Origin of the sequence: Streptomyces sp. NPDC008317 (assembly GCF_042955955.1) — a bacterium.
Taxonomy (GTDB): domain Bacteria; phylum Actinomycetota; class Actinomycetes; order Streptomycetales; family Streptomycetaceae; genus Actinacidiphila.
Map to the genome: position 1 here is coordinate 1,086,239 of NZ_JBIBFQ010000001.1, position 57,671 is coordinate 1,143,909.

The window sequence follows — 57,671 nt, forward strand, 5'->3', positions numbered from 1 at the left end:
ACGCGGCGGTGCAGTGCGTCGAGGGCCCGCGGCACACCCGGGGCACGCCGCCGAATGTCGTGGAGACCGATCCGCTGACCTGGATCCGGCTGGCGACCGGCCGTACGACCTGGGCGCGGGAAGTGGACGCCGCGACCGTGAGCGCCAGCGGCGAGCGCGCCGACCTGGACGCGTACCTCCCCGTCCTGGGCTGACCTCCCCACCGGACGACGACCCGGCCCCCGGGACCGGCGGCACCGGAGCTGCCCCGCCCGGACCGGTGGCACCCGAACGGCGGGGCCCACGTCACATGCCCTTGCCCCGCAAGGCACTACGCGCATAGAACCTGGAGATGCAAGGGTCGCCCGTTCGGACGATGGGCAATCCTGCCCTAGACTCGTGAACGTGCCTCGTGGTGATGGACGACTCAGCCACGACCTGCTCCCCGGTGAGAAGGGCCCCCAGGACGCCTGCGGCGTTTTCGGTGTCTGGGCCCCCGGTGAAGAGGTCGCCAAACTCACCTATTTCGGGCTGTATGCCCTGCAGCACCGCGGACAGGAGTCCGCGGGCATCGCAGTGAGCAACGGCTCCCAGATTCTGGTCTTCAAGGACATGGGCCTGGTCTCCCAGGTCTTCGACGAGACCTCCCTCGGCTCGCTGACCGGCCACATCGCCGTCGGCCACGCCCGCTACTCGACCACCGGCGCGTCCGTGTGGGAGAACGCGCAGCCCACCTTCCGCGCCACCGCCCAGGGCTCCATCGCCCTCGGGCACAACGGCAATCTGGTCAACACGGCCGAGCTGGCCGAACTGGTCGCCTCCCTCCCGCAGGGCCCGGGGCGGGCCACCAAGGTCGCCGCCACCAACGACACCGACCTGGTCACCGCGCTGCTCGCGGGCCAGGTCGACGACGAGGGCAACCCGCTCTCCGTCGAGCAGGCCGCCACGAAGGTGCTGCCGCAGGTCAAGGGCGCCTTCAGCCTCGTCTTCATGGACGAGCACACCCTGTACGCGGCCCGCGACCTCCAGGGCATCCGCCCGCTGGTCCTCGGCCGGCTGGAGCGCGGCTGGGTCGTCGCCTCCGAGACCGCCGCCCTCGACATCTGCGGCGCCAGCTTCGTCCGGGAGATCGAGCCCGGCGAGCTGATCGCCATCGACGAGAACGGCCTGCGCACCTCCCGCTTCGCCGAGGCCGCCCCCAAGGGCTGCGTCTTCGAGTACGTCTACCTCGCCCGCCCCGACACCGACATCGCCGGGCGCAACGTCTACCTCTCCCGCGTCGAGATGGGCCGCCGTCTCGCCAAGGAGGCCCCGGTCGACGCCGACCTGGTGATACCGACTCCGGAGTCCGGCACCCCGGCCGCCGTCGGGTACGCCGAGGCCAGCGGTATCCCGTACGGCTCCGGGCTGGTCAAGAACAGCTACGTCGGCCGTACGTTCATCCAGCCGTCGCAGACCATCAGGCAGCTCGGCATCCGGCTCAAGCTCAATCCGCTCAAGGAAGTCATCCGCGGCAAGCGCCTGGTGGTCGTGGACGACTCGATCGTCCGCGGCAACACCCAGCGCGCCCTGGTCCGGATGCTCCGCGAGGCGGGCGCCGCCGAGGTGCACGTACGGATCTCGTCGCCGCCCGTGAAGTGGCCCTGCTTCTTCGGCATCGACTTCGCCACCCGCGCCGAACTGATCGCCAACGGCATGACCGTGGACGAGATCGGCACCTCGCTGGGCGCGGACTCGCTCGCGTACATCTCCATCGACGCCATGGTCGAGGCGACCACCATCCCCAAGGACAACCTCTGCCGCGCCTGCTTCGACGGCGTGTACCCGATGGACCTGCCCGACCCGGAGCTGCTGGGCAAGCAGTTGCTGGAGACCGAACTGGCCGGTGGCGCGGACGCCGCGGACGCGCTCCGCCGCCCGTAGGCTCCGCGGCAGCCACGCAGCCCTCCGCACGAACGACACGAAGGTTCCCCAGCTATGTCTGAGTCAACCGGCGCCGCCTCCACCGGCGCTGACTTCTCCGGTGCCAGCTACGCCTCCGCGGGCGTCGACATCGAGGCCGGCGACCGTGCCGTCCACCTGATGAAGGAGTGGGTCCGCAAGGCCACCCGCCCCGAGGTGGTCGGCGGGCTCGGCGGCTTCGCCGGACTCTTCGACGCCTCCGCGCTCAAGCGGTACGAGCGCCCGCTGCTCGCCTCCGCGACCGACGGCGTCGGCACCAAGGTGGACATCGCCCGCCGTATGGGCGTCTACGACACGATCGGCCACGACCTGGTCGGCATGGTCGTGGACGACCTCGTGGTGTGCGGCGCGGAACCGCTGTTCATGACCGACTACATCTGCGTCGGCAAGGTCTACCCCGAGCGGGTCGCGGCCATCGTCAAGGGCATCGCCGAGGGCTGTGTGCTCGCGGGCTGCGCGCTGGTCGGCGGCGAGACCGCCGAGCACCCGGGGCTGCTGGCCGCGGACGACTTCGACGTGGCGGGCGCGGGCACCGGAGTGGTCGAGGCCGACCAAGTGCTGGGCGCGGACCTGATCCGGCCCGGTGACGCGGTCGTCGCCATCGAGTCGTCGGGGCTGCACTCCAACGGCTACAGCCTGGTCCGGCACGTGCTGTTCGACCGGGCGGGCTGGTCGCTGGACCGGCAGGTGCCGGAGTTCGGCCGCACGCTCGGCGAGGAGCTGCTGGAGCCGACGAAGATCTACTCGCTGGACTGCCTGGCGCTGACCCGTACCACCGAGGTGCACGCCTTCTCGCACATCACCGGCGGCGGGCTCGCCAACAACCTGGCGCGGGTCGTCCCCGACCACCTGCGGGCCACCGTCGACCGCTCCACCTGGGAGCCCGCGCCGGTCTTCGGGCTGGTCGGGGAGCTGGGCGGGGTCGAGCGCCTGGAGCTGGAGAAGACGCTGAACATGGGCGTCGGCATGATCGCCGTCCTGCCGCAGGAGTCCGTGGACGTCGCGCTCGCGACCCTCGCCGACCGGGGCGTCGGGGCCTGGGTGAGCGGCGAGATCACGGCACGCGAAAGCGGCACGGCGGCCGTCGAACTGACCGGCGACTACGCGCGGTAGAGCGGTGGGGTCCTCAGCGCCGACGAGCCGACGACGAAACCCGGTCCGGGGCGGGACCCCGGACCGGGCCGACGTGACATGCGGTGATGTGCGTCTACGTGACAGGTGTCAAGCGTGACGGCGCTGGGGGGATGACTCGGACTCGTCGTCCTCGTCCCCGTCGTTGTTGTAGCGATCCGCGTACTGTGCGTACGGGTCGTCATCCTCGTCGTCATCGTCCTCGACAGGCTCCGGATTGACCGGAAGCGGTGACGATGCGCCCAGCTCGTCGGCCAGACGTGAGAGATCCGTGCCGCCGCTGTTGTACTTCAGCTGGCGGGCGACCTTCGTCTGCTTGGCCTTGGCCCGGCCGCGCCCCATGGCTCGACCCCCTTAACGGCGGGGCTCAGCGGCCCCGAGTCTTGACACGCGTTCATGATTCGGAGCGGCCTCCCCGGAGAGAGACCGGTCCGTAGGCCCACAACGGTACCTGCTTCCGACGCCGCACGGTACGTCGCCCGCACGACACGCGTCGGAACAGGGGTCGTTCACGGCCCTGTTCTGCCTGGTCAGGGCCGATTTTACCTTCTTCTAGCGCGAACTTGCTATCGGGCCGTGCTGTCGGTCACGCGGACCCCTCCGGACGCAGCCATTCCGAAGCCGGTGTACGGTCCGCGATCCGCTGTTCCGCGAGCCTGTCCGCGGCCACGGCCGGGGGGACGCCGTCGGTCCTGGCCCGGTCGAAAATGGCCAGAGTCGTGTCGTAGATCTTCGTGGCCTTGGTCTTCGCGCGGTCAAAATCAAAACCGTGCAGCTCGTCCGCGACCTGGATCACGCCACCGGCGTTCACCACGTAGTCCGGCGCGTAGAGGATGCCGCGGTCGGCGAGGTCCTTCTCGACGCCGGGGTGGGCGAGCTGGTTGTTGGCCGCGCCGCAGACCACCGTGGCGGTCAGCGCGGCGACCGTCGCGTCGTCCAGGGCGCCGCCGAGCGCGCAGGGCGCGTACACGTCGAGCGGGGTGCGCACCAGCACCTGCGCGTCGCTCACCGAGGTGACCCGCGGGTGACGGGCGACGATCCGGTCGACGGCGTCCGCGCGGACGTCGGTGATCACGACCTCGGCGCCGTCCTCCAGCAGGTGCTCCACCAGGTGGTGGCCGACCTTGCCGACGCCGGCCACGCCGACCCGGCGGCCGCGCAGCGTCGGCTCGCCCCACTGGGTCTTCGCGGCGGCGCGCATTCCCTGGAAGACACCGAAGGCGGTGAGCACGGAGGAGTCGCCGGCGCCGCCGTTCTCCGGCGAGCGGCCGGTCGTCCAGCGGTTCTCGCGGGCTACGACGTCCATGTCCGCGACATAGGTGCCGACGTCGCACGCGGTGACGTACCGGCCGCCGAGCGAGGCCACGAACCGGCCGTAGGCGAGCAGCAGTTCCTCGGTCTTGAGCGTGTCGGGGTCGCCGATGACGACGGCCTTGCCGCCGCCGTGGTCGAGCCCGGCGAGCGCGTTCTTGTACGACATGCCGCGGGAGAGGTTGAGCGCGTCCTCGACGGCCTCCTCGTCGGAGGCGTAGGCGTGGAAGCGGGTGCCGCCGAGGGCCGGGCCCAGGGCGGTCGAGTGGAGCGCGATGACGGCCTTGAGGCCGGTTGCGCGGTCCTGGCACAGGACGACCTGCTCGTGCCCGCCCTGTTCCGATCGGAACAGTTTGGCGAGGACGGTCGACGCGGTGGAGCCGGTCGACTCGACTGACGAGGAGCGGTCGGTCTGTCGTACGTCGGTCACGGTGGTGACTCCCATAGTCCAGTTTTTCCGGGCGAACCCGGTTGGCCTTGCTGGCCTCCGGCTCCCCGTGCGGGTGGCGGGAGGCCGGATATGCAGAAGGGTAGGCCCTGGGCGGGCGATCATGGGACCGCGTACATGTGTGGGTTTCCGGTGATCCCGCGACGGTTTTTCACAGTGGCCGGGATCACCTCCGGGGCGGGGGGTCGCGTGGGACGATCGGAGCATCAAGGCCGTGACGAGGGAGCGGGTGTGGGCGGTTCACCGGTACTGGTCCCGTACGCGGCCTATTTGCGGGTCTACGAGCCCCTGGCGGCCTTTCCAGAGCCCGAACGCACCCACTGGTACCGGTATGCGTCGGCCGGGCTGACGCGTACCGCTCAGGACGAGCTACGGCAGTCCCTGGCCGACCTCCTGCCGGTGCCCCCGGTGGCCGTCCCGGTGCACGAGAGCGGCGACGCCTTCGTGGCCGTGGTCTCCGGTGTCACCCACATCTGCCCCTGGCGCACCCGGCTGCGCGGCTGGCTCGCCCTGGAGAACGTGGGGGAGCTGCTGCCCGAGCCGGTGCTGGACGCGATGCTGCCGCCGGTCGTACGCCGGCAGGCCGCCGCCGACCACGAGAGCTGGCGGGAGCGGAATCCGGACGCCCGGCCGTGGATCCGCTCGGCCACCTGGCACGTGCCGGTGCGCTGGTTCGCCCTCGTCGGGGACGACGAGCGGGAGTACGAGCCGTCGGGCGCGGGGGAGTCGAAGGAGCCGCTGCTGCGGTACCGCACGCCCATGGTCCAGGCCAGGCGGCGGGTCGCGCGGGCGCTGCGGGTGCTCAAGGACGCCCTGGACGAGGGCCCGTTGATCGACGGGCTGATCGATGTGGGGCGCTGGCTCGAGGAGTTCCACCCGCGTTCGCTGGTCGAGCTGGACTACGGCGGCCTGGTGCACGTGATGGGCCAGGACACGCTCGCGGAGGACCGCTCGGCGGCCGATGTGGCCGAGGGGCTCGCCGCGCTGCGGGCCGGGGACTCGGCGGCGGCCGGGGTGGCGTACGAGCGGCTGACCGACCGGTGGCGGGCGGTCAGGGAGCTTCAGTTCTCCAGTTGAGGGCAGGCGGGGCGTGACGCGGGTCACGGTCGGGGCTCCGGCGGAAATGTGCGCCGAAGCTCTGGCCCTGGCATCGACTCCGCGTTCGACGCATGGGCCGATGTGACCTTCGGCGCAGGGTTCGCGGGTCCTCTGTTGTCTCGTTGTGTCTCTTCCGCCTCTCAGCTTGCCTTTTGGCATCGAGAGCGGCGGTAATGGCCCAAGCGTGACGGAGAGCACGTAAGCGGACTCTTGCCTGCATCACCATGTCTCGTGTCAAAATGGGACATCGGGTCCTCCTCGGACTCGTTTCGAAGGTGGGGATGGGGCAGATGATCAGGTTGTGACTGATCGTCACGTTGGTGTGACTGTCCGCTATGGCATGGTCCATCGGCTTCCGCCGAGCTTGAACACCTGAGAGGGCAATTCCATCGGTTTGGCCGACGAGGCTGGACGGATGGTGTAGTTGTAGTGCCGAGGACAAGCCGTTCGTCCTATTACCGACTCGGCCCGCGTCTGCCATTTCGGGCAACGTGGGTCAAGGTGCAGAATTTAGAGGAAAGAACCGCGTTGGTTCGGTTCTCTCGAGGAGGCCGCTCATGACCGCTCGCACCCCTGATGCCGAGCCGTTGCTAACCCCTGCTGAGGTCGCCACCATGTTCCGCGTCGACCCGAAGACGGTCACGCGCTGGGCAAAGGCCGGCAAGCTCACATCCATCCGCACGCTCGGCGGGCACCGCCGCTACCGCGAGGCGGAGGTCCGCGCGCTGTTGGCGGGCATTCCGCAGCAGCGCAGCGAGGCCTGACAGCCCTTTTGGGCGGCTAACGGGGCCCCCACCCCATACGTCGCCCGGCCCGAAGGCCACCTGCCCCCATCAGGGACGCCGGAGGGAGCTACGAGCTCTACCAGCTCCACCCAGCTTCACCAAGACCGCATCGGACTCCGCCGGGTCCGATGCGGTCTTTTTCGTGCCCGCGGCGGCCCGGGGCGGCGCCGGGGCGGCGCGGGGTCATGTGGGGCCGCGCGGGCGGTTTGTGGGCGTTCCGTGCGCGCCGGGGGCGTGGTCTGTGGGGTCCTGGGGGCGGTTGCGTGCTAGCGCCGGAGTCGTCCCCAGGGAGGTGCAATTGCACATATTAAATCGAGAGCCTTCCGGAGGGCGTCGAGTTCCCCACTCCCGAAACGGGTTTCCGTGACTCCCGTCACACGCCGGGCTCTTGTGGATCTTGATCCCCGTGCGCTAATGAACTCCCCGCGGCGCGGGGGGAGTAGGCCGAGAGCGCTCTCCGCGCCGACGCCGGTGCCCCGCCCGCGGCGGTACGAGGAGGCCGTAGCGGGCGCGGTCTGCGGGGGACAGCGAAAGGGCCCGCACCTTGAGGAGGCACGGGCCTTGCGACGTACTGTTGTGCGGTCTGCGGGGACAGCGAAAAGACCCGCACCTGAGGAGGTGCGGGCCTAGTGGCAGACGGTACGGCGGTCCTGACGGGATTTGAACCCGCGGCCTCCACCTTGACAGGGTGGCGAGCACTCCAAACTGCTCCACAGGACCTGGTGTCACAGCCTGTTGGGCTCGGCTGCGAGACAGACTGTACAGCAGGTCAGGGGGTGGGGTCGAACTCGTTGCCGGGGGGCGGCCGGGCGGTGCGGGGCGGTCAGGCCCAGGCGTCGTCGAGGGCCTTGAAGACGCGTTTGTCGGAGACCGGGAACGCCGTGCCCAGCGCGTGCGCGAAGTAGCTGACGCGCAGCTCCTCGATCATCCAGCGGATGTCCCGCACCGCGGCCGGCACCGGCCGCCCGGCCGGCTGGGCGGCCAGCAGCTCGCCGTACTCGGCCTGGATCTCCCGGACCTTCTCCATCCGCGTGGTGTCCCGCTGGACCCCCGTCGGCATCTGCTGGAGGCGGCGGTCGACGCCGACCAGATACCGCATCAGGTCGGGCAGCCGCTTGAGCCCCGCCTCGGTCACGAAACCGGCGTGCACCAGGCCCGCGAGCTGCTCCCGTACGTCCTGGAGGTTGGCGACCAGCGCGAGGCTCGTGGTGTCCTTCAGGCGCCGCTCGCAGGACTGCCAGGCGGCCAGCACCTGCTGGACCCGCTGGACGCTGCGCGAGGTCAGCTCGACCAGATCGGCGCGGACCGCGTCGTACAGCTTGCGGAAGGACTCCTCGTCCCACGCGGGCCCGCCGTGGTCGGCGATCAGCCGGTCGGCGGCGGCGGTCGCGCAGTCCTCGAAGAGCGCCTGCACGCTGCCGTGCGGATTGCGCGAGAGCGCCAGCTTCTGCTGGTTGGACAGCTTGTCCGCGGCGAACTTCGCCGGATTCACCGGCACGTTGAGCAGGATCAGCCGCCGTGTGCCCCGCCACATCGCCGCTGCCTGCTCCGGCTCGGTGTCGAAGAGCCGTACGGCCACGGTGGCGCCCTCGTCGACGAGCGCCGGGAACGCCTTGACGGGCTGGCCCGCGCGCCGCGCCTCGAAGGTGCGCGGCAGCGCGCCGATCGTCCAGTCGGTGAGCCCGGTGCGCTGCTGGACCGAGGCCAGCGCGGGGTCGGAGGCCGACTCGAAGGCCCTGGTGATCGCCTCCCGCGTCTTCGGCTTCAGCCGCAGCCGCAGCGCGTCCAGGTCCTTGTCCTCGGCGAGCTTGCGGCGCCGCTCGTCCACCACCCGGAAGGTGATCTTCAGATGCTCGGGCACCTTGCCGAGGTCGAAGTCCTCCCCGGTGACCGGCACCCCGACCATCTTCTGCAACTCCCGCGCCAGCACGGACGGCAGGGGGTCGGGCCCGGCGACCGCGCGCTCCAGGAACTTCTTGGCGTAGTTCGGCGCGGGGACGTAATGCCGGCGGATCGCCTTGGGCAGCGAGCGGATCAGCTCGGTGACGACCTCCTCGCGCAGGCCCGGGATCTGCCAGTCGAAGCCGTCGGCCGAGACCTGGTTGAGGACCTGGAGCGGGATGTGGACGGTGACGCCGTCGGCGTCGGCGCCCGGTTCGAACTGGTACGTGACGCGGAATTTGAGCGCGCCCTGCCGCCAGGAGTCCGGGTAGTCGTCCTTGGTGACGGCCTCCGCGTTCTCGTTGATCAGCATGGAGTGCTCGAAGTTCAGCAACTCCGGCTCTTCGCGCCGCTTCTGCTTCCACCAGGAGTCGAAGTGGGCGCCGGAGACGACGTCCTCCGGCAGCCGCGCGTCGTAGAAGTCGAAGAGCGTCTCGTCGTCCACGAGGATGTCGCGGCGCCGGGCGCGGTGCTCCAACTCCTCGACCTCGCCGAGGAGTTTGCGGTTGTCGTGGAAGAACTGGTGGTGGGTGCGCCAGTCGCCCTCGACCAGCGCGTTGCGGATGAACAGCTCGCGGGAGACCTCGGGGTCGATCCGGCCGTAGGTGACCTTGCGCTGGGCGACCAGCGGGACGCCGTAGAGGGTGACGCGCTCGTACGCCATCACGGCCGCCTGGTCCTTCTCCCAGTGCGGCTCGCTGTAGGTGCGCTTGACCAGGTGCTGGGCCAGCGGCTCCACCCACTCCGGCTCGATCCGCGCGTTGACCCGCGCCCACAGCCGGGAGGTCTCCACCAGCTCGGCCGACATGATCCAGCGCGGCGGCTTCTTGAACAGCGCCGAGCCGGGGAAGACGGCGAATTTCGCGCTGCGGGCGCCCAAGTACTCGTTCTTGTCGGTGTCCTTGAGCCCCAGGTGCGACAACAACCCCGCCAGCAACGACTGGTGGACCCGTACCGGATCGGCCGCGTCGTCCTCGGACCTGGGCTCGGTGACTGTGATGCCCAGGGACTTGGCGACCGTACGGAGCTGGCTGTAGATGTCCTGCCACTCGCGGATGCGCAGGTAGTTCAGGAACTCCGAGCGGCACATGCGGCGGAAGGCCGACGAGGACAGGTCCTTCTGCCGGTCGCGGACATAGCCCCACAGGCTGAGGAAGGACAGGAAGTCGCTGGTCTCGTCGCGGAAGCGGGCGTGCTGCTGGTCGGCCTGCGTCTGCTTGTCCGCGGGGCGTTCGCGCGGGTCCTGGATGGACAGCGCCGCCGCGATCACCATGACCTCGCGCGCGCACCCGTTGCGGTCGGCCTCCAGCACCATACGGGCGAGCCGCGGGTCCACCGGGAGCTGCGAGAGCTTGCGGCCCAGCGGGGTCAGCCGCTTGCGCGGGTCCTTCTCCTTGGGGTCCAACGCGCCCAGCTCTTCGAGGAGTTGGACACCGTCCTTGATGTTCCGGCTGTCCGGCGGGTCGATGAAGGGGAAGCGCGCGATGTCGCCGAGCCCGGCCGCCGTCATCTGGAGGATGACCGAGGCCAGGTTGGTGCGCAGGATCTCGGCGTCGGTGAACTCCGGCCGGGACAGGAAGTCGTCCTCGTCGTACAGCCGGATGCAGACGCCGTCCGACGTACGGCCGCAGCGGCCCTTGCGCTGGTTGGCGCTGGCCTGGCTGATCCGCTCGATCGGCAGCCGCTGCACCTTGGTGCGGTGGCTGTAGCGGGAGATCCGGGCGGTGCCGGGGTCGATCACGTACCGGATGCCGGGGACGGTCAGCGACGTCTCGGCGACGTTCGTGGCCAGCACGACGCGGCGCCCGCTGTGCTGCTGGAACACGCGGTGCTGCTCGGCCGACGACAGCCGCGCGTACAGCGGCAGCACCTCGGTCGAGCGCAGGTTCTTCTTGGTCAGCGCGTCCGCGGTGTCGCGGATCTCGCGCTCGCCGGAGAGGAAGACCAGGATGTCGCCCGGCCCCTCGGCCTGGAGTTCGTCGACCGCGTCGCAGATCGCGGTGATCTGGTCGCGGTCGTCGGCCCCCTCGTCACCGTCCGCGCCCTCGTCGGCCAGCGGCCGGTAGCGGACCTCCACCGGATACGTCCGGCCGCTGACCTCGACCACCGGCGCGTCCCCGAAGTGCCGGGAGAAGCGCTGCGGGTCGATCGTCGCCGAGGTGATGATCACCTTCAGGTCCGGGCGGCGCGGCAGGAGTTGGGCCAGGTAGCCGAGGATGAAGTCGATGTTGAGGCTGCGCTCGTGCGCCTCGTCGATGATGATCGTGTCGTACGCGCGCAGCTCGCGGTCGGTCTGGATCTCGGCGAGCATGATGCCGTCGGTCATCAGCTTGACCAGCGTGGAGTCGCCGACCTGGTCGGTGAAGCGGACCTTCCAGCCGACCGCCTCCCCGAGCGGTGTCGCCAGCTCCTCCGCCACGCGCTCGGCGACGGTACGGGCCGCGATCCGGCGCGGCTGGGTGTGGCCGATCAGGCCGCGCACCCCGCGGCCCAGCTCCAGGCAGATCTTCGGGATCTGCGTCGTCTTGCCCGAGCCGGTCTCGCCCGCGACGATCACCACCTGGTGGTCGCGGATCGCCGCCAGGATGTCGTCCTTCTTCTGGCTGACCGGCAGCGCCTCGGGATAGCTGATCCTCGGCACGGCGGCGCGGCGGGCCGCCAGCCGCGCCTCGCCCTTGTCCATCTCGGCGGCGATCTCGGCCAGCACCGCGGCCCGCGCCTCCGGCTTGCGGATACGGCGGGCGCCGTCGAGTCGGCGGCCGAGCCGCTGCTCGTCGCGCAAAGTCAGCGACGGCAGCCGTTCGGCGAGATCAGCGGAGGTGGGTTGGGTAGACATACGCGGTCCAGGATCGCATCTGCGGCGGGCGCGCGGCGAACGCATTTCCCCGCGGCGGTACGCACGGTGACGGTGGGGCGCATGGCGCACGGGAACGACGTAGGCCCCGTCCGGAGACGGGGCCTACGTCGTGCGGTGGCTGGGGCCGGGGTCGAACCGGCGACCTACCGCTTTTCAGGCGGTCGCTCGTACCAACTGAGCTACCCAGCCGCAGCGGTCCTGACGGGATTTGAACCCGCGGCCTCCACCTTGACAGGGTGGCGAGCACTCCAAACTGCTCCACAGGACCAAGCTTGTGCGGGATAATTCTCGCACAGGATCTCGGGTGCTCCGTACCGCTTGTCCGCCGCTGATCCGGGACCAGAAAGTGACCGCAGGATCACGCTGGGACAGGGGCACGTCGCTGGATCAGCGTAGCAGACCCCCGAGGTGGTCCTTTTCGGTGAGCGGGCGGAGCGGGGTGCCGGTGAGCAGGCGAGGGCGAGGCCGTCAGACCGTCTCGTCGCGGAACACCGCGCGCACGATCCGGCCGATGCCGTCGCGGCCCGGAGCCACTTCCCACTCGTCGCACACCGCGTCCACCAGCAGCAGCCCGCGGCCGTTGACCTCATGGGTGCCGCTGTCGCGCATCACCGGGCCCTCGCCGACGTTTCCGTGGTCCTCGACCTCGATACGGACTCGTACGCCGTCCCGCCGGACGGAACAGATGACGGTCGGGCTCGTCGTATGACGCACGGCATTGGTGACGAGTTCACTCACCAACAGAGCGGCCGTATCGCAGGCGTCCAGCCCGCATCCGCGCGCGGTCAGATATGCGCGCGCACGGCGCCGGGCCTCGGAAACCGACGCGCCGCATGCCAGCAGTTCGAATGTGCAGCCGTCGGCACGGGGGCGGGGCGTACGGGAAGCGGAGCCAATGCCGGGAGTAGTCAGACGGGAACTCACGGTATCGGTGGTAGGTGAACCCACAGCGGAGATTCCTCTCCATCGCGTGTGCGTGAACGTGGTCACCTGGCCACTATGCGCCCCGACGCGCTCAGTGGGCAAGGTTAATCTTGATAATTTCACCGAGAAGGCAATCGAGGTGTGGATATCACTGAGGGGGTGGCACACTTCTCCCATGGACTCGGTGAGAGGAGCCGGGGCGTGACCGCTGCGCAGTCGTCGGGCGGCTCGACCGTTCGGCTGATGGTGCTCGGCAGACGATTGCGCGACCTGCGGGTCGCCGCCGGGAAGTCGTTCGAGGACGCCGCCGTCGTCCTCGACGTGGCTCCTCTGACGATCCGACGCATGGAGCTGGCCAAGGGCAAGTGGAAGCTCCCCTACGTCAAGACGCTGCTGGAGGAGTACGGCGTCCCGGGCGACGAGGCCAGGACCTTCCTCGCCCTCGTCCGCGAGGCCAACCAGCCCGGCTGGTGGCACCGTTACCGGGACGCCCTGCCCACCTGGTTCAGCGGTTACGTCAGCCTGGAGGAAGAGGCCAGCCTCATCCGGGCCTACGAACCCCACTACATCCCCGGCCTGCTCCAGACCGAGGAATACGCGCTGACCGTGCTGCGGGCCGGCCTCCACGACGCGGAGGAGAAGGCCGCCCAGGAGGTCGAGCGCCGGGTCGCCGTCCGCAAACAGCGGCAGCAACTGCTCACCTCCGCGAATCCGCCCGAATTGTGGGTGGTCATGGACGAGACCGTGTTCCGCCGTCCCATGGTGCCCGCCGAGATCATGCGGGCCCAGATCGACCGCCTCATCGAAGCGGCCGAACAGCCGAACATCAAGCTTCAGGTGATGCCTTTCGGCATCTGCGCGCACGAGGGCATGTACGGGTCGTTCCACATCTTCCGATTCCCGCACGAGGAGATCTCCGACATCGTCTATGTCGAGAATCTCGTCGGCGCCGTCTATCTCGACGAGTACGACGATGTCACGACGTTCCAGGAAGCCCTGGACCGTATGTGCGCCCACGCCCTGCCAGTACAACGCACCGGAGAATTCCTCGGTGCCATTCGCAAGGAGCTCTAGGCCAGTGAATCGCATACACAACGCTGTTCTCACGCTGGGAGCGGAAGGCTGGCACAAGCCGTGGAGCGGGAGCAACGGCGGCAGTTGCGTGGAGGTCCGCAGGCTTCCCGACGGCCGTTACGCGGTCCGCCAGTCCACTGATCCGGAAGGTCCCGCGCTGATCTTCACGCAGATCGAACTCGACGTCTTCTCCCAGGGCTGGGAGGCTGGACAGGCCAGCCTCCCGGTTTCCTGACGCTCATCACTTACTTAACGCAGGCGTACTCAGGAGGAACAGCGGATGCCCGACGACATGGCCTGGACGCGGCGGCCTGCGAACTACGAGCCGCCCGAGATCGACACGAGCGTCGCGCACTCGGCACGCGTGTACGACTACATTCTCGGCGGCAAGGACAACTACCCGCTGGACCGCGAGGCCGCCGAGCAGATGCTGAGCGGCTGGCCCAGTCTGCGGATATCGATGCGTGAGAACCGTAAATTCATGCACCGGGCCGTCCGCTTCATGGCCGAGCAGGGCATCGACCAGTTCCTTGACATCGGCACCGGCATTCCGACCTCGCCGAATCTCCACGAGGTCGCGCAGGGCGTCACCCCGAGCGCGCGCGTGGTCTACATGGACAACGACCCGATCGTGCTGGCCCACGCGGGCGCCCGGCTGACCAGCACGCCCGAGGGCCGTACCGCCTACATCCACGCGGACATGAAGGACCCGGCGGCGATCCTGGGCTCGGCCGAGCTGGCCGAGACCCTGGACCTGTCCCGGCCGGTCGCCCTGTCGATCATCGCCGTGCTCCAGTTCGTCACGGACGACCAGAAGGCGTACGACCTGGTCAAGCAGTACGTGGACATCCTGCCGTCCGGCAGCTACCTGGCGATCTCCACGGTCACCACCGACTCCAGCCCGAAGCCGATCGGGGGTGTCGTCGCCGAGTACACCAAGCGCGGCATGCCCGCCCGCAACCGGACCCACGCCGAGGTGCTGCCCTTCTTCGCGGGCCTCGACCTGGTCGAGCCCGGTGTCACCCTCGTCCACAACTGGCGCCCGGACCCGGCCGCCGAGGGCACGGTCGACGACTCGCAGGTCGCGATGTACGGGGGAGTGGCGTACAAGCCGTAACGGCTCGTCCGTCCTCGGCTCGTACGTCCTCGACTCGTACGTCCTTGGCTCGTACGTCCTCGGCCGGTGCAGGTTCCCGCGCCGATACCCTCCCGCGCCGATACGTTCCGCGCGGATGTGTCCCGCCCGGCCGCTCCCTGAGCGGCCGGGGGGACGGTGACGCCGACGGCCGCCGATGAGGCGCCGCGGCCCCAGCGGGACAAGGTTTCCCGCCACCCAAGACGGCGCTCCCGACGATAACCACAGGTCGGCGGGGCGCGCGGGCGTGGCCGGAAAATGCGGTCCATCCTCTTGACGTGACGCGTGGCAAGGTCCACAGTGCTCGTTAATGCGCATTACTAATGCGCATTAACGAAGGAGGAGCACAGGTGGACGAACCCAGGAAGCGATCCCGGCCGGGCCGGGCGCCCTCGCCGACCGGGCGTACGTCACGGCCGCGCCAGGCGGAGGTCGCGCGGCTCGCGGGCGTCTCGCAGGCCACGGTCTCGCTGGTGCTCGGCGGCAAGCGGGAGGGTGTCGCGATCTCGGAGGAGACCCGGCGCAAGGTGCTCGACGCCGCGCGCAGCCTCGGATACGTCCCCGACCCGGCCGCCCGCAGGCTGGCCGCCGCCCGCAACGACCTGCTGGGCGTCTTCAGCTTCACCGCGACCTTCCCCACCGACGTGCAGCACTCGTACTACCCGTTCCTGGTGGGCGTCGAGCAGGAGGCCGCCGCGCGCGGCTACGACCTGGTGCTCTTCACCGGCTCCAGTTCCGGCGGCGCGGGGGCCGCCGGACCCGAGGCGCTGAGCCGGGTCCGGCTGGCGGACGGCTGTCTCTTCCTCGGCCGTCACGCGCCCGCGCAGGAGCTGAGCCGCCTGGTCGGCGACGGCTTCCCCGTGGTCCACATCGGCCGCAGGGACGAGCTGGAGGGCCTGCCCTGGGTCGGCGCGGACTACGTCAACGCCACTCGTGAGGTCGTGGCCCGGCTCGCGGAGCTCGGCCACCGCCGGATCGTGCTCGTACGCGAGGACGACGAGGCGCCCGCGTCGACCGACCGTGAACACGGCTTCCTCAAGGGCCTGGAGGCGGCCGGGCTGCCCGGCGGCCCCGCGGCCGTCTTCCGCTCGGCGGCGCCCGAGCGCGAGCTGACGCCCGAGCGGCTGCGCGGCTGGCTCGCCGAGGGCGTCACCGCGTTCGTCGCCGAGGAGACCGACACCGGCAGCGCGTGGCGGGCCCTGCGCGGCGCCGCCCGCGCCGCCGGGATCGAGGCCCCGCGCGACGCCTCGCTCGCCCTGCTCGGCAGCCCGCCGCCCGACCTCGCGGGCGAGCCGGTGCCCACCGGATTCGACATCCCCCGGCCGGAGTTGGGCGCCGCGGCCGTCCGCATGCTGGCCGCCCTCGTGGCGGGCGAGGACATCGCGGCGGCCACCGAGCCGCTGGTGGCCTGCCCCTTCCGGCCGGGCGCCAGCGCGGGACCGCCTCCGGCGCGGCCCCGGGACCCACGCCCATGACCCCCACCCGCCCTGCCCGCCGCCCGCGAGCCCACACACCGGTGGCCCGGTGCTCGGCGGCCCGCTCGCCGTGGGCCGTCGCCCTGGGGGGCCGGTGCTCGGCGGCCTGCTCGCCGTGGGCCCTCGCGCCGGTGGCCCGGTGCTCGGCGCCCCGCTCGCCGCGAGCCCACGTCCCGGGGGGCCGGGGCCTTTGGGGGCGGAGCCCTTAACGGGTGAGGGCCCCGCGGCCGGTCGGCGTCAGAGCACGTGGCCGTAGGGCGTCCTCGGCGAACCGGACGCCGGAGGGTCCGGGGTACCGGGCAGAGCCGTCATCCGACGCACCGCGCAATCTTTCGACAGCACCGCCGCAGGCGGTACGCACCACCTCAAGGAGACTCGTGAAACCCGGACCGGACATTCTCATCGTCGGCGGCGGCCTCGGCGGCGTGGCGGCGGCACTCGCCGCGTGCCGCGCCGGGCGCGGCGTCGTACTGACCGAGGAGACCGACTGGATCGGCGGCCAGCTCACCTCGCAGGCCGTCCCGCCGGACGAGCACCCGTGGGTGGAACAGTTCGGCACCACCGCCTCGTACCGCCACCTGCGGGAATCCATCAGGTCGTACTACCGCCAGTGGTACCCGATGCGCTCGGAGGCGCTGGCCCTCACCGAGCTGAACCCCGGCGCCGGACGCGTCAGCAAGCTCTGCCACGAGCCGCGCGTCGGCCTCGCCGTGCTGGAGTCGATGCTCGCGCCGCACCTCGCGTCCGGCCGCCTCACGCTGCTGACCGAGCACCGCCCGGTCGCGGCGGCGGCCGAGGACGACACCGTACGGTCCGTCACGGTGGAGAGCCTGCGCGACGGCAGCCGCCGCACCATCGCGGCGCGGTACGTGATCGACGCGACCGAGACCGGCGAACTGCTGGAGCTGGCCGGTGTCGAACACGCCGTCGGCGCCGAGTCGCGCGACGAATTCGGCGAGCCGCACGCCCCGGAGACCGCCGACCCGCTCAACCAGCAGGGCATCACGGTGTGCTTCGCGCTCTCGCACCACGAGGGCGAGGACCACACCATCGACAAGCCCGCCGACTACGAGTTCTGGCGGGACTACCGCCCCGACTTCTGGCCGGGCCCGCTGCTCGGCTTCCTCGCCCCCGACCCGCGCACGCTCGAAGCGGTGCCGCGCACCTTCGTCCCCAACCCCGACCTCGACCCGCTCGACGTCAACGCCGACCAGTCGGAGGACGCGGGCGACAAGGAGCTGTGGGGCTTCCGCCGCATTCTGGCCCGCCGGTTGCACCGGCCCGGCGCCTTCGACTCCGACATCACCCTCGTCAACTGGCCGCTCAACGACTACTGGCTCAAGCCGCTGATCGGCGCGGGCCCCGAGACCTCGGCCCAGGCCGTGGCCGAGGCGCGGCAGCTGTCGCTGTCCGTCCTGTACTGGCTCCAGACCGAGGCGCCGCGCGCCGACGGCGGCAAGGGCTTCCCCGGCCTCAGGCTCCGCCCCGACATCACCGGCACCGCGGACGGCCTGGCCAAGGCGCCGTACGTCCGCGAGTCCCGCCGGATCAAGGCCGTCACCACCATCACCGAGCAGGACCTCGCGATCGACCTCGTCGGCCCGCACGGCGGCACCACGTACCGCGACTCGGTCGGCGTCGGCGGCTACCGCATCGACCTGCACCCGTCCACCGGAGGTGACAACTACATCGACATCGGCTCCGTGCCGTTCGAGATCCCGCTCGGCGCGCTCATCCCGCGCAGGGTCCGCAATCTGCTGCCCGCGGGCAAGAACATCGGCACCACCCACATCACCAACGGCTGCTACCGGCTGCACCCGGTGGAGTGGAACATCGGCGAGGTCGCCGGTGCCCTCGCCGCCCACTGCCTCGCCGAAGGCGTGGAACCGCACCGGGTCCAGGCCGAGGACAAGCGGTTCGACGCGTTCGCCGCCGTGCTCGACCGCGCCGGGATCCAGCGCCACTGGCCCGACGTGCGCGGCTACTGAGCGGGACCTGCCGCCCCCAAGGGAGAACGGCCGGACGGAAGCAGCTCCACCTGCCCCGCCCGGCCCACCGCCCGCGTATTCGCCAACACTGCACAAGGAGGTGCCCAGACCATGACCACCCACCGTATCCGCGTCGGCATCGACGTGGGCGGGACCTTCACCGACGCCGTGGCCGTAGACGCCGCGACCCTCGAACTCCGGGGGCAGGTGAAAGTGCCCACCAGCCACCACCACGAGGACGGCGTAGCCCACGGCATCGTCGAAGCGCTCGACCGCCTGCTGGAGCAGACCGGGAACGCCCCTGAGGACGTTGCCTTCCTGGCCCACGGTACGACCCAGGCTACCAACGCCCTCCTGGAGGGTGACGTCGCCACCGTCGGCCTGATCGGCATCGGTACGGGTCCGGGGGCCGCGTTCACCCGTCGGCTCGCGTCCTTCCGCAACCTCGAACTCACCCCCGGCAAGCGGCTCCCGCTGCACTACGCCCATGTCGCCGACCCCGACGACGCGGCCGATGTGCGCAGGGCCGTCGACGAGGTCGTACGGGAAGGCGCCGAAGTCCTCGTCGCCAGCCAGCCGTTCAGCGTCGACCGCCCCGAGGGCGAGGAGGCCGTGCTCGAAGCGGCCCGCGGCAAGGGCCTGCCGATGACGGCGGCCCACGGGATCACCTCGCTGTACGGACTCCAGAAGCGGACCCGTACCGCCGTGGTCAACGCCGCGATCCTGCCGCGCATGCTCGCCACCGCCGACCTGGTCGACGCGGCCATCACCAAGGCGGGCGTCACGTCCCCGCTCATGGTGATGCGCTGCGACGGCGGCGTGATGTCGCTGGACGAGATGCGGCGCAGGCCGCTGCTGACCGTCCTGTCGGGACCCGCGGCCGGCGTCGCGGGCGCCCTGATGCAGGAGCGGATCAGCGAGGGCCTGTTCCTGGAGACCGGCGGCACCTCGACCGACATCAGCGTCGTACGGCGCGGCAAGGTCGCCGTCCGGCACGCCACGATCCTCGGCAAGACGTCCTATCTGTCCGCGCTCGACGTGCGGACGGTCGGCGTCGGCGGCGGGTCCATGGTCAGGATCAGCGGCGGCACGGGCGGCACGGGCGGCACGGGCGGTACGGGCGGGACCGGCGGCTCCGGCCGGAAGGTCACCGCGGTCGGACCGCGCAGCGCCCACATCGCGGGCCTGCCGTACGCCTGCTTCGCCGACCCAGACGACCTGCGCGACGCCGCGCTCGCCACGGTCAGCCCGCTCGCCGACGACCCCGCCGACTACGCGGTCCTCGACGCCGCGGGCGGCCGGTTCGCGATCACCATGACCTGCGCGGCCAACGCGCTCGGCCGGGTCCCCGAGGGCGACTTCGCCCGCTCGGACCAGGAGACGGCCAAGGCCGCGCTGGCGCCGCTGGCCGCCGCGCTCGGCGTGGACGTCGCCACCGCCGCGACCCAGGTGCTCGACGCCGGTACGGCCCAGGTGAAGGCCGTGGTCGACACCCTGATCTCCGAGTACCGCCTGGACAAGGACAACGCCGTCCTGGTCGGCGGGGGCGGCGGCGCCGCGTCCGTGACACCGCACCTGGCCGTCGTCTGCGAACGCGAGGGCAGGATCGCCGCCCACAGCGAGGTCATCAGCCCCATCGGGGTCGCCCTCGCGCTGGTCCGCGAGCAGATCGAGCGGATCATCCCGGGCGCCGGACAGGAGCAGATCCTGGCCGTACGGGCCGAGGCGGAACGCGCGGTCGTCGCCCAGGGCGCGGCCGCCGACGGCGTCGAGGTCGAGGTCACCGTCGACCCGCAGACCAGCACCGTACGCGCGGTCGCCACCGGCGCCACCGAACTGCGTACCCAGGACCGGGCCCACCGCGCCGACGACGGGGAACGGCTGCGCGCCGCCGCCGCCAGCCTCAAGGCCGACCCCGCCGAGGTGCGGGTGCTCGCGGGCACGCCCTCGCACACCGTGTACGGCACGGAGCTGCGCCGCCGGTACCGCGCCACCCGCCACCCCGTGCGGGTCGTGGACGCCGACGGAGTCGTCCGGCTGCACTCGCCCGACGCCCGCGTCGAGACCACCACGGCGGGCGCCGCGCCCCAAGTCCTCGCCACGCTCGTGGACGAGGTCACCTCGTACGGCGACGGCGGGGTCCGCGCGCCCGCGCTGCGGCTGCTCATCGGGTCCCGGATCTCCGACCTGTCGGGCGTCGTGGAACCCCAGTCGCTGCTCGCGCTCGCCCGCAGCGAACTGAGCAGCCGCGCGGCCGACGAGCCGGTGGTGGCCGTTGTGGAGGCACGGACATGACGGCATCCGTCCTGACCCGTACGCCCGACCTGGCCGCGCTGCGCCGCCTCGCCGACCTGGACGACGTCGAGTTCGGCGTGCGGCTGCTCGCGGGCACCCCGACCCACGAGGGCCGCGACCCCGCGCTGCTGCGTCAATGGGCCCGCGCGGCAGCCGAGTTCGGTGCCGCGCTCGCACCCGTCGCCTGCGTGGCGGACGTCGTGGAGAGCGACGGCGGCCTGGAAATGGGCCTGTTGGCGCGCTACACCTCGCGGCCCGACGCCATCGAGCTGTTCACCGACACGATCGCGGCGGCCGACGGCCTCGCGGAGCGGCTCGGCTGGCGCGACTGGTACCCGGCCGGTTCCGTCCGCGCCGCGGCCGTCGCCCACGAGGCCGCGCACGCGCGGCTCCACCACGGGCCGGCCAAGGCCGAGTTGAGGCGCGCGCTCGGCCATGTCGTGCTGCGGCTCGGCAGCCGCCGCTGGTACGGGCACGTCGCCGGCGCCGACGAGATCGCGGCGCACGCGTACGCCCGTACGGTCTGCGGTCTCGGCCGCAGTCCGCTGCTGCTGACGGCGGCGCTCGCCGAGTGGGTGACCGCGTCGCCGCAGACACGCGCCCTTGGGGCGACCACCCCGCAAACACGGACCCCGCAATCACGTACCCCGCAAACACGGACCCCGCGGAGACGCACACCGCACGGAAGAGAGAAGTGACGCCATGGGTGTCGTCATTCTGCTGATCATGGCGGCGGGTGTCGCCGCGATGCTCACCCGCAAGCTCCCCACGGCCTTCGCACTCATCCTGCTGGCCGTCGCCATCGCCCTGGTCTCCGGGGCGCCGCTGACCGGCAAGAACAGCGTGCTGGACACGGTGCTCCAGGAGGGCGCCCCGGCGCTGGCCGCCACCATGATCGCGATCCTGCTCGGGTCGTGGCTCGGCAAGCTGCTGGACGAGACGGGCATCGCGGGCACCCTCGTCCGCAAGATCGTCGAATTCGGCGGCGACCGGCCCGTGGTGGTCGCGCTCGGCGTACTGGCCGTCTCCACGCTGGTCGGCACGGTCACCGGCTCGGCGCCCGCCGCGATGCTCGCGGGCATCATCGGCATCCCCGCGATGATCGCCGTCGGCATCCCCAAGGCCACCGCCGCGGGCACGATCCTGATGGGCATCGCCGCCGGCATGCCGTTCGAACTGCCCGTCTGGCAGTTCTTCTCCACGGCGCTCGAACTGCCCGTGCACACCGTGCGCGGCTTCATGATCAAGTTGTTCCCGTTCGCGCTGGTCGCCGCGGTCCTCTTCGTCCTGATCGAGAACCGCCGCAAGGGCGTCGAGCACTCCTGGTCCCTCAAGTCGGTGGCCGAGCGGCCCGGGCCGAACTCCGGCACGCGCCGCAAGCAGCTCGGCGACGCGCCCTGGTACGCGCTGTTCACCCCCGCCGTGCCGCTGATCCTCGCCCTCGGCTTCGACATCGCGATCATCCCGTCGCTGCTGGCGGGCGTGCTCTACGCCCTGGTCACCACCACCCGGCCGCGCGAGATGAACAAGCGGCTGCTGCGTACGCTCTACGCCGGATTCGAGGTCGCGGCGCCGCCGATCACGCTCTTCATCTCCATCGGCATCCTGCTGGCGGCGGTGAAACTGCCCGGCGCGGTCGACGCGCTCGAACCGCTCGTGAAGGCCGTCAGCCCGCAGAACGCCGTGCTGTTCGTCCTGGTCTTCACCGTGCTCGTGCCGCTGTGCCTCTACCGCGGGCCGCTGAACGTGTTCGGCCTCGGCGCGGGCATCGCCGGGGTCCTGATCGCCGCGGGCGTGTACCCGGCGATCGCCGTCCTCGGCCTGACCACCTCGTACAACCAGGTCTTCGGCGTCGCCGACCCGACCAGTACGCAGACGGTCTGGGCCGCTCAGTACGCGGGCGTCACCCCGCAGACGGTGATGGTCCGCACGCTGCCGTACGTCTGGTGCGTCGCGCTCGGCGGCTTCTGCGTCACGGCCGTGCAGTACCTCTGAGCGGCTCGTCCGCGTTCCTTCGTACTTCCCGTACTTCCTTCCCGCTTCCCGCACTTCTGCCCTTTCCGACATCCCTCCGGGACGGAGTTCCCCATGTCAGAGCAGCAGAACCCGCAGAGTCCGCAGAGCCCGAGCCGTCGCGTCATCCTGCGCGGGGCCGTCGCCACCTCCGCCGCCCTCGCCGTGGGCACGACGGCGGGCACGGCGACGGCCTCGGCCGCCACCCCCGGCGGATTCCCCGACTACCGTTACGTCAAGACCCTTCTGACGCCGTCTCAGCTCGCGTACAACCCGACCGGCGAGATCATCTTCCCGTGCATACGCGGCACGGTCGGCCGCCTCACCGCGCCGCTCGGCCGCTACTACCTCTACTACGCGCCGCACGACGCCCCCGGCGGCGTCTGCCTCGCCTACGGCGACCACATCGAGGGCCCGTTCACGGAGTACGCGGGCAACCCGGTCGTCTCCCGCACGTGGTCGCCCCACTACTCGGTCAGCCATGTCTCGTCGCCGCACGTCATATGGGTCGAGGGCGCCAAGGAGATGTGGCTCTACTTCCACGGCGAGAACACCACGACCCGGCTCGCCCGGTCCAAGGACGGCATCCACTTCACGTACGACAAGGTGGTCCTGTCGACCTCGATGCTGCCGTCCGGCACCACCGAGACCTCCTACGCCCGGGTCTTCGCCCACGAACTCCCCGCGAAGAACGCCCACTTCGTCATGCTGTTCATGCTGAACAACACCACCAACCACCGTGACATCGGCTGGGGCTGGTCGGCGGACGCCCGCAACTGGACCTTCTCCCAGACGCCCCTCATCCGCCACACCGACGTCGGCGCGGGCGACGTCGGCGGCCCCCACCTGCTCACCCGCGACGGCAGCGCGTACGTCACCTACAACAAGGACAAGGCGCACGGCGGCGACCTGATGATCACCGAGGTCGGCAACGACTTCAGCCTCCGCAAGCACCTCGGCGTCTTCTTCAACTCCTCCGACGGAGCCCCCGACAACGGCCGCAGCGCCGCCCCCAGCTTCGGCACCGAGAACGGCGTCCCCTACATGGTCTACGAGTCCGGAGAACGCCTGGCCGGCAAAATCGCCGTAGCCCGCGGCTGACCCCGCCCCTCACCCGCCCCCACCCCGAACCGAGCCCGGCCCCGACGCACATCGCGCCGGGGCCGGACTCGCACGGTCACCGCCCAGCATCGTGGCCGCGGCAGATGGCTGATTCGCGTGAGCATCGTGGACGCTCTGATAGCGCGTCCGTACGCTGGGTGGTCAACTCGGGGAACGTGCAGGGGGGCGAGGTATGGACAGTACGTGGGATGCGGATCCGCAGGCGCGGCTGGCCCGGCGGATCGGGAGGGCGCCGTCCGAGCTGGGCACCACGGGGGGCCGAGACGGATGTCCCGACATCTGGGAGCTCGACAACGGGGATTTCGCCGTGATCGGCCGCGATCTCACGTCGGTCTACGCCGAGGGGCTGCCCGAGGACGCGGTCATCGGCGGCGGTGAACGACTTGTCGTCATTCCCCGCGCCACGCTGCTGGCCGCCAAGACACACATCCCGGATGAGTGACCTGCTGGATGCCTCGCACGGCGTGCGGCTGGGGCTGGACGCCTACCGGGCGGACTTCCGGCGCAGGGATTTCGCTGTTGACGGCTGTGATTCCTGGAAGTTGGAGCGTCGCCAGGATTTCCGCGAGCCGGGTGATCCGAGCTGGAACGCCTTCACCCAGGGAGACTGGGAGGGGGCGCTGCGGCTGATCGAGGCCCAGCGGGAAGAACTGCTCGACCTGTCCCGCCTGGCTGCGAGCCACGGCTGCCGCCTGTTGCGCGTCCGCGCGGTGGAGTTCCCGCTCACCGCTTACCTGCGATGGGAGTTGAACCTCCTGCGTGTGCGGGCGGAGTGCGGTGAGCTGATCCGCGTCATCGGACCCGAGCACCTCGCGGAGTACGAGCACGAGGGCCCGGTTCCCGAATTGGTCACGCTCAACGACGACACGGTGTACGAGATCCTTTACGACGCCGACGGCGTACTGGAGGGGCTGTGCGGTACCTCGATCGGGGAACGAGGGATCGTGTCGCGGCGCGGGTCGAAGGGCTGTACGCGTCGGGGGAGGACATCGGCACGTTCTTCGCCCGCGAGGTCGCCGATCGCACGCCCCCGACGGGTGTCTGAGCCGCGAGAGGAGGTCAACTCCTCTCTGTCGGGCTCTGCCCGTGACGTGGTGCAGGGTCGTGACATCCACGGCGGGATACATTTCCACGCCCCGGCAACTGACCGCGTTTCGCTTCCGGTCCCGCAACAACTCCCCTTGGCCGGGGCGGGTTTCGTCGACCGGCACACCGAGCGTCGAGCGCTCGACCGGTTTGTACGCCGACCTGCATGGCTACGACCGCCGGGCCCCGGTCACGTACGAGCGGGTCCTTGAGGGTTTCCTGCGTACGCTCGGTGCCCCCGCGGATGTCCTTCACGCCGACGGCGAGCAGATGGCCGGGGCCTTCCGCTCACGGCTGGCTGGCCGCAGGCTGCTGATCGTGCTCGACAACGCCGCCGGCGCGGCCCAGGTCAGGCCCTTGCTTCCGGCCACTCCCGGGTGTCTGGTCATCGTGACGAGCAGGCACCGTCTGCCCGGCCTGAGCATCCGGGAGGGAGCACGGCGCATCACCTTGGACGTGCTCGACCAGGACGGCTCCGTCGCCTTGCTGCGCAGTGTTATCTCGGGCTACCGGGACGGGGACGATCCCGTCCACGTGGCGGAGCTCGCCTTCCTCTGCGCGCGCCTGCCGTTGGCGCTCAGGATCGCCGGCGAGCGGGCGACGAGGCGGCCGTTGACACACCTGGGGGAGCTGATCCGTGAACTGCGTGACGAGTCCGGCCGGTGGGAAGTTCTGTCAGCAGACGACGACCAGGAGTCCGAGGCGGTGCGTTCGGTGTTCATGTGGTCCTATCGGGCGCTGCCCTCGGATGCCGCCCGGCTGTTCAGGCTGCTCGGACTGGCTCCAGGACCGGACGTCAGCGATGCGGCCGCGGCGGCTCTGGCAGGGATCGATGTCCGCACCGCGAGGCGTCTCCTCGATGTCCTCGCCGCCGCGCACATGGCGGAGCAGACCGCGTCCGACCGCTTCCGCCTGCACGACCTGCTGCGCGCCTACGCCGCCGACCGGGCACGGCTGGAAGAGACCCCACAGGGGCGTGAGGACGCGCTGCGCAGAGTGCTGATCTGGTACTTGCACACCGCCGACGCGGTCCAGGCCCGTATCGCACCGCAGGAGCCTCGTGTGGAGTTGGTACCGGCCGACGGAGGGCCGCCCACGCCCGCGTTCACCGACGAGGCGCAGGCGATGCGCTGGTACGCGGCGGAGCGGGACAACCTGGTGGCCGCGGTGCGAGCCGCCGCGAGCGGCGGATCGGACCGGATCGCATGGCAGTTGGCGGTGGTTCTGCGCGCCGTTTACATGACCACCAATCCGTTCCAGGATTGGCTGGCCACTTCCCGGACCGGTCTTGAGGCCGCACGCCGGGACGGCGACCGCCGTGCCGAAGCCGAACTGGAGGAGAGCCTGGGCATGGCGTATGCCCAGTCCCAGAGCCTGGCCGCCGCGGCCGAGCACTACGGGGCGGCGCTGACCCTGCGCCGGGCCCTGAAGGACACCCTCGGTGAGGCACTGACACTCAACGGTCTCGGACTGCTCGAACTACGCCGCCGCAACCTGGCGCAGGCACGGGAGGCGTTCGAGAACAGCATGGGACTGTTCGCCGCGCGGAACGACGGATTCTGGGAGTCCCGCGTGGCGGTCAATCTCGCTCAGGTGGACATGGAACTCGGTCACCCCGAGCGTGCTCTCGGGCCTCTACGTCGAGGAATCGAGGTGTTCCGGACGTACCGCGACCGCCGCGCCGAGGGAAACGGCCTCAGACTCCTCGCCGCGGCGGAATTGGAGAGCGGGGACGCGGACACGGCGTTGGCACACGCCGAGCAGGCCGTAGCCATCGCCACCGAGATCCACAGCACGGCCGCGGAGGCGTACTGGCTCATGGCTTTGGGCGACGCTCAACGCGCCACCGGCCGCCTCACCGGTGCGCTGGCCTCCTACCGGCGCGCCGCCGCGCTCCAGGAACCGTTGGGCGACCGCGCTCGTCAAGCAGCGGCATGGGACGGTCTCGGGCAGGCGCTGCTGCAACTCGGCCGTGCGCGGGAAGCCGTCGACTGCCACCGTCGGTCCGCGAGCGTCTATCGAGACCTTCGGCAGACATGGGAGACGGCGCAGACGCTGACACATCTGGCGGCAGCCCTGGACGCTGCCGATTCCCGGCAGGAGGCCGCCGACGCCCGAGCCGAGGCACTCGATCTGCTCACGGCGTTCACCGACCCGCGGGCGCTGCGGCTACGCGACGAGATCACCCGGAGGTGACTCGACGGTGCGAGCGGCTAAAATGCCGCCTGGCCTGCGGCAAAGATCAACTGTGGTGCCCCCAACGGGATTCGAACCCGTGCTACCGCCTTGAAAGGGCGGCGTCCTGGGCCACTAGACGATGAGGGCTGGATGGCCGACCGTGGGCGCCGAGGCGCACGTCGGGGACGGGTGCAGCATATGGGATGGGCCGGGGGTTCGCCAAAACGCTTTTCGCGGCGGGGTGGCGGACAATGGGCAGCGTGCTGGAGATGACGCGTGAGGAGTTCGAAGAGCTGGTCGGGGAGGCGCTCGACCGGATTCCCGGCGAGCTGACCCGGCTGATGGACAACGTGGCGGTCTTCGTGGAGGACGAGCCCGCGCCGGGGGAGCCGGACCTGCTCGGGCTGTACGAGGGGACGCCGCTGACCGAGCGCGGCGAGTGGTACGCCGGGGTGCTGCCGGACCGGATCACCGTCTACCGGGGCCCGACGCTGCGGATGTGCGCCACGCGCGAGGAGGTCGTCGCCGAGACGGAGGTGACCGTCGTGCACGAGATCGCCCACCACTTCGGCATCGACGACGAGCGGCTGCACGCCCTGGGGTACGGGTGACGGTTTCGGGGGCCCTTTCGCGCTGACGGCCGCGGGCGGCGGCCCGGCTGCGCGCCACGGGTGACGCCAGGGACGCGGGGCGTGTCCTGGCGGGAGGCGCGGCGTTGGACACGGCGATCCGACCGCCGACCGGTGCGTACGGACGTGCGGCGGTACGACGACCGTACGACCGTACGCGTCCGCCTGTACCGAGCCCGAGGTGCGTACACGTGCTCCCTGCCCCAGACCGCCCCCGCGACCCCCGCCGCGACCGGGCCCGAGCCGTCCGTACGGGGCTGCGGTCCGCCGTCCTCGTCACGCTGGTGGCCGCCGGGGTCGCGGCGTGCGTGAGCGCGGGGAGCGAGTCCGACCCCAAGGCGCCGAAGCACGCGCCCGGCGTGAGCGCGGGGACCGTCGCGGACGGTGCGCGGGTCCCGCAGGGCGCGGGCGACCCGCACCGCGGCGGCGGCCCGATGTCCCCGTCCCCCTCCGTCACCGGTACGGCCTCGCCTGGCGACACGCGGGCCCCCGCGACGGCCCGGGCGGGCGGCGCGGGCGGCGGCCCGGCAGGACCCGGCGGCGTACCGACCGCGTCCGACGGCACCTCGGCGCCGCAGCCGACCGCCCAGCCCTCGCCGACGGCCTCCCAGCCGACCGGCCAGCCGACGACGGACGCGCCGACCGCGCCGCCGACCACCGACCCGCCGACCGCCAGCCCCAGCTCCGACCCCAGCGGGTCGCCCGACCCGAGCGCCGAACGGCGCGGGGACCGCCGCGACCGCTGACCGCATCGTGGCGGTATCGCCGCTGGTCAGCGCCCGGTCCGGAAGGCGATTGGCAAAGGCGCCGACAGATGCGTATGCTGGTAGATCGTTTGATCCCACTGCCTGGCGCCTGATCCGATGTGCGCCGCGTGGCGCGTTCCTTTTCTCCTGTGGCTGACCGCATCGAGGCGGTTGTAAGCAACCTACGGAGCTGGCGCGTGCCGTAAGTCTCCGAGAGGTTTAGCTTCAGCATGTCCATTGACAGTGCCGACCGTTCCGTCATGCCCGAGAACGACGAGATCCTCGCCGTAGCGGACGTGGTGGACATCACCACCGCCGACACCGCAGAGAACACCGACACCACCGGCGCCGACGACGCGACCGACGTCCTCGACGCGGACACCGAGGCCGACGTCCTCGACGCGGACACCGAGGCCGACGCCGAGGACGACACCGACGCCGACGCCGAGCCCACCGTGACCTTCGCCGACCTCGGCCTCGCCGACGGCATCGTCCGCAAGCTCGCGCAGAACGGCGTCACCACCCCCTTCCCGATCCAGGCCGCGACCATCCCGGACGCGCTGGCGGGCCGGGACATCCTGGGCCGCGGCCGTACCGGCTCCGGCAAGACGCTCTCCTTCGGCCTGCCGCTGCTGACCCTGCTGTCCGGCGGCCACACCGAGCGCAAGCGCCCCCGCGGCGTCATCCTCACCCCGACCCGCGAGCTGGCCATGCAGGTGGCCGACGCGCTCCAGCCGTACGGCGACGTCCTCGGCCTGAAGATGAAGGTCGTCTGCGGCGGCACGTCCATGCAGAACCAGATCTACGCGCTGGACCGCGGCGTCGACGTCCTCGTCGCCACCCCCGGCCGGCTGCGCGACCTGATCAACCGCGGCTCCGCCGTGCTCGACCAGGTGCAGATCGCGGTCCTCGACGAGGCCGACCAGATGGCCGACATGGGCTTCCTGCCCGAGGTCACCGAGATCCTCGACCTCATCCCGGCGGGCGGCCAGCGCCTGCTGTTCTCCGCGACGCTGGAGAACGAGATCGACAGCCTCGTCCGGCGCTACCTGGTCGACCCGGTCACCCACGAGGTGGACGCCGCCCAGGGCGCCGTCACCACCATGAGCCACCACGTGCTCGTCGTGAAGCCGAAGGACAAGGCGCCGGTCACCGCCGCCATCGCCGCCCGCAAGGGCCGCACGATCATCTTCGTCCGCACCCAGATGGGCGCCGACCGCGTCGCCGAGCAGCTCATCGAGGCCGGTGTCCGCGCCGACGCGCTGCACGGCGGCATGACCCAGGGCGCCCGTACCCGCACCCTTGAGGACTTCAAGGCCGGTCAGGTCAACGTCCTGGTCGCCACCGACGTCGCCGCCCGCGGCATCCACGTCGACGGCATCGGCCTGGTGCTCAACGTCGACCCGGCCGCCGACCACAAGGACTACCTGCACCGCTCGGGCCGTACCGCCCGCGCGGGCGAGTCCGGCACGGTCGTCTCGCTCGCCCTGCCGCACCAGCGCAAGCAGATCTTCCGGCTGATGGAGGACGCGGGCGTCGACGCCTCGCGCCACATCATCGGCGGCGCGGGCGTCTTCGACGAGGACGTCGCCAAGATCACCGGCGCGCGCTCGCTGACCGACGTCCAGGCCGACGCCGTACAGAACGCCGCTCTCCAGGCGGAGCGCGAAGTCGCCGACGTCACGCGTCAGTTGGAGCGGCTCCAGCGCCGCGCGACCGAACTGCGCGAGGAGGCCGACCGCCTCACCGCCCGTTCGGCCCGCGAGCGCGGCGAGGACCCGGAGGAGGCGGTGGCCGCCAAGGCCGCCGAACTCGCCGCCGAGGCCGCCGCGTTGGCCGCCGCCGCCCCGGCCCCCGTGCCGGAGCAGCGCGAGGACCGCCGCGACGACCGCGGCAACTTCGACCGCCGCAACGACCGTTCGTCCTACGGCAACCGCGACTCCCGTCCCTCGTACGGCAACCGTGACGACCGTCGCGACAGCCGCCCGTCGTACGGCAACCGTGACGACCGCCCCTCGTACGGCAACCGTGACGACCGCCGTGACAGCCGTCCCTCGTACGGCAACCGCGACGGCAACCGCGACTCCCGTCCGTCGTACGGCAACCGTGACGGCAACCGCGACGACCGCCGTGACAGCCGTCCGTCCTACGGCAACCGTGACGACCGCCGCGGCGACGACCGCCGTGACTCCCGCCCCTCGTACGGCGAGCGCAGCGGCCGTCCGTCCACCCCGTACACCAGCCGCGACAGCCGCGACTCGCGTCCCTCGTACGGCAACCGTGACGACCGCCGTCCCGCGTACAACAGCCGCGACGACCGCGACCGCCCCTTCAACCGCGACCGCCGCGACAGCAGCCGTCCGTCCACGTCGTCCTCGTACGACCGCCGCGACAGCCGCCCCTCCTACGGCGACCGCGACTCGCGTCCCTCGTACGGCAACCGTGACGACCGCCGCGCCCCCGGCGCCGCCCCGGCCGCCGGCTCCTCCTACGACCGCAAGCCCCGCTGGAAGCGCAACGGCTGACCGCTGACCGCTGAGCCGCAGAACGGGCCCGCCCGGTGTGATCACTTCACACCGGGCGGGCCTGTTTGCGCAGGTGGGGCGGGTGTTAGAGTGCGGTCACTTGCATGGGGGGGTACACCCGGGGGGCTGGGGGGCTTCACCGCAGTGCGCTGACGCGGCCGGACAGGCCGGGGTCCCGCCATGCCGTGTTCTTGATGACCTCAGGAGGAACGGGTGGCACAACGCCCCCGCGCGCACGGTGCTCTCGCCGCGCTCGCCACTTTCGCTCTGGCCGTGTCGTTCGGGGCGGGGACCGGGACGGTGACCACCGCGGCGGCGGCCGACGTACCCGCGGGCGGCGCTCCGACGTCGTTCCAGGCGGCGGTGCCGTGGTCCCCCGACGCCCGGACCGTCTTCGCGGGCGCGTCGGGCGTGCTGCGCAAGTCCCAGGACGGTGAGCACGAGTTCTGGACGCGCTACGCGGACGGCTCGTCCACCGAGGTGCCGCCGGTGGCCAACGACTGGGTCACCGCGAGCCGCGTGTCCATGGGCAGCGACATCCTGACCACACTGAACACGGCGAACGGCGGCAAGCGCCTGCTGCTGCGGGACATGGCCGACGGCGGCACATCGGAGATCGCCATCCCGGCCGGGCAGAATTTCCGGGCGATGGCGGGCAGCGCCGCACTCACCGATTCGGGCGACCGTACGGCGGGGACCTGGCGACTGCACATCCTGCGAGCGGGCGAGCGAGCGGGGGACGCCACGACCGACACCACGGTGGCCCTGCCGGACGATGTCAACGTCTTCAGCGTGGACGGCGGCGACGACCGGGGCGCGGTGCTCACCTACCGCATGCCGTCGGGCGCGCTCCACATCGGCTACGTCGATCTGGCCGCCGCCGCCTTCCACGCCCTCGGCGACGCTCAGACCGGCACCGCCCACCCCATGCCCCTGCTCACGCCCAACAGGCTTGCCTGGTACTACGGTTCCACCATCCGGTCCGTCGGCCGGGACGACCTCGGCGGCCCGCGGACGACCGCCACGCTTCCCGCCCAGGCGCAGTCGACGCGGCGGTCCGTGAGCCTGGTCGGCGACTCCGCCCTGGTCTCCGACGCCCCGACCGCGACCGCGACGCCGACCGACACCCTCACGCCGTGGGGCGTTCCGGTCGTGGCCGTACCGCTTGCAGGCGGCGCGCCGGTGACCGTACTGCCGCGCTCCACCGGCCGCCTGCTCGCCACCGGCGACGGGCGGGCGCTCGTCGAGGGCGGCGCGGACGCCGCCGACTGGGCGGTACGGGTGCTCGCGGCCGACGGTGGGCCGATCGGCACGGGCGTTCCCGTCCTGCCCATGAGCCCCGCCGCGGTACGGGTCGACGGCATGACGATGGACCGCGGTGTGGTGCGGTACGCCACGGCCGCCGCCCGCTACGACGGCTCGCTCGGCCGGAATCTCTACAGCCAGGAACTCGGCCTCGCCGATGGCCTGCCCACCGGCCCGGCGGTCCCGAAGGGCGCCGTCGCCGCAACCGCCGTCCCCTGCGAGCCCGGCTCGTCCTGCGTCCGGCTCTTCGGCGGCAGTCAGCAACTCAGCTATCTCTCCACCGGTCCCGTCACGGACGGCGGCTACGACACGATCGGCCCGCGTACGACCCCCGGCAAGGGCGGCCGACTGGTCGACGCCTGGGGCCCTTACGTCGCGTACGCCAGCGGCACTCCCGCGCGGCTCTACGTCTTCGACAACAACAGCTCGAACCACACACCGGTCGACCAGCCGCTTTCCGCCGCCACTGTGCGCGGCGACATCCTGTGGCGGCCCACTGCCGCCAAGGGCGTGCTGACCGCCGATGTGATCCGCGAGTTCGGACACGGCCCGAAGCGGACCGTCGTGACCAACGCCCCTTGCGTTCCGACGGAGTTGCAGAGCGCCGGACGCTGGCTGTACTGGTCCTGCGGCCCGACCGGCCCGGCGGGTGCGTACGACCTGACCGCCAACAAGAACGTCGCGCTCCCGAGCGGCACCGCGCTGCTGGGCGACGGCTACCTGGTGCGCCACATCGGCGACCACCTGGTGCTGAACGACTTCCACGGCGGTACGGCCGCCGGCCCCGACCGGACGATCGCCGACCTTCCGGCGGCCTCGCTCACCGACGACCGCGGCTGGCACTGGACGGTCGACCGGTTCGGCGGCGGCGTGGCCTGGGCGGACGACGCGGGCACCTTCCACGTCCTCGGGACCGGGGTGCCCGGCTCGCCGCTGGAGAACGTCGGGGCGGGGGGAGCGTGGTACCCGAGCAGGCCGGTCGGCTCGTGGAAGGTCGACTACATACGGAAGGTGACCGGCGCGCGGGTCGCCACCCGCAGCTTCGGGGCGGTACGGGAGTACTACCTGGCGGCGAACTGGGACGAGCGGACCGACGCCGGCGTCCCCGTGCCCGACGGGCTGTACCGCAGCGAGGTGACCGCGAGGCCCGCCGACGGTCAGGGCCCCGACCTGGCCTTCGACGGGGGAACGCAGTTCGCCCAGCACGGCGCGCCCGTGCCGCACGACTACACCAAGGACGGCTTCCCCGACCTCTTCCTGACGGGCGTCGAAGCGAACCTCGACACCGTCTTCCGGGGCACGGAGAAGGGCGACTTCACGCCGTACCCGCTGCGCATCGCGGGCTGGGGCAAGGGCTCGCTGCTCGTCCCGACCGGTGACGCCGACGGAGACGGAATCAACGACCTGCTGATCCGTACCACCTCCGGTGAACTGCGCCGCCTCCCGGGCCGGTCGGACGGGACCCTTCCCGACATCTCGGGTCCGTCCGTCCTGATCGGTCCCGGCTGGAACATCTACAACGCGATCGTCTCGCCGGGCGACCTGAACCGGGACGGCTTCCCCGACGCGGTGGCCCGGGACGCCGAGGGCGTGCTGTGGCGGTACGACGGCACGTCACGCGGGACCTTCGCCCCGCGGGTCAGGATCGGTCCCGGCTGGAACATCTTCAACAAGATCGTCGGAGCCAACGACCTCAACGGCGACGGCGTGGCGGACCTTCTCGCCCGTGACACCGCGGGCGTGCTGTGGCGCTACGACGGCTCCGGCCGCGGCACCTTCGCGCCGCGCGTGCGGATCGGCGCCGGCTGGCAGATCTACAAGGACATCGTCGGCATCGGCGACCTCTCCCAGGACGGCCGCAACGATGTCCTCGCCGCCGACGCCTCCGGCGTTCTGTACCGCTACGACGGCAGCGGCAAGGGGACGTTCGCGCCGCGGAAGAGCCTCGGGGGGCCGTGGAGCACGGTGAAGGCCCTGTACTAGACGACGCGTGCATGTCATGCCCTGGGTGCGGGAAGCCTGGGGCATGACACCTGAGGACGTCCCTCTCTCCGCCTCTTCCGTACCCCCGGATTCCGCTCCCGTCTCCTCCTCCGTCCCCTCTCCCGTCCCCTCTCCCGTCTCCTCGTCCGTCTCCTCGTCCGTGTCGGACGAGGAGCGGCTCGCGCAGCTCGGCTACACGCAGAATCTGGCGCGCCGGATGTCGGCGTTCTCGAACTACGCGGTCTCGTTCACGATCATCTCGGTGCTGTCCGGCTGTCTGACGCTGTACCTGTTCGGGATGAACACCGGCGGTCCGGCCCTGATCACCTGGGGCTGGGTCGGGGTCGGCCTGATGACGCTGGTCGTCGGGCTGGCGATGGCCGAGATCTGTTCGGCGTACCCGACGTCCGCGGGCCTGTACTTCTGGGCGCACCGGCTGGCTCCGGAGCGCAGCGCCGCCGCGTGGGCGTGGTTCACCGGCTGGTTCAACGTCCTCGGCCAGGTCGCCGTCACCGCGGGCATCGACTTCGGCGCGGCGTCGTTCCTGGGCGCGTATCTGAACCTCCAGTTCGACTTCCGCGTCAGCCCCGGCCGGACGATCCTGCTCTACGCCGCGATCCTGCTCCTGCACGGCCTGCTCAACACCTTCGGCGTACGGATCGTCGCCGTCCTGAACAACGTCAGCGTCTGGTGGCACGTGCTCGGCGTCGGCCTGATCGTCGGCGCGCTCGCCTTCGTTCCCGACCACCACCGCTCGGCGAGCTTCGTGTTCACGCACTACGTGAACAACACCGGCTTCGGCAGCGGCATTTACGTGGTGCTGATCGGCCTGCTGATGGCGCAGTACACCTTCACCGGGTACGACGCCTCCGCGCACATGACCGAGGAGACGCACGACGCCGCCACCGCCGGTCCGCGCGGCATCGTCCGTTCCATCTGGACGTCCTGGATCGCGGGCTTCGTTCTGCTGCTCGGCTTCACCTTCGCGATCCAGTCGTACGACGCCGAGTTGGGCTCACCGACCGGCGCGCCGCCCGCGCAGATCCTGCTCGACGCGCTCGGCGCGACCAGCGGCAAACTCCTGCTGCTCGTCGTCATCGGCGCCCAGCTCTTCTGCGGCATGGCGTCCGTGACCGCCAACAGCCGTATGATCTACGCCTTTTCACGCGACGGGGCGCTGCCCTACTCGCGCGTCTGGCGCACTGTCAGCCCGCGCACCCGTACCCCCGTCGCCGCCGTCTGGCTCGCCGCGGCCGGCGCGCTCTGCCTCGGCCTGCCGTACCTCATCAACGCCACCGCCTACGCCGCCGTCACCTCGATCGCCGTGATCGGCCTCTACATCGCCTACGTCATCCCCACCCTGCTCCGCCTCCGCAAAGGCCCCGCCTTCGAGCCCGGCCCCTGGCACCTCGGCCGCTGGTCCCGCCCCATCGGCGTCGTCGCCGTCGCCTGGGTCGCCCTCATCACCGTCCTCTTCATGCTCCCCCAGCTCTCTCCCATCACCTGGAAGACCTTCAACTACGCCCCCATCGCCGTCCTCGTCGTCCTCGGCTTCGCCACCACCTGGTGGCTCGTCTCCGCCCGCCACTGGTTCCTCCGCCGCCCCACGGACACCCCCCAGCCCTAGGGCCTGTCCGGCGCCAGCCGCCGCCTGGACCGCCCATGATCCGCCGGACAGGCCCTAACCGGTTCGGCCTCCCCCGCAGGTCCCAGCTATGCTGCGGGGAGCGGGCCCTTAGCTCAATTGGCAGAGCAGTGGACTTTTAATCCATTGGTTGTGGGTTCAAGTCCCACAGGGCCTACGGGGTCAGGTCTCGTGACGAGGCGCTGACCTGCGGTTATGGTGCCCCGGTCGCCTGATGGCGGCCGGGGTACCGGCGTGCGGGGGCCGTGCGTGAGCGGGAGCGCGACTGTGAGGTTGTGGTGGCCGCAGTCACGCGAGGCTCTGCCGCGGTGAGGACAGGTGACGGCTGTACCGCACCGCGACGGGTACCTACAGTTCCTGTGGCCGCCGACGGCGCGGCCAGGCGTCTACAGCCTGCTCAGGTCGGTGTCGCTGCAGCCATTTGCGCGCGGCCTCTTCGTTGAATCCGTGGGACCGGAGGACATCGAGGGCGGCTGCTCGCACGGCCCGCGCGTCGTCTGCCCGGTTAAGGCGGGCCTTCATGCGTGGCACCACGTCGTCGAGTTCGTACTCGTAGCGGCCGTTGACCTTCTGAGCGAACAGCGGCAATAGCTTGTAGTAGCGACGTTCGCTGATACCGACCTGCGTCCAGGGGTACCGTTCCGGAGCCTCCCCTTTCCTTCGCAAACCTCCTCCATGCTCGATCAACGGGGCGTTGAACTTGCTCGGTCCGGATGCGCGCGACGAATGCCCCGTCTGCGCTGTCCCTGGAGCCGACGATGGGATCGGGGACGTCCACAAAGGGCAATCCGGCCGCGTACAGCGAAAGGCTCCGGCCGTTCGGCGGGGGCGACGTGGGCTGGGCCCGGCGTCACGCCTGGGCGCGGACCAGGAGCGTACCGATGTGGTCGGGTTCGGGGGCGTCGAGGATGCGGGCTTGGGCATCGGTGAAACCGGCCCGGGCCAGCAGGCGTTCCCATACGGGCGGGCGGTAGCTGTAGCGGTAGGTGAACATGGCCTTCCCCGCGAAGCCACCCTTGTACATGCCCTGTGGGCCGTAGGCGCCCGGGATCGCGGGTGGCTGGGAGAAGACGAAGGTCCCGCCGGGATTGAGCCGGCGGCGGACGAGCGGGAAGAGCTTCGACGGGTCGGCGAACCAGGCCGCGCCGAAGATCGAGTACACCGCGTCGTAGGTCTCCGCGGTGGAGCCGAGGTAATCCAGCACTTCGGCGCAGTGGAACTGCGCTCCCGACGGGGCCCAGCGCTCAGAGATCTTCTCGACCATCACCGGAGACAGGTCCACGCCCGTGGCCTTCACGCCGCTCTGCGCCAGGTGCGCGAGCGCGCGTCCGGTGCCGCAGCCGATCTCCAGGACGCTGCCCGGGTCACCCAGGAGCTCAGGGCCGGGTCCGTGACCGGCGTACTGCGTCCAGCGGAAGACCGGCTCGGCTTCGTCCTTGAAGGCAGTGCGGGCGTAGGTGTCCCACAGTTCGGTCTCGGCGACGATGTCGTGTTGCGCAGGCATATCTGTCCTCTGCTTGCGGAAGAAGGCGGCGCCCCGCCCCATGATGCCCGTAGGCACCGGACGGGCGAGGCACCGTTCGGTTCAGTGGCTGTCGGGGACCTTGTTGTCGCACGGCGAGCAGTCCGTGCCGTCGATCGCCCACAGCTCGGTGTCGATCTCGAAGCCGATCGAGGTGAGGAAGTCCGCAGTGCGCAGGCACAGGCCGTCGCTGCGGCGCTCGATGAACGGAGCGTGGTGCTTGTACCGACCGCCGTTGTAGAGATCGCAGAGGGCGAACCAGACAGGCGTGTCGAGGATGAGTTGGTGGACGCCGATGTCGACGAGTTTGCCGACCCCGAGGTGCACCTCGGGGTGCTCGATGCAGGCGAGGGTGTACATGACGGCGTTGCCGAGGATCCGTTCGGCCATGTCGCGGACCATGGTGTGGTCACGCAGCAGGAGGGCGATCTCGCGGTCCCAGAGCGTCATGCCGCTGTCGCGGATATTGACGGTCAGGTGCGCGATGTGCGGCTGGACGGCGTTGAGGAGTTCCTTCGGGTCCCGAGTGCGTGACTCGACACCACTGTCGATCTGCGTGGCTGTGGTCATGATGCTGTCCTCCTGATCTGGGGAATCGATAAGGCTTCTGGTTCGCCCGTGACTGCTGGGGACCCCCTCGGCACCCTGAAGGCGTGACGTCGTGCAGTCCGGGGTCCGGTAACCGATGACGTCCACTGGCGCCGGGGGCTCTCCATGGGCGCTCGCACAGCCGCGCCAACAGGGAGGGGGAAGGGCCGGGGCGCCGAGTGTGCGGGTTATGTGCGGCCCGCCGGGCCTGAGGCTGGCGAGCGATGCTGGGCTGACGGTTGGTGGGCGGCCCAGTCCTCGCGGGCGGCGATGAGCGCGGGGCGTACCTTCTCGTCGAGGAAGTTGGCGTGGGCGCGGAGCTTCGCGGCGGCCTCGGCGACTCCCGGTGGGTCCAGGCCGAGGATCCAGCGCCCCACGCAGACCTGGAGGTTGACGACTGGCACTCGGAGGTGCGGGTCCTCGTCGTACGGGTCGCAGTCGATGCTTCCCTCCAGGACGGCGTCCTCCTCGGCTCCGTCCCAGTGGTCCGGCGCGACGATCGGCATCATCAGGCCCTCGAAGAAATTCCGGTGGTTGATGTGTGCGAGGCGGGACGGGAGTTGGTCGGAAGGCACCCCAACCTCCGACGGGTCGTCCTCGGCCCACGCGGGCAGGTAACCGGAGGTCGCAGAGCCGTCGGTGGTGGTGATCCTCCACAGCCCCGGCGTGCTCCACGGTTGCGGCTGATCCCGTGACGCCGCCGCGAGGCTGTGGTGGTCATCCGGCCCGACCTCGAACCAGACGACCTTGCCCGCCGGATCAGGACTGCTGCCCCACACAGCGGACAGAGTCTCCACCAGGAGCAGGCCCCGCCCGTCCTCGGCGTCCACCGAGCCGTGGCGTGGTCGCGGACGGACCGGGTCCGAATCGGTGACCTCGACCCGGATCCGTACCCCGGTCCATCGCACGGCCACCGCACACGGGGCTCGGCTGTAGCGGATGGCGTTCGTGATCAGTTCCGTCGACAGCAGTTCCAGGTCTTCGAACGCCTCCTCCGCGAACGGCACGCCCCAACTCCGCACCAGCGCAGCGATCTTGCGCCGAGCGTCGGGCACCGCCTCGGACTCGGCTTCGACCCGGAATCCGAATGTAGGAGGGCAGGTATCCGAGATCGTGTCGGACATCGCTGGGGACCTTTCGAGACGCTGGATGCCGTGCCATGCCGCTGACTTCGGTGCGGCACGGGGCTTGTCGTTTCCTCCGGCGGCCGGCTCCCGGAGGGAATCTCAGACTGCTCCAGGGAGCCGTTCTGGGATAAGGCCAGCGTGGACACCCACGGTGGGTAAACTCGCAGTAAGTGATCTCGTGTGACGGTGGGCGATCACACTCCCGTACGAGGGGGCGCCGGACATGACTGAACCCATGGCAGTGGTCGGTCTGCCCGCTCGCCTGCTGGTGGACCCCGAGATGCTCGCGGCCTGCGCGGCGCGTGACTTCAGGACGGTCTTCGGCTTGGCGAAAGCGAGGGGCGGATTTCACGTCTCACGCATCGCTCGCCAGTGTGAGCTGACACCGAGCAGGGTCGGCGAGGTCATTTCTGGTCGCCGGACCATCACGAACATGAGCGTGATCGAGCGCATCGCTGACGGGCTACGGGTTCCCGGTCACATGCTCGGCCTCGCGTCGCGGGACTGGGAGGGACGAGCCCCGGCCGCAAATCCGTCTGCGAGCAAGTCTGTTCAGGAAGTCTCCGGGCCCAATGCCATCCCAGGCCACTCAGAGGATCTGGACGGCATTCTCGCCATCGCGGCGGCCACTAAGGCAACGCCGAGCACGCTTCGGTCCTTGCAGACCTCAATCGAGGACTACTGGCGGCGGGACGACGAGCACGGTGGCGAGGCCCTACGGCCAGCGGTGATGGGGCAACTCAGGTATGTCATGGGCTTGCTGGCCGACGGCACGGATCCGAACTACCGGCGTAGCCTGCACGGCATCGCCGCGGAACTCGCCCGGCTGGCCGGTTGGACTCTTTTCGACGCACGGCAGTACAGCACGGCGAGGGCGTACTTCACCCAGTCTCTCCGTCTGGCCCGAGAGATCGATGACCGGGCCTTCGTCGCCAATGTCCTCGCCTGTCTGAGCCTCCAAGCCACTTATCAGGATCGGGCCGAGGAAGCCGTCACCCTGGCACAGACCGCCCAGGACGTTGCCCGCCACGACGGCGGCACTCCGAGACTGATGGCGATGCTCTACGTCCGCGAGGCGTTCGGACATGCCAGCGCACGCGACCGGCCGGCGACCCACGCGGCCATCGCCGAGGCGCAGTTGCAGTTCGGGCAGGTCGGATCCGCGGACGACGACCCGCCTTGGGTGAGTTACTTCGACCGGACCAAGCTCACCGTGGATATCGGAATCGCGCTCGGGCAGCTCGGGGACGTGGATGCCGCCGAGCCGTTGATCGCGGAGGCGCTGCGCGATGAGCCGGAGACCAATCTGCGCGGCCGGGCCTTCCATTCCTTCTGGCTGGCGAGGACCCGGTTACAACGCGGCCTGGTGGAGGAGGCCTGCCAAGCGGCCAGTGACGCCCTGAACCTGTCCGCGACCATCGACTCGCCCCGTGTGACCTCACACTTGCGGGACTTCCGTCGCCTGCTCACACCATTCCGCACGTTCCGGCCGGTCGCGGAACTGGACGCCCGGCTGCCGGGGGCAGCGGGCTGACTAGAGTCCGGCCTCGTCCAGCAGCAGGTAAAGGACTCCCACGAGTGTTCCGCTGCTGACGATTTCGCGGCGGTCGATCATGCCGCGCAACGTGGACAACGGGACCCACTCAAGCCGGTCGGACTCGTTGAGTTCGGTCGGCGGACCGGCGTACTCCACCGCGTCGGCGCGGAAGACGAAGTGCTCCGAGTCGGTGATCCCGTTCGCCGGCTGGGCGTAGATCAGGGGCGTCATCTCGCCGGTGCGCCAACCGGTCTCCTCCATCACCTCGCGGGCGGCGGCCTCGGCCGGGGTCTCGCCGGGTTCCACCAGACCCATGGGCAGTTCCCAGGCCCAGGAGTCCGTGATGAAGCGGTGGCGCCACATCATCAGCACCTGCTTCTCGCTGTTCACCACGGCTGCCACTGCCAGGTGCCGCAGCTTGAGCACATGGTGCTCCCACCGCCGCCCGTCCGGCTGCTCGACATCGACCAACCACACGTTCACCCAAGGGTTCTCGTAGATCGGACGTTCCCCGTGGATCTTCCACTGCATCGCTGCGGCCCCTCTCGATCGCCCTCAGCATCCCAGATCCGGGACTGTCGGGCCGCTGTTCAGGGCGACTTCACGTCACGCTGACGAGTACCGGGCAAAGCGACGGCCGGGCAAGGGGGCTGGCCTTGTGGCGCGCGGGTGCGGTGGAACTTCGCGGACGGGCTTCGAGTGGAAGGGCTAGGCGTTGGCGTCGGTCTCGGGCTCCTCGTCCGAGGCGCCGTACATCGCTTCGACCAGCCGCTGTCTGGCTTGGTCCAGCCTGAGGTTGTAGTCCGGCATGAAGAGCTCTACGAGAGCCTTTTCGAGCGTGCCCGAGATGGCGTGCAGCGGAGACCAGACCGCTCGGTCGTTCACGATGGTGTCGAGAGCGCCGGAGCTCTCCACCTCGTAGAGCCAGTGGGACAGCACGAACGCCTGGTCACGCGACAGCTTGATGGTCACCTCTTCGTCCACCTGGGCACCGTAGCGCGCGGGATCAACGGCGTCGCCCGAGTAACAAGCGTGGAGCCCAGCCCGACAGGTCGCACCGGTCCGTGCGGCCGGCGTGGAATCTGCCGCTCGGGGCTCGGGGCTCGGGGCTCGGGCTCGGGGCCGGGCCCGCTTCGGTACGGGGCGGGGGCGGGGGCGTTGGCGGGAATTGGGGGGAAACCGTCGTCGTACGGGAGGTGTCACATGCCAGGCGTTCCGCCGCCCACGGCGCGGTAGCGGATGAACGCCTCGCGTCCGTCGGGCACGAACTCCGGTCCCTCGGCGAGGGATTCGAGTTCGGAAGCGGTCAGCCAGGTGTGCCAGGGGACTTCGTACGGGTCGGGCCGGATCGCCGTGGTGACGACGGTCTCGTGGATGCCGAGCCAGTAGGGGCTGATGGCCCCGGCGCAGCGGAACTTGAGGACGAAGCGGGGCGCGGCCCGCACGCCCAGCTCCTCCAACAGCTCGCGGGCCGCGGCCTGTTCGTACGACTCGCCGACGTCGGCGGCGCCGCCGAGGAGCCAGTTGTACTGGCCGGGGAACCGCGAGGAGTCCCGCGGGCGGCGGTGCACGAGGAAGCGCCCGGCCGGGTCGCGGCACACGATGGTGGCCACGCGGTGCAGCCAGCCCTCACGGATCGCCTCCGCCCGGTCGACGACCGCCAGGAAGCGGTCCTGCTCGTCGACCCGGTCGACCAGTTCACTCATGCGACGTCACGCCTACGCGGTCACGCATGCGACGTCCCCCACCCGGTCCGCGCTCACCGGAGCGTGAAGACGGCCACGTCGTAGCGCTCGTCGACCGGGGCCGGCTCGTCGTACGGCTCGCGGTCCGCCGCCGCGGCCAGTCGGTCGAGGCCGGACGCGAACTGAGTCGGCGTCAACAGGGCGAATTTCGACTGGGGTTGGGTCGTCATGCGGGCGTGGTAGTCGCGCAGGCTGCGGGTCACGGGCTGGACGAAGGAGCGGATCTCGCGCAAGTCGAAGCCGGCGGCGGTGAATTCGGCCGTGACGTCGTCCTCGGCCGGAAAGCGGAGGGCGTCGGTGGCGCGCAGGGGCGGCCAGTAGTCGTAGACGACGGCGTCCAGGCGCTCCTTGAACGTGGTGCGGACGACGACCGAGCCGCCGGGGCGCAGGACGCGGGCGAGTTCGCGGGCGGCGGCGGTGCGGTCGGGGAAGTGGTGGATCACCCGGGAGAGCAGGGCGAGGTCGAAGGCGTCGTCGCCGGCGGGCAGCGCTTCGGCGGTGCCGTGCGCGTACCGCACCGACGGGTGCGGGTGGTGCCGCCGGGCCTCGGACAGCATGACCTCGGAGGCGTCCACGCCCAGGACGCTCGCGCCGTCGATCCACCGGGCCATCGCCGCCGCGAACATCCCGGTCCCCGAGCCGACTTCGAGCACGTCGGGCGCCGGGCGGTCGACGTAGGAGCCGATCAGGCCGACCCACGCGCGCAGGGCGTCGTCGGGCATCTCGTTGCCCGACTCGTAGGAGAGGGCGAGCCGTTCGTCGTCGTAAGCACGCTTCATGCGGAACCGTCCTCAGGGTTGGCGGGCAGCGGCGTCGTACGTGGCCTGGCTCTGTTCGATCGCCGGATTGTTGTCGACCGCCCACTCGGCCAGGGCCACGGCGGGGGCGATGAGCGTGCGGCCCCGCGGGGTCAGCTCGTACTCGACGCGGGGCGGGACCTCGGCGTAGACGGTGCGGGAGACCAGCCCGTCGCGTTCGAGGTGGCGCAGGGTGCGGGTGAGCATGCGCTGGGAGATGCCGGGGACGCGCTGCTGGAGCTCGGTGAAACGCAGGCGCTCGCCGTCGAGGGTGGCGACGACCAGCAGCGTCCACTTGTCGCCGACACGGTCGAGGATGCCCCGGATCGCACGGCCGCCGTCGCCGCGGATGAGGCAGGAGTGGCGGTACTTCGACATCGGCGCCCCCCGTCGCGTGGTCACACAGCACAAGCCCACAGCACAAGCCCGGAGCACACAGCTCGTCGTACAACAGCCGGCACCGCGGCCGGTCCGTGTGCGTAAGGCACACCCATGTGCCTTTTGTAAGCGCCTCCATAGTCACCGATCATGTGCTTACTTACAAGTCGTAACCATGACGGAGGACGCACCCATGGAGACCGCCTACTGGATCCTGGCCGGGCTGCTCGCGGTCTTCTACCTCTACGCGGGCGGCAAGAAGACCGCGCAGAGCAAGGAGCGGCTCGCGCCCATGATGGGCTGGGTCGACACCGTCCCGATGCCCGCGGTCCGCGCCGTCGGCGCCGTCGAGATCCTGGGCGCCGCAGGGCTGCTGCTCCCGCCGCTCACCGGCGTCGCCCCCGTCCTCGCGCTGGTCGCCGCGCTCGGCTTCCTCGTCCTCCAGGTGCTGGCCACCGCCCTCCACCTCTCCCGCGGCGAGGCCAGGGTCACCGGCCTCAACATCGCCCTCATCGCCCTCGCGGCCGTCACCGCCTGGCTCGCCACGGCCTGGTGAGCGACGGCGCGCCGCCGTCCCGGCCGGTGATGTTGGCGAGTTGAAGCGGGTGGGAAATGTGGGCGTCACAGTCCGGGGTTAAGGTGCGCTCACACATGATCGGGGAAAGGCGCGCGGCCTCGGGGTTCCAGGGCCGTCGGCGGCTCGCGCCCGCATGGTCGGACGGCGGGCTCTGGGGGGTTCGCACGGAGGGCGAAGGAGTATCGCGATAGCACTTCGGATATGGCTCAGCAGCGCGGGGGTGGCCACGACCCAGGTGATGGGGATGCTGCGCGACAACCCGGACGCGGTGGACGTACGGATCTACGGGACCAATGTGCTGCGGGACGCGCCGGCGCTCGCGGCGTGCGATGTGGGGGAGTCGGAGCCGCGGTACGTCGGCGACGACGAATACGCCGCCTTCGCGGTCGAATTCTGCCGGCGGCACGCGATCGACGTGCTCATCCCGCCCAGACGGCTGGCGGCGCTCGCCGGGCGGGCGGAGGAATTCGCGGCGGTCGGCACGCGGCTGATGTGTTCACCGCCCGAGGCGGTCGACGTGCTGACGAGCAAGGGCCGTACGTACGAGGCCGCGCGGGCGGCCGGGGTGCCGGTGCCGCCGTGGCGCGTGGTGTCGGACGCCGAGGGGTTCCGGGCTGCGGTCGGGGAGTTGGGGGAGACCGGGGAACGGATTTGCGTCAAACCCGCCGGTGAGTTCTCGGCGTTCGGCTTCCGCATCCTGGAGGACCGGCCGCTGCGGCTCAAGGACCTGCTGGCCGCGCCTGTACCGCTGGCGTCGGTGGCCTCGGTGGCGGGCGCGCTGAAGCGGGCGGCGGACGAGGGCGAGGCCGTACCGGAATTCCTGGTGATGCCGTATCTGGACGGGCCCGAGGTCAGCGTGGACTGCCTGTCGGCTCCGGGCGGCGCCATGCTCACCGGCATCGCCCGCTCCAAGCAGGGGCGTTACCGGCTGCTGCTGGACGATCCCGCGCTGGTCGCCATCGCGCGGCGGCTGGTCGGGCACTTCCGGCTCGCGTATCTGTCCAACGTCCAACTCCGTTACCGCATGGGGCGACCGGTGCTCCTGGAGGCCAACCCCCGTGCCTCCGCGGGCATTTTCCAGACCGCCTTCACCGGGGTGAACCTGCCGTGGTCGGCGGTACGGCTGCTGCTGCGCGGTGACGCGGGCGCGCTTCCGGCGCCACGGCTCGGCGGGCGGATCGCGATCACGGAGAGCGCGACGGAGATGGCGGCGGCCATCCAACTCCCCGAGCCAGCACCGCTTCTGGAGCCAGCACCGCTTCTGGAGCCCGCGGCGCTTCTGGAACCGGCGGCGCTTCTGGAACCCGCGGCGCCGCTCCCCGAGCCCGTACGCGTCCTCACCGGCATCGACGGCGCCCGCAGCGCCGCCCTGCGCACCGCCGCACGGGACGCCGTCCCGCCGGCACCGCTCCTCGGAGAGACGGCCACAGCGGCGAGCTGAGCCCCCTCCAGGGGCGCGCGCGAGGCCCCGCGTAAAAGGTCCCGCCCCAAGGCCCCGTGAAAGGGGCCCGCCCAAGACCCCCCAAGGCCCCCCGGCCCCCGACCCCGCGTCAGTCGATCGTCCCGCCCGACCCGTCCGACCGCCACAGCACACCGGGCGCCGTCTCCTTCGGCTCCTCGTACCACCCTTCCGGCCGCTGCGGCCGGGGAATCTCGCCGCCCTGCCGCAGCATCCGCCCGTCCCGCACATGGCGCCCGAGCAGGGCGCCGCCGAAGACGACGAAGCCGACGCCGACCAGCCAGGTGACGACGGTGAGCACGGTCCCGACGGGGCCGTACGTGACGGCGTTGGAGACGATCATCGGGGCGAAGAAGAGGTGCGAGAAGAGCCGGAGGCCCGCGAGGCCGAGCATGGTGAACACGGCGCCGGGCAGGGCGGTGCGGACGTCCACGCCGCCGCCGAGCAGGAAGCGCTGGCCCCAGGCGAAGAAGACGACGCCGAGGACGAAGGTGAGGACGATGCGTACGCCGCCGCGCAGCAGCCCGCTGCCCATGAGCGCGGCGCTCTGCGACTCGCAGAACAGATAGGCGGTGAGCACCGCGAGCCACACCGCGCGCCGCACGTCGCGGTGCCAGGGCCCGGACGGCAGGTCCCAGATCTTGCGGTAGCCGGTCTCGACGCTCGCCACGAAGGTGAGGCCGAAGTAGGCGAGCGAGGCCAGGCTCCACGCGCTGGTGGCGCTCAGGATGTTGCGCGGCGCCGCGAACAGGCTGCGGACGCTGTGCGAACCGTCCGCGTTCAGACCCATGCCGTCGACGACCCACTGCGCGAAGCCGGGCCGGTTCTCCCACGGCGTCGCGGCGGCGACCACGACCAGCAGCGGCATCAGCGTGACGAAGCCGAGCGCGGCGAAGCCCATCGAACGGTGCATCAACTCTATGTGGGTGGCCTGCTTCCACAGCCGTCCCGGCGCGGACCGCTTCCAGGCAGCCGTCAGTCCAGCCATGGCCATGGTGTCACCTTCCCCCGCAGCATCACCGCTTGTGGATACCTGGCGGAGGACCCCGCGCGCAACTCGGGCCCCACAAAGCGCCGTTACGGGACACCGAATCGGGACAAGTGGCAGCGGCGGCCCGAGGGGCGGGGCCGCCGGGGGCTACTCCGGGGCCGCGTCCGCCGCCACCGCGTCGTCGATGGCCTGGTGCACCTTCGACACCAGGGTGTCCGTGTCCAGCGCCGGATTCGCGGTGGCCAGCGCCTGCGCGAGGGTGTTGACGGTGGCGGTCAGCGCGGTCACGCGCGTGATCAGCGTCTTCACGTCGGCGTTGGTGCCGCGCAGATAGCTGTACGCGTCGTGCGGGTCGGCCTTGCCGTTGATCTGGCCCTTGTAGGCCCACAGGTCCTTGGGATCGGGCATGTCGTCCTCCGGGGTGCCGCTCGCCCACGCGCGCAGGGCGGCGGGGGAGAGATAGGCGAGATTTCGGTCGGTGGGAGTGCTGGTGAACTGCCAGAACAGCGGGCGCAGTCCGGACGGCGACGGCTGCGCGCGCTTCTCCGCGTCGGCGTACGACATGGCGCCCGCCGGATACGCCGGGTACCAGAGGAAGGCCGAATTGGCGGGCAGGTGCTTGGCCGCGATGTCGTCGGCGGAGGTGTAGACGCCGACGCGCTGTCCGGGGAACGCCTTCTGTACGGCGGTGATCCAGGTCTGCGCGTAGGCGCGGATCTGGGCGGCGGTACGGCCCGAGTAGTTGGCGCCGTCCGAACGGCGCTCCAGGTCCAGGACGTGCAGGAAGCCTTTTCTGGCATGGGACTTCACGGCGCCGACGTAATTGGCGGCCTCCGTGGCCGCGTTCTGGTTCGGCCAGCCGAAGTGGTAGGCGCCCGGCACGAGTCCGGCGCCGATGATGCCCGCGATGTGCGTGGCGAAAGCGCTGTCCTTGGTGTGCTCGCCCTCGCTCGCTTTGGCGAAGGCGAAGGTGATGCCGCTCCGGGCCAGGGACTTCCAGTCCTGATTGCCCTGGTACGACGAGACGTCGAGACCGCGAGACGTCGGCATGAGCCCTCCGGGTGGTCGTGGCGGGGCAGGCGTACAGTCCACCGTCACTCGCGGTGTCCGCGCAAGCGGAACGGGAAATGCCGCTCCACCAGAGGGCGTACGCGCAAGGGCTCGCGCCGGGCGCACTCCGCCGGTGACATCGCTCACCGCCCGTCACACCGGATGCCTCAGGTCGCGCCCTGCCTCATGCGTCACGGGTACGTACGCGTCAGCCGCCCGGCCGCTCCAACAGCCCGCGCGCCGTGGCGAGTCCGTACGCCGACAGCGTGTAACCGTCCGAGATCGCGCCGTCCACCAGCATGGTGTGGAACGCCTCGGGGGTCAGCGCCAGCCTCCGGGCGATGCCCTCCTCCAGCGCGCCCTCGTCCGGCTCCTCGCTGAAGTCGTCCGCGTCGACGCGCGCGAGGTACAACTGGTCGGCGATCGAGCTGAGTCCGGAGTCGGAGACGAAGGCGCCGAGGTGCACGACCTCGCGCACCTCGCAGCCCAGCTCCTCGCGGGCCTCGCGCCGCGCGGTCGCCTCGCCGCCCTCGCCCGCGTCGCCAAAGCCGCGCGGGATCTCCCAGTGCCAGGCGCGGGTGGCGTGCCGGAAGTGGCGGAGCAGGACGATCCGCCCGTCGCTGAGCACCGGCAGCGCGGCGGCCCCGCCGATCGCGGTGTCGCCCACCGCGCGGATGTACGTACCGAGCCGCCCGCTCCTGAACCGGACCGCGTCGCGCACCAGCCGCAGATACGGGTCCCGGTAGACCACGCCGATGTCCCCGACGTCCTCCGACAGGCCGAAGGCGACCGCCGACTCGGCCGTCCGCCGGGTCACTTCGTCCTGGTCCGCGCTGTCGAGCAGGATCTCGACGGCAGCGCCGGGCGGATTCTCGAACAACTCGGGTCGCAGGGCGCGCAGTTCGTCGTACGCCGCCAGCCGGGCGCGGCGCCGCTCACGGACCCGGTCGGCCTCAGGGACCCGGTCGGCCTCCCGGGCGGCGTCGGCCCTGTCGGCGGCGGACCCCTCCGCGCCGCTGGAACCGCTCTCCGACGTCTCGTCCTCGGCGATGCCCATCCCCGTCTCCTGCCCCGTCGTCGGTGATCGGCGGCCTGCCGGCCGTCGCCTGGCCCGATCATAGATTCACAAGTACAGCGCCAGCGGCAGGCGTTCGACGCGCGCGGCGAGCCCGTCGTACGTCTCGATGTCCTGCCGGTAGTGCCGGTGCAGGGCCTCGACCACGTCGAAGACGCCGGTGCCGGCCGGACCGGGGCCCAGCACGCGGCGGCTCTCGCGCAGCAGGGCGCGCACGGTGGCGACCATCGTGGTGTCGAGGACCTTCCACAGCGGGACGCCGATCGCGCCCGCCCCGCTGACCATCAGCGACCGCATGAAGCCCAGGACGTCGCCGCCGTCCGAGCGCATGCCCTGGCCCGCGAGGCACGCGCCGAGCACGGTCAGCTTGTTGCGCGGCAGGCTCAGGTGCAGGGCGAGGTCGAACTGCGTGAGGACGTCCTCCTGGCCGAGGTTGAGCAGCGGCCCCGCGCCCTCGGCGGTGTCCACGTACGTGCCGTGCCCGGCGTAGACGAAGAACTCGGGCTTGCACTCCACGAGCGCCGCCACCCCCGACCAGTCGGCCGGGTGCCGCTGCGCGGCGCCGGGGGCCGTCGTGGGGTCGGGGAAGCCGCCGAAGACGTCACCGGCCAGCACGATGTGGTCCGGCGGCCAGCCGGTGCCGACGACCTCGCGGCCCGTCGCGTGCGCGTCGGTCACCAGCAGCGCCGCCAGGTCGTCGTCCCGCTCCGCCAACTGCCGCTTGAGCAGGTGCCGTCCACGGGTCACGAAGGCCGCGACGCTCACCGAGTGCGACAGCGGTACGCGCGCCGCCAGCGGCCGGGCGTCGCCGCGCTCGGTCGCGACATGCAGCGGCATCGCGAAGAGGTCGTCGGTCGGGACGATCGTGAGATGCGTCAACGGGCCGCCGCGCGTGGCGTGTTCCCAGACCGGCGCGATCAGCAGGTCCCAGATCCGGTGGCAGGTCTCGGCGCCGGGCGCGCCCGCCTCCAGGTCGGCGGTCACCTCCCGCGCCAGCGCGGTCACGTCGTCGTACGGGACGGCGGGCAGCAGCGTCAGCAGGCCGTCGCGGCACACCATGACCCCGAGCCGGTCCGCGACGGCGGCACCCGCCCCGCCGTCGCGGCGCACCCCGTCCGGCGCCACGTAGCTGAAGTACCGCACCACACATGACCCTTGGTGATTGAGGGTGTACTGCACGAGCTGGTGGGCGATGTCCTCGTCGTGCGTGACCGAGGTGAGCGGGTGCTGGAGGAACCACTCCTCGTACTCCTGCTCGCGCCGCACGATCAGCGTCCGCAGCCGCTCCGCCTCCTCGTCCGCCAGGGTGCCGGGAGCGGCGCGCCGCCCCGTGCCAGGCGACGGCTCCGCACCGGACCCGCCTGCCTCGGCGCCCGCCTGACGGTCCGTCGGCGGCGCGAGCAGCGGCGGCCGTGAGGAGCCGAGCAGGTCGAGCAGTTCACGCCCCGAGGACTCCTCGACCAGCGACAGGATCTGCTCCAGATTCTCCCGCGACCCGTCGCCCGTCTCGACCCGCGCCGCGATGGCCTGGAGGTACGCGGGCCGCATGTGCCGCGCGTAGGCCCGCTTGTAGACCGGCAGCGCGACCGCGCCGCGTACGGTCCTGGCCATCGTCAGACGGCGGTCCAGGACGTCGGCGGGACGGCGGTCCTCGGGGAGCTGCCCCGCCACCCGCGCGTAGCCGCGCACCGTGTACGCGTAGAAGTCGACGTCCATCCCGGTCTGCCGGCCGATACCGCTGTCGTCCTGCTCCAACTCGTCCAGCAGCGCGGCCAGTTCGGCCAGCCCCTCGGGGCCGCCCCTCCTGATCGCGAGATTCTGCCGGGCGATCCGGGCACCGCGCGCCCAGGGCTGGTCGAGCAGGTCCTCGTAGTACGCGACGGCGTTCGCGGGGTCGCACTGCGCGCTCAGATTCGCCGACTGGGCGACCCGGTAGGAGTCGCCGAGGGCCCGACTGACGACCAGCGACTCGCCGATGACCTCCAGCGCCCGGCCCGCGTCGCCGTCCTGCCGTACCGCCGTCGCCAGATTGTGCAGGGCGTTCGCGTAGCCGCGCAGGAACTCCCGGTGCCGGGGCGGCGCGTCGGGCGAGGTGGGCAGCGCGATCCCGAACTCCGCCAGACCGGCGCGGACATCGGCGCACAGCGCCTCCAGCTCCGGTACGAGACCGTGCGCGTCGGTGCCTCCCGGACGGTCGCGCGCGGTCTGGCTGCGCTCCTCGAAGGCGGCGCGCGCCTGATTGCTCCGCAGGTCGGGCAGCACCCACCACAGCCCGGCCGTCACGGCCGTGCGCACGGCCGTACCGAAGGCGATCCTGGCCGGGGTGAAGTCGCCCAGCCGGTACCGGATACGGCCGACGCCGTCGTACCAGCGGGCCACCGCGTAGGAGGCGAACTCGTCGGGCGCCTGCGCCAGGCGCGCCAGGAGGCCCTCCGCGTCGGCCCTGGACGCGTCGATGAGCTGGAGGCCGGTCAGCGGCTCGTACGCCATGTCCGCCCGGACGATCTCGCACCAGTACGCGCCGACGCGCCGCGCGGTCGTCCGCGTGTCGCCGCCGGGGGCCGGGCTGTGCGCGTCCGCGAGCCGCAGCATGCCGACGGCGTCGGACTGGCGCATGGGGATGTCGAAGTCGACATCGAAGCGGGTGATCAGGTCCTCGACGTCCAGCGTCTCGACGAAGGCGCGGATGGCGGAGGAGGCGGATCGGCCGCCGGGGGCGTGGGCGGGGCGGGACGCCGGGCCTAAGGCGCCTTCTGGGGAGGGTGACGCGGATGTCATGGGAAACCTCAGTGCCGTCGGGTGAGCCAGCGGGATGCGCCGTACGCGATCAGCCCCGACACCACGGCGCAGGGCAGTGTCACGGCGACGGGGAGCGGTCCGAGATCGAGGTGGCGGCGGACCAGGACGGTCACCAGCCAGCACAGGGACGCGCCGACCAGCCCTGCCGCCCAACTGACCAGCCACGCGTAGGAGGTGGTCGCCCTGACCCCCGCCCAGCGCAGCACGGTCAGCGGCAGCGCCAGGGCGAGCGCGGTGAGCACGGCGATGGTGGGGGACTGGAGGAAGCGGGAGAGCGGTACGTGGTACGAGAACGACTGGACGGCGGCGAGCGCGGTGGCCGCCGCGCCCAGCACCGAGCCCTGGATGAGCGTCAGCTTCCCGCGCCGGTCGTCGAAGGCGCGGTCCACGATGGTGGTCGCCAACGCCCGTGCCGCCTCGGCGCGTTCGCGCGTCGTCTCCAGATACACCTGGTCGCTCTCGGCCTGCGCGATCAGCGCCTCGGCCGCCGCGAGGTCGGCCTCGGGCCAGGACGCGCCCGGGCCCCGGCGGTGGACGACGGGCGCGTGGATGCGCATGTTGGCGGCGGCGATGGCGACCGTACGGCTCAACTGCCGCAGCCCGGTGATCGTCCACGTCATGCCCTGCGCGCCGAGCTGCGTCCCGTCCAGCAGCGCCGCCGCGCGCAGCACCCGGCCGAGCGCGATCGGCTGCCCGGAAGCCGCGGGCTCCAACTCCCGCAGCAGCTCGCGCGTATGACGCTCACTCACTTCCACCGGTACGTGCACCGGCTCGTCGGCCGCGTACTGCCGTGCCTCGTACCGCAGTTTCGAGGCGTGCAGCAGATAGCGGGTCAGCGGCCGCAGTCCACTCTCGCCGTCCACGGCCCAGGCCCAGGCGTCCAACTCGGCCTCCAGCGCGGCCGGGGCGAGCACGTAGAGGTGGGAGACGGCGTCGTGCGCCGGGTCCTCCTCGGGCCGCCACACGTCGAAGCCGTGGTCGGTACGGTCGAAGCCGCGCCACCAGGCGCCGTCGCGGCCCGAGCCCGAGGCCGTAGCGCCGAAACCCGTAGCGCCGGAGCCCGTACCGCTGACGGAACCCGGTCCCGGCACCGGCGGGCCGTACCGGCGTATCTCCTCGCACACCGTGTGGTCGTTCACGCCGACAGTGCGCCGGCGCAATGCCTCGAAGACGCGGAATTCGCCGAGGATTCCGTCCGGCGGGGGCCCGGCGGCCGGCCGTCCGGTGCTCGCGACCGCCGTGTTCCATTCGGTCAGCAGGTCATTCCACTGTTCGAGGCCGGAATGGGTGTCATTCGGGGCGAGCAGCGCGATCAGGCCAACGGTGTCGTGTTCCGCGAAGACGAAGGCGGAGTGAACGGAGGTCGCGCCGCCGCGTTCGGCCGCCGCGAGGATTTCCAGGTCCTTCGTATGGCCGGGAATGGCCGGTAAGCGGGCCGCGTGAAACGGAAGTCCGGTAATCGGCGATGTCATGCCGAGCGCTCGGCACGCCTGCCAGAGATCGTTGAGATAGGCGTGTGCGGATTCGTCGTCGGCGGAAGCGGTGGGGGCGAAGCAGGCGATGAGCAGGGCCGGTTTGACGATGCCGCGCATCAGGCGGCGGGGCCGGTCGACGAGGGGCCGCCGCCCGTCGAAGGCCCGGCCGCCGGGCCCCGGTCCTCGCTGCTCAGGTCCAACGTGAGCCGCCGCACCAGGATGTTGCGCTGCTCGCGCTGCCGCTGCGGGATGAAGGACTTCACCGGGCCGGGACGCGCCAGCGCGCGCCGCGACTCCTCCAGCCTCTGGAGCGCGCCGAGCGCGTCGCGCACGCCCTCCTCGCTCCCGTCCGCCAGCGCCGTACTCAACGCGTCCAGCGCGGCCCCCACCGCACCCCATTCCTCCGAGGTCAGCAGCCAGTCCTCAATGGCCTCGACCCGCCCGAGAACGCTCCGCACACTGAGCCGGTCCGTCATGGCCCTCCCCCCTGCCCCGAGAATGCGAAAGCCCCCCGGCACGCGCATCCGTTTCGGCGGAAGCGTATACCGGAGGGCTGACGGCGCACCCGGGAAATACCCGGAAGGATCTCTCCGCGGATCTCGGTACGGATCTCGATACGGATCTCCGTACGCCGATCGCCACGGGATCAGTGCCGCGACGCCAACGCGCGATTGAGGTCGAGGACATTGACGTGCTTCTGGCCGAGAAAGCCCAGCTCGCGCCCCGACACATGGTCGGCCACCAGTTCGCGTACCGCGTCAGCGGAGAGCCCGCGGGCCTTGGCGACCCGGTTCACCTGCTCGTACGCGTACGCGGGCGAGATGTCCGGGTCCAGGCCGGAGCCGGAGGCGGTCACCGCGTCGACCGGGACCGAGGCCGGGTCGACACCGTCGAAGGCGGCGACGTCCTTGCGGCGCTGCTCGATCGTCTTGACCAGGCCCGGGTCGTTGGGGCCGAGGTTCGACGCGCCCGAGGCCAGCGGGTCGTAGCCGCCGGCCGACGGGCGCGGCTGGAACCACTTGGGGTCCGGACGGGCCGCCTCGTCGGCGTCGTCGGGGTTCTTCTTCGGCAGGTCGAAGCTCTGCCCGATCTGCCGGGACCCGACGACCTGGCCGTTCTGCGTGACTTCGGAGCCGTTCGCCCGGTCGCTGAAGGCGACTTGGGCGACGCCCGTGACGGCCAGCGGGTAGACGATCCCCGCGATCACGGTCATCAGCAGCAGGACGCGGAGCGCCGAGAGGTGCCTGCGGACCGCGCTGGAGTGGAACGTGAACATCGTGTCGCACCTTCCTTTCGTGAAGAGGTGTCGCTCGCCCGGAGGCGGCGGTCAGCGCAGTCCGGGGATGAACTGGATGATCAGGTCGATGAGTTTGATGCCGATGAACGGCAGGGCGAGGCCGCCGAGTCCGTAGACCCAGATGTTGCGGTTGAGCAGGGCGGCGGCGGACGACGGCCGGTAGCGGACACCGCGCAGCGCGAGCGGGATCAGCGCGACGATGATCAGCGCGTTGAAGATGATCGCGGAGGCGATGGCCGACTGCGGGCTGTGCAGGCCCATGACGTTGAGCTTGTCCAGGCCCGGATAGGCGACGGTGAACATCGCGGGGATGATCGCGAAGTACTTCGCCACGTCGTTGGCGATCGAGAAGGTCGTCAACGCGCCACGGGTGATGAGCAGTTGCTTCCCGATCTCGACGATCTCGATCAGCTTGGTCGGGTTGGAGTCCAGGTCCACCATGTTCCCGGCCTCCTTGGCGGCCGAGGTGCCGGTGTTCATGGCCACGCCGACGTCGGCCTGCGCGAGCGCGGGCGCGTCGTTCGTACCGTCGCCGGTCATCGCGACGAGCTTGCCGCCCGCCTGCTCCCGCTTGATGAGCGCCATCTTGTCCTCGGGGGTGGCCTCGGCGAGGAAGTCGTCCACGCCCGCCTCCTCCGCGATGGCCTTGGCCGTCATCGGGTTGTCGCCGGTGATCATCACCGTGCGGATGCCCATCGTCCGCAGCTCCGCGAAGCGTTCGCGCATCCCGGCCTTGACGACGTCCTTGAGGTGGATCACGCCGAGCACGGTCGCGGTCGTCCCGCCGTCGCGGCGCACGATCTCGCCGACGACCAGCGGTGTGCCGCCGCTCGCCGAGATGCCGTCCACGATCTCGCCGACCTCGGGGCTCGGCTGTCCGCCCGCGTCGCGGATCCACCGGATGACGGCGGAGGCCGCGCCCTTGCGCAGCGACCGCTGGCCGCCGTCCTCGACGAGGTCGACGCCGCTCATCCGGGTCTGCGCCGTGAACGGCACGAACTCCGCGTGCGGCAGCTCCCCTTCGGCCCGCGCGCGCAGCGCGTACCGCTCCTTGGCGAGCACCACGACGGACCGTCCCTCGGGCGTCTCGTCCGACAGCGACGAGAGCTGCGCCGCGTCGGCCAGCCGGCCGATGTCGGCGCCGCCCAGCGGCAGGAACTCGGCGGCCTGCCGGTTGCCGAGGGTGATGGTGCCGGTCTTGTCGAGCAGCAGGGTGTTGACGTCGCCCGCCGCCTCGACGGCCCTGCCCGACATGGCCAGCACATTGCGCTGCACCAGCCGGTCCATGCCCGCGATGCCGATCGCGGACAGCAGCGCCCCGATGGTGGTCGGGATGAGCGCCACGACCAGCGCGACGAGGATCACGATGGACTGCTCGGCGCCCGCGTAGATCGCCATCGGCTGGAGGGTGACGACGGCCAGCAGGAACACGACGGTCAGCGAGGCCAGCAGGATGTTCAGCGCGATCTCGTTCGGCGTCTTCTGCCGTGACGCGCCCTCGACCAGGGCGATCATCCGGTCGATGAACGTCTCGCCCGGCTTGGAGGTGATCTTGACGACGATACGGTCGGACAGCACGCGGGTGCCGCCCGTCACCGCCGACCGGTCACCGCCCGACTCCCGGATGACGGGAGCCGATTCACCGGTGATCGCGGACTCGTCCACCGACGCGATGCCCTCGACGACGTCACCGTCGCCGGGGATGATCTGCCCGGCCTCGACCACCACGTGGTCGCCGAGCCGGAGTTCGGCGGCGGGCACCGGCTCCTCGGCGACCGCCCCCGCGGACCCCGCGGCAGAAGTGCCCTGCCCGTGACTCCAGTTGGCCAGCCGACGCGCCACCGTCTCGGTCTTCGTACGCCGCAGCGTCTCCGCCTGCGCCTTGCCGCGGCCCTCGGCGACGGCCTCCGCCAGATTGGCGAAGACGGCGGTCAGCCAGAGCCACGCGGTGATCACCCAGGCGAAGATGCTCGGGTCCTTGATCGCGGAGAGCGTGGTCAGCACCGCGCCCGCCTCGACCACGAACATGACCGGGTTCCTGGCCATGACGCGCGGGTCGAGCTTGCGGCACGCGTCGGGCAGCGAGATCAGCAACTGCTTGGGATCGAGCAGCCCGCCGGAGATCCGGTGCGACGGCTGCGCCGCCGCGGCGCCGTGGCCCCCCGAGGGGGACGGCGGCCTGTCAGTGGTGACGGACATCAGTGCAGACCTTCCGCGAGCGGGCCCAGCGAGAGTGCGGGGAAGTAGGTGAGGCCGACGACCACGATGATCACGGCCGTGAGCAGGCCGACGAACTGCGGCCGATGGGTGGGCAGCGTGCCCGCGGTGACGGGCACCGGTTGCTGTCCGGCGAGCGAACCGGCCAGCGCCAGCACGAAGATCATCGGCAGGAAGCGGCCGAAGAGCATCGCCAGACCGAGCGCGGTGTTGTACCACTCGGTGTTGACGCTGAGGCCCGCGAACGCCGAGCCGTTGTTGTTGGCGGCCGAGGTGAAGGCGTACAGCACCTCGGAGAAGCCGTGCGGACCGGAGTTGAGCATCGCGGCGCGCTCGCCGGGCAGCGCCATCGCCGTACCGGTGCCGATCAGGACGACCGCGGGCGTGGCCAGGATGTACAGCGACGCGAATTTCATCTCGCGCGCGCCGAGCTTCTTGCCCAGGTACTCCGGCGTGCGGCCGACCATCAGCCCGGCCACGAACACCGCGATGACCGCGAGGATCAGGATGCCGTAGAGACCGGAGCCGGTACCGCCGGGCGCGATCTCACCGAGCATCATGTTGAAGATCGTCATGCCGCCGCCGCCCGGCGAGAACGAGTCGTGGAAGGAGTTGACGGCGCCGGTCGAGGTCAGCGTGGTCGAGGCCGCGAAGAGCGTCGACGCCCAGATCCCGAACCGCTGTTCCTTGCCCTCCATCATCCCGCCCGCCGCGTGACCGGCCGAACTGCTCACGCTGTGCAGCTCGTTGACGGTGATGAGCGCCACCGACGCGGCCCAGATCAGACCCATCACGGCGAGGATCGCGTACCCCTGGCGGTGGTCGCCGACCATCTTGCCGAAGGTGCGCGGCAGCGAGAAGGAGATCACCAACAGCAGGTAGATTTCCAGGATGTTGGAGATCCCGTTGGGGTTCTCGAAGGGGTGGGCGGAGTTGGCGTTGTAGAACCCGCCGCCGTTGGTGCCCAGTTCCTTGATGACCTCCTGCGAGGCCACGGGACCGCCGGTGATCGACTGCTTGTCGCCGATCAGCGTGGTGATCTCGTGGACGCCGTGCAGATTCTGCACCGCGCCCGCCGCGACCAGCACGATCGCGAAGACGAACGCCATCGGCACCAGCAGCCGTACGACGATCCGCGTCAGGTCCACCCAGAAGTTGCCGACCCGGTCCGTCCTGCGGCGCGTGAAGCCGCGGATGAGGGCGGCGACCACGGCGATGCCGACGGCGGCCGACACGAAGTTCTGCACCGCCAGACCCGCCATCTGGACCAGGTGACCCATCGTCACCTCGCCGGAATACGACTGCCAGTTGGTGTTCGTCACGAACGAGGCGGCCGTGTTGAACGCCTGGTCGGCCTTGACCGGCGCGAAACCCAGCGACAGCAACAGGTGGTTCTGAAGCC

Annotated in this window: 47 protein-coding genes and 5 tRNA genes (2 of these 52 running past the window's edge); 26 read left to right on the top strand and 26 right to left on the bottom strand. The window is 71.0% G+C overall.

Annotated elements, in window-relative coordinates:
* From ACFY9V_RS04545 to purM, 3 genes are all read left to right on the top strand, one after another.
* Positions 1-194, top strand: the 3' portion of a protein-coding gene (locus ACFY9V_RS04545) for a sterol carrier family protein (RefSeq protein ID WP_391159390.1). It extends 613 nt beyond the left edge of the window; the window shows 194 of its 807 coding nt (coding positions 614-807); the start codon falls outside the window, past its left edge; it ends in the stop codon at positions 192-194.
* Positions 195-384: 190 nt separating this feature from the next.
* Positions 385-1,902: an amidophosphoribosyltransferase gene (gene purF, locus ACFY9V_RS04550; protein WP_355336160.1), complete on the top strand. Its 1,518-nt coding sequence runs from the start codon at positions 385-387 to the stop codon at positions 1,900-1,902.
* 54 nt (positions 1,903-1,956) lie between these two features.
* Complete coding sequence (gene purM, locus ACFY9V_RS04555; RefSeq protein ID WP_355336161.1) at positions 1,957-3,054, top strand: phosphoribosylformylglycinamidine cyclo-ligase; 1,098 nt, start codon at positions 1,957-1,959, stop codon at positions 3,052-3,054.
* A gap of 108 nt (positions 3,055-3,162) precedes the next feature.
* On the opposite strand, the gene ACFY9V_RS04560 is transcribed toward purM, so the two are convergent.
* Together ACFY9V_RS04560 and ACFY9V_RS04565 are read right to left on the bottom strand one after the other, a co-directional pair.
* A complete protein-coding gene (locus ACFY9V_RS04560) occupies positions 3,163-3,414 on the bottom strand; it encodes a DUF3073 domain-containing protein (protein WP_355336163.1) in 252 nt (83 codons plus the stop codon).
* Positions 3,415-3,658: 244 nt separating this feature from the next.
* Entirely contained in the window at positions 3,659-4,828 is a 1,170-nt protein-coding gene (locus tag ACFY9V_RS04565) for a Glu/Leu/Phe/Val dehydrogenase dimerization domain-containing protein (RefSeq protein ID WP_355336165.1), read from the bottom strand.
* A 234-nt stretch (positions 4,829-5,062) separates the two neighbouring features.
* On the opposite strand from ACFY9V_RS04565, the gene ACFY9V_RS04570 reads away from it, so the two are divergent.
* On the top strand, positions 5,063-5,908 hold the full coding sequence (locus ACFY9V_RS04570; protein ID WP_355336167.1) for a hypothetical protein: 846 nt from the start codon (positions 5,063-5,065) through the stop codon (positions 5,906-5,908).
* A gap of 578 nt (positions 5,909-6,486) precedes the next feature.
* Entirely contained in the window at positions 6,487-6,693 is a 207-nt protein-coding gene (bldC, locus tag ACFY9V_RS04575; RefSeq protein ID WP_003949541.1) for a developmental transcriptional regulator BldC, read from the top strand.
* A 666-nt stretch (positions 6,694-7,359) separates the two neighbouring features.
* On the opposite strand, the gene ACFY9V_RS04580 is transcribed toward bldC, so the two are convergent.
* The 5 genes from ACFY9V_RS04580 to ACFY9V_RS04600 form a co-directional block, all read right to left on the bottom strand.
* Positions 7,360-7,434 (bottom strand) — tRNA-Asp (locus ACFY9V_RS04580).
* Positions 7,435-7,537: 103 nt separating this feature from the next.
* Positions 7,538-11,491: an ATP-dependent RNA helicase HrpA gene (gene hrpA / locus ACFY9V_RS04585; protein WP_391159393.1), complete on the bottom strand. Its 3,954-nt coding sequence runs from the start codon at positions 11,489-11,491 to the stop codon at positions 7,538-7,540.
* Between the two features lie 136 nt (positions 11,492-11,627).
* Positions 11,628-11,701: transfer RNA gene (locus ACFY9V_RS04590), tRNA-Phe, on the bottom strand.
* 4 nt (positions 11,702-11,705) lie between these two features.
* Positions 11,706-11,780 (bottom strand) — tRNA-Asp (locus ACFY9V_RS04595).
* Between the two features lie 200 nt (positions 11,781-11,980).
* A complete protein-coding gene (locus tag ACFY9V_RS04600) occupies positions 11,981-12,613 on the bottom strand; it encodes an ATP-binding protein (protein WP_355336171.1) in 633 nt (210 codons plus the stop codon).
* 24 nt (positions 12,614-12,637) lie between these two features.
* On the opposite strand from ACFY9V_RS04600, the gene ACFY9V_RS04605 reads away from it, so the two are divergent.
* The 12 genes from ACFY9V_RS04605 (at position 12,638) to ACFY9V_RS04660 (ending at position 26,820) form a co-directional block, all read left to right on the top strand.
* Entirely contained in the window at positions 12,638-13,510 is an 873-nt protein-coding gene (locus ACFY9V_RS04605; RefSeq protein WP_355336173.1) for a helix-turn-helix transcriptional regulator, read from the top strand.
* Between the two features lie 4 nt (positions 13,511-13,514).
* Positions 13,515-13,745 (top strand): DUF397 domain-containing protein, encoded by a 231-nt coding sequence (locus ACFY9V_RS04610; RefSeq protein ID WP_355336175.1) that lies wholly within the window; start codon positions 13,515-13,517, stop codon positions 13,743-13,745.
* 45 nt (positions 13,746-13,790) lie between these two features.
* Positions 13,791-14,627, top strand: a complete 837-nt coding sequence (locus ACFY9V_RS04615; protein WP_355336177.1) for an SAM-dependent methyltransferase — start codon at positions 13,791-13,793, stop codon at positions 14,625-14,627.
* A gap of 368 nt (positions 14,628-14,995) precedes the next feature.
* A complete protein-coding gene (locus ACFY9V_RS04620; protein ID WP_391159396.1) occupies positions 14,996-16,120 on the top strand; it encodes a substrate-binding domain-containing protein in 1,125 nt (374 codons plus the stop codon).
* Between the two features lie 377 nt (positions 16,121-16,497).
* On the top strand, positions 16,498-18,108 hold the full coding sequence (locus ACFY9V_RS04625; RefSeq protein WP_355336180.1) for an FAD-dependent oxidoreductase: 1,611 nt from the start codon (positions 16,498-16,500) through the stop codon (positions 18,106-18,108).
* Positions 18,109-18,219: 111 nt separating this feature from the next.
* Complete coding sequence (locus ACFY9V_RS04630) at positions 18,220-20,403, top strand: hydantoinase/oxoprolinase family protein (RefSeq protein ID WP_391159398.1); 2,184 nt, start codon at positions 18,220-18,222, stop codon at positions 20,401-20,403.
* Complete coding sequence (locus ACFY9V_RS04635; RefSeq protein ID WP_391159400.1) at positions 20,400-21,101, top strand: hypothetical protein; 702 nt, start codon at positions 20,400-20,402, stop codon at positions 21,099-21,101. Before ACFY9V_RS04630 ends, ACFY9V_RS04635 begins: the two co-directional genes overlap by 4 nt.
* 4 nt (positions 21,102-21,105) lie before the next feature.
* Complete coding sequence (locus tag ACFY9V_RS04640; RefSeq protein ID WP_355336186.1) at positions 21,106-22,398, top strand: transporter; 1,293 nt, start codon at positions 21,106-21,108, stop codon at positions 22,396-22,398.
* A gap of 93 nt (positions 22,399-22,491) precedes the next feature.
* Positions 22,492-23,517, top strand: coding sequence for a hypothetical protein (locus tag ACFY9V_RS04645; protein WP_355336188.1), 1,026 nt, complete (start codon positions 22,492-22,494; stop codon positions 23,515-23,517).
* Between the two features lie 193 nt (positions 23,518-23,710).
* Positions 23,711-23,980, top strand: coding sequence for a hypothetical protein (locus ACFY9V_RS04650; RefSeq protein ID WP_355336190.1), 270 nt, complete (start codon positions 23,711-23,713; stop codon positions 23,978-23,980).
* Positions 23,973-24,836: a DUF6879 family protein gene (locus tag ACFY9V_RS04655; RefSeq protein WP_391159403.1), complete on the top strand. Its 864-nt coding sequence runs from the start codon at positions 23,973-23,975 to the stop codon at positions 24,834-24,836. Before ACFY9V_RS04650 ends, ACFY9V_RS04655 begins: the two co-directional genes overlap by 8 nt.
* Positions 24,775-26,820 carry a tetratricopeptide repeat protein gene (locus tag ACFY9V_RS04660; protein ID WP_391159405.1) on the top strand — a complete coding sequence of 682 codons (2,046 nt, stop codon included), beginning with the start codon at positions 24,775-24,777 and terminating at the stop codon, positions 26,818-26,820. Before ACFY9V_RS04655 ends, ACFY9V_RS04660 begins: the two co-directional genes overlap by 62 nt.
* Before the next feature lie 53 nt (positions 26,821-26,873).
* On the opposite strand, the gene ACFY9V_RS04665 is transcribed toward ACFY9V_RS04660, so the two are convergent.
* Positions 26,874-26,949, bottom strand: a tRNA-Glu gene (locus ACFY9V_RS04665).
* Positions 26,950-27,062: 113 nt separating this feature from the next.
* Between ACFY9V_RS04665 and ACFY9V_RS04670 the strand changes: the two genes are divergently transcribed.
* The 6 genes from ACFY9V_RS04670 to ACFY9V_RS04695 all read left to right on the top strand — a co-directional run bounded on the left by ACFY9V_RS04670 (position 27,063) and on the right by ACFY9V_RS04695 (position 35,792).
* On the top strand, positions 27,063-27,413 hold the full coding sequence (locus ACFY9V_RS04670; RefSeq protein ID WP_355336196.1) for a metallopeptidase family protein: 351 nt from the start codon (positions 27,063-27,065) through the stop codon (positions 27,411-27,413).
* A 209-nt stretch (positions 27,414-27,622) separates the two neighbouring features.
* Positions 27,623-28,177, top strand: a complete 555-nt coding sequence (locus ACFY9V_RS04675; protein ID WP_391159408.1) for a hypothetical protein — start codon at positions 27,623-27,625, stop codon at positions 28,175-28,177.
* Positions 28,178-28,407: 230 nt separating this feature from the next.
* Positions 28,408-30,702, top strand: a complete 2,295-nt coding sequence (locus ACFY9V_RS04680) for a DEAD/DEAH box helicase (protein ID WP_391159410.1) — start codon at positions 28,408-28,410, stop codon at positions 30,700-30,702.
* 213 nt (positions 30,703-30,915) lie between these two features.
* Positions 30,916-33,990 (top strand): FG-GAP-like repeat-containing protein, encoded by a 3,075-nt coding sequence (locus ACFY9V_RS04685; RefSeq protein ID WP_391159413.1) that lies wholly within the window; start codon positions 30,916-30,918, stop codon positions 33,988-33,990.
* A 43-nt stretch (positions 33,991-34,033) separates the two neighbouring features.
* Positions 34,034-35,617 (top strand): amino acid permease, encoded by a 1,584-nt coding sequence (locus tag ACFY9V_RS04690; protein ID WP_391159416.1) that lies wholly within the window; start codon positions 34,034-34,036, stop codon positions 35,615-35,617.
* Positions 35,618-35,719: 102 nt separating this feature from the next.
* Positions 35,720-35,792 (top strand) — tRNA-Lys (locus tag ACFY9V_RS04695).
* Between the two features lie 191 nt (positions 35,793-35,983).
* Here ACFY9V_RS04695 and ACFY9V_RS04700 read toward each other — a convergent pair.
* The 4 genes from ACFY9V_RS04700 to ACFY9V_RS04715 form a co-directional block, all read right to left on the bottom strand.
* A complete protein-coding gene (locus ACFY9V_RS04700) occupies positions 35,984-36,322 on the bottom strand; it encodes a hypothetical protein (RefSeq protein ID WP_391159419.1) in 339 nt (112 codons plus the stop codon).
* 163 nt (positions 36,323-36,485) lie between these two features.
* Positions 36,486-37,139 (bottom strand): methyltransferase domain-containing protein, encoded by a 654-nt coding sequence (locus ACFY9V_RS04705; RefSeq protein ID WP_391159421.1) that lies wholly within the window; start codon positions 37,137-37,139, stop codon positions 36,486-36,488.
* A gap of 81 nt (positions 37,140-37,220) precedes the next feature.
* Positions 37,221-37,727 carry a hypothetical protein gene (locus ACFY9V_RS04710; protein WP_391159423.1) on the bottom strand — a complete coding sequence of 169 codons (507 nt, stop codon included), beginning with the start codon at positions 37,725-37,727 and terminating at the stop codon, positions 37,221-37,223.
* 206 nt (positions 37,728-37,933) lie between these two features.
* Positions 37,934-38,869: a DUF6907 domain-containing protein gene (locus tag ACFY9V_RS04715; RefSeq protein ID WP_391159425.1), complete on the bottom strand. Its 936-nt coding sequence runs from the start codon at positions 38,867-38,869 to the stop codon at positions 37,934-37,936.
* A 226-nt stretch (positions 38,870-39,095) separates the two neighbouring features.
* Here ACFY9V_RS04715 and ACFY9V_RS04720 point away from each other — a divergent pair, with 226 nt between their 5' ends.
* On the top strand, positions 39,096-40,406 hold the full coding sequence (locus tag ACFY9V_RS04720) for a hypothetical protein (RefSeq protein WP_391159427.1): 1,311 nt from the start codon (positions 39,096-39,098) through the stop codon (positions 40,404-40,406).
* Here the strand turns inward: ACFY9V_RS04720 and ACFY9V_RS04725 are convergent, their stop codons facing one another.
* From ACFY9V_RS04725 to ACFY9V_RS04745, 5 genes are all read right to left on the bottom strand, one after another.
* The gene (locus tag ACFY9V_RS04725) at positions 40,407-40,940 is read right to left on the bottom strand and encodes an NUDIX domain-containing protein (protein ID WP_391159428.1); all 534 of its coding nucleotides are present in this window, start codon (positions 40,938-40,940) and stop codon (positions 40,407-40,409) included.
* Between the two features lie 177 nt (positions 40,941-41,117).
* Positions 41,118-41,393, bottom strand: coding sequence for a hypothetical protein (locus ACFY9V_RS04730; RefSeq protein ID WP_391159430.1), 276 nt, complete (start codon positions 41,391-41,393; stop codon positions 41,118-41,120).
* A 215-nt stretch (positions 41,394-41,608) separates the two neighbouring features.
* Positions 41,609-42,115: an NUDIX domain-containing protein gene (locus ACFY9V_RS04735; protein WP_391159433.1), complete on the bottom strand. Its 507-nt coding sequence runs from the start codon at positions 42,113-42,115 to the stop codon at positions 41,609-41,611.
* Between the two features lie 53 nt (positions 42,116-42,168).
* The gene (locus ACFY9V_RS04740) at positions 42,169-42,933 is read right to left on the bottom strand and encodes a methyltransferase domain-containing protein (protein WP_391159435.1); all 765 of its coding nucleotides are present in this window, start codon (positions 42,931-42,933) and stop codon (positions 42,169-42,171) included.
* A gap of 12 nt (positions 42,934-42,945) precedes the next feature.
* Positions 42,946-43,329 carry a helix-turn-helix domain-containing protein gene (locus tag ACFY9V_RS04745; RefSeq protein ID WP_355336221.1) on the bottom strand — a complete coding sequence of 128 codons (384 nt, stop codon included), beginning with the start codon at positions 43,327-43,329 and terminating at the stop codon, positions 42,946-42,948.
* A 193-nt stretch (positions 43,330-43,522) separates the two neighbouring features.
* Here ACFY9V_RS04745 and ACFY9V_RS04750 point away from each other — a divergent pair, with 193 nt between their 5' ends.
* Positions 43,523-43,885 (top strand): DoxX family protein, encoded by a 363-nt coding sequence (locus ACFY9V_RS04750; RefSeq protein ID WP_391159589.1) that lies wholly within the window; start codon positions 43,523-43,525, stop codon positions 43,883-43,885.
* A gap of 241 nt (positions 43,886-44,126) precedes the next feature.
* Entirely contained in the window at positions 44,127-45,347 is a 1,221-nt protein-coding gene (locus ACFY9V_RS04755; protein WP_391159436.1) for an ATP-grasp domain-containing protein, read from the top strand.
* A 109-nt stretch (positions 45,348-45,456) separates the two neighbouring features.
* Here ACFY9V_RS04755 and ACFY9V_RS04760 read toward each other — a convergent pair whose 3' ends face one another.
* The 9 genes from ACFY9V_RS04760 to kdpA form a co-directional block, all read right to left on the bottom strand.
* Positions 45,457-46,359 carry a YhjD/YihY/BrkB family envelope integrity protein gene (locus ACFY9V_RS04760; protein WP_355336225.1) on the bottom strand — a complete coding sequence of 301 codons (903 nt, stop codon included), beginning with the start codon at positions 46,357-46,359 and terminating at the stop codon, positions 45,457-45,459.
* Between the two features lie 144 nt (positions 46,360-46,503).
* The gene (locus ACFY9V_RS04765; RefSeq protein WP_391042756.1) at positions 46,504-47,406 is read right to left on the bottom strand and encodes a GH25 family lysozyme; all 903 of its coding nucleotides are present in this window, start codon (positions 47,404-47,406) and stop codon (positions 46,504-46,506) included.
* Between the two features lie 208 nt (positions 47,407-47,614).
* Positions 47,615-48,463 carry an NUDIX domain-containing protein gene (locus tag ACFY9V_RS04770; protein ID WP_391159437.1) on the bottom strand — a complete coding sequence of 283 codons (849 nt, stop codon included), beginning with the start codon at positions 48,461-48,463 and terminating at the stop codon, positions 47,615-47,617.
* Between the two features lie 66 nt (positions 48,464-48,529).
* Positions 48,530-51,259 (bottom strand): CHAT domain-containing protein, encoded by a 2,730-nt coding sequence (locus tag ACFY9V_RS04775; protein WP_391159439.1) that lies wholly within the window; start codon positions 51,257-51,259, stop codon positions 48,530-48,532.
* An 8-nt stretch (positions 51,260-51,267) separates the two neighbouring features.
* Positions 51,268-52,872 carry a CATRA conflict system CASPASE/TPR repeat-associated protein gene (locus tag ACFY9V_RS04780; protein ID WP_391159442.1) on the bottom strand — a complete coding sequence of 535 codons (1,605 nt, stop codon included), beginning with the start codon at positions 52,870-52,872 and terminating at the stop codon, positions 51,268-51,270.
* The gene (locus ACFY9V_RS04785; protein ID WP_391159444.1) at positions 52,872-53,231 is read right to left on the bottom strand and encodes a CATRA system-associated protein; all 360 of its coding nucleotides are present in this window, start codon (positions 53,229-53,231) and stop codon (positions 52,872-52,874) included. Before ACFY9V_RS04785 ends, ACFY9V_RS04780 begins: the two co-directional genes overlap by 1 nt.
* Positions 53,232-53,401: 170 nt before the next feature.
* The gene (gene kdpC / locus ACFY9V_RS04790) at positions 53,402-54,031 is read right to left on the bottom strand and encodes a potassium-transporting ATPase subunit KdpC (protein ID WP_355336237.1); all 630 of its coding nucleotides are present in this window, start codon (positions 54,029-54,031) and stop codon (positions 53,402-53,404) included.
* 51 nt (positions 54,032-54,082) lie between these two features.
* On the bottom strand, positions 54,083-56,251 hold the full coding sequence (kdpB, locus tag ACFY9V_RS04795) for a potassium-transporting ATPase subunit KdpB (RefSeq protein WP_355336239.1): 2,169 nt from the start codon (positions 56,249-56,251) through the stop codon (positions 54,083-54,085).
* Positions 56,251-57,671, bottom strand: partial view of a potassium-transporting ATPase subunit KdpA gene (gene kdpA / locus ACFY9V_RS04800; protein WP_391159447.1) — the 3' portion only. 244 nt of this gene lie beyond the right edge of the window; 1,421 of the gene's 1,665 nt are visible here — the last part of the coding sequence; its start codon lies off the right edge, out of view; it ends in the stop codon at positions 56,251-56,253. Before kdpA ends, kdpB begins: the two co-directional genes overlap by 1 nt.

Coding starts and splice junctions, on each gene's coding strand:
- ACFY9V_RS04655 (WP_391159403.1), top strand. CDS start 23,973: ATGAGTGACCTGCTGGATGCCTCGCACGGCGTGCGGCTGGGGCTGGAC.
- ACFY9V_RS04735 (WP_391159433.1), bottom strand. CDS start 42,115: ATGAGTGAACTGGTCGACCGGGTCGACGAGCAGGACCGCTTCCTGGCG.
- ACFY9V_RS04680 (WP_391159410.1), top strand. CDS start 28,408: ATGTCCATTGACAGTGCCGACCGTTCCGTCATGCCCGAGAACGACGAG.
- ACFY9V_RS04560 (WP_355336163.1), bottom strand. CDS start 3,414: ATGGGGCGCGGCCGGGCCAAGGCCAAGCAGACGAAGGTCGCCCGCCAG.
- hrpA (WP_391159393.1), bottom strand. CDS start 11,491: ATGTCTACCCAACCCACCTCCGCTGATCTCGCCGAACGGCTGCCGTCG.
- ACFY9V_RS04650 (WP_355336190.1), top strand. CDS start 23,711: ATGGACAGTACGTGGGATGCGGATCCGCAGGCGCGGCTGGCCCGGCGG.
- ACFY9V_RS04715 (WP_391159425.1), bottom strand. CDS start 38,869: ATGTCCGACACGATCTCGGATACCTGCCCTCCTACATTCGGATTCCGG.
- ACFY9V_RS04760 (WP_355336225.1), bottom strand. CDS start 46,359: ATGGCCATGGCTGGACTGACGGCTGCCTGGAAGCGGTCCGCGCCGGGA.
- ACFY9V_RS04775 (WP_391159439.1), bottom strand. CDS start 51,259: ATGACATCCGCGTCACCCTCCCCAGAAGGCGCCTTAGGCCCGGCGTCC.
- kdpC (WP_355336237.1), bottom strand. CDS start 54,031: ATGTTCACGTTCCACTCCAGCGCGGTCCGCAGGCACCTCTCGGCGCTC.
- ACFY9V_RS04705 (WP_391159421.1), bottom strand. CDS start 37,139: ATGCCTGCGCAACACGACATCGTCGCCGAGACCGAACTGTGGGACACC.
- ACFY9V_RS04750 (WP_391159589.1), top strand. CDS start 43,523: ATGGAGACCGCCTACTGGATCCTGGCCGGGCTGCTCGCGGTCTTCTAC.
- ACFY9V_RS04645 (WP_355336188.1), top strand. CDS start 22,492: ATGTCAGAGCAGCAGAACCCGCAGAGTCCGCAGAGCCCGAGCCGTCGC.
- ACFY9V_RS04710 (WP_391159423.1), bottom strand. CDS start 37,727: ATGACCACAGCCACGCAGATCGACAGTGGTGTCGAGTCACGCACTCGG.
- ACFY9V_RS04690 (WP_391159416.1), top strand. CDS start 34,034: ATGACACCTGAGGACGTCCCTCTCTCCGCCTCTTCCGTACCCCCGGAT.
- ACFY9V_RS04600 (WP_355336171.1), bottom strand. CDS start 12,613: ATGGGAGAAGTGTGCCACCCCCTCAGTGATATCCACACCTCGATTGCC.
- ACFY9V_RS04565 (WP_355336165.1), bottom strand. CDS start 4,828: ATGGGAGTCACCACCGTGACCGACGTACGACAGACCGACCGCTCCTCG.
- ACFY9V_RS04765 (WP_391042756.1), bottom strand. CDS start 47,406: ATGCCGACGTCTCGCGGTCTCGACGTCTCGTCGTACCAGGGCAATCAG.
- ACFY9V_RS04720 (WP_391159427.1), top strand. CDS start 39,096: ATGACTGAACCCATGGCAGTGGTCGGTCTGCCCGCTCGCCTGCTGGTG.
- ACFY9V_RS04780 (WP_391159442.1), bottom strand. CDS start 52,872: ATGCGCGGCATCGTCAAACCGGCCCTGCTCATCGCCTGCTTCGCCCCC.
- ACFY9V_RS04635 (WP_391159400.1), top strand. CDS start 20,400: ATGACGGCATCCGTCCTGACCCGTACGCCCGACCTGGCCGCGCTGCGC.
- ACFY9V_RS04770 (WP_391159437.1), bottom strand. CDS start 48,463: ATGGGCATCGCCGAGGACGAGACGTCGGAGAGCGGTTCCAGCGGCGCG.
- kdpB (WP_355336239.1), bottom strand. CDS start 56,251: ATGTCCGTCACCACTGACAGGCCGCCGTCCCCCTCGGGGGGCCACGGC.
- ACFY9V_RS04615 (WP_355336177.1), top strand. CDS start 13,791: ATGCCCGACGACATGGCCTGGACGCGGCGGCCTGCGAACTACGAGCCG.
- ACFY9V_RS04725 (WP_391159428.1), bottom strand. CDS start 40,940: ATGCAGTGGAAGATCCACGGGGAACGTCCGATCTACGAGAACCCTTGG.
- bldC (WP_003949541.1), top strand. CDS start 6,487: ATGACCGCTCGCACCCCTGATGCCGAGCCGTTGCTAACCCCTGCTGAG.
- ACFY9V_RS04630 (WP_391159398.1), top strand. CDS start 18,220: ATGACCACCCACCGTATCCGCGTCGGCATCGACGTGGGCGGGACCTTC.
- purM (WP_355336161.1), top strand. CDS start 1,957: ATGTCTGAGTCAACCGGCGCCGCCTCCACCGGCGCTGACTTCTCCGGT.
- ACFY9V_RS04740 (WP_391159435.1), bottom strand. CDS start 42,933: ATGAAGCGTGCTTACGACGACGAACGGCTCGCCCTCTCCTACGAGTCG.
- ACFY9V_RS04785 (WP_391159444.1), bottom strand. CDS start 53,231: ATGACGGACCGGCTCAGTGTGCGGAGCGTTCTCGGGCGGGTCGAGGCC.
- ACFY9V_RS04745 (WP_355336221.1), bottom strand. CDS start 43,329: ATGTCGAAGTACCGCCACTCCTGCCTCATCCGCGGCGACGGCGGCCGT.
- ACFY9V_RS04640 (WP_355336186.1), top strand. CDS start 21,106: ATGGGTGTCGTCATTCTGCTGATCATGGCGGCGGGTGTCGCCGCGATG.